Annotated in this window: 48 protein-coding genes (2 of these 48 cut by a window edge); 17 read left to right on the top strand and 31 right to left on the bottom strand. The window is 72.2% G+C overall.

Annotated elements, in window-relative coordinates; all coding sequences use genetic code 11:
* On the bottom strand, positions 1–517 hold the 5' portion of the coding sequence (gene sigE, locus ABZ172_RS09020; RefSeq protein WP_356881738.1) for an RNA polymerase sigma factor SigE. The gene continues 245 nt to the left of window position 1, outside the view; the window shows 517 of its 762 coding nt (coding positions 1–517); its start codon is at positions 515–517; its stop codon lies off the left edge, out of view.
* 177 nt (positions 518–694) lie between these two features.
* Here sigE and ABZ172_RS09015 point away from each other — a divergent pair, with 177 nt between their 5' ends.
* A complete protein-coding gene (locus tag ABZ172_RS09015; protein WP_356881736.1) occupies positions 695–1,360 on the top strand; it encodes an O-methyltransferase in 666 nt (221 codons plus the stop codon).
* Between the two features lie 136 nt (positions 1,361–1,496).
* Here the strand turns inward: ABZ172_RS09015 and ABZ172_RS09010 are convergent, their stop codons facing one another.
* Positions 1,497–1,664 (bottom strand): DUF3117 domain-containing protein, encoded by a 168-nt coding sequence (locus tag ABZ172_RS09010; RefSeq protein ID WP_003966491.1) that lies wholly within the window; start codon positions 1,662–1,664, stop codon positions 1,497–1,499.
* Positions 1,665–1,988: 324 nt separating this feature from the next.
* On the opposite strand from ABZ172_RS09010, the gene ABZ172_RS09005 reads away from it, so the two are divergent.
* Positions 1,989–2,801: an enoyl-CoA hydratase-related protein gene (locus tag ABZ172_RS09005; protein WP_356881849.1), complete on the top strand. Its 813-nt coding sequence runs from the start codon at positions 1,989–1,991 to the stop codon at positions 2,799–2,801.
* A gap of 2 nt (positions 2,802–2,803) precedes the next feature.
* Here the strand turns inward: ABZ172_RS09005 and ABZ172_RS09000 are convergent, their stop codons facing one another.
* Entirely contained in the window at positions 2,804–3,388 is a 585-nt protein-coding gene (locus tag ABZ172_RS09000; protein WP_356881734.1) for a DNA-3-methyladenine glycosylase I, read from the bottom strand.
* The gene (locus ABZ172_RS08995; protein ID WP_356881732.1) at positions 3,385–3,777 is read right to left on the bottom strand and encodes a DivIVA domain-containing protein; all 393 of its coding nucleotides are present in this window, start codon (positions 3,775–3,777) and stop codon (positions 3,385–3,387) included. The genes ABZ172_RS09000 and ABZ172_RS08995 overlap by 4 nt, the downstream gene beginning before the upstream one ends.
* A gap of 90 nt (positions 3,778–3,867) precedes the next feature.
* Between ABZ172_RS08995 and folP the strand changes: the two genes are divergently transcribed.
* Complete coding sequence (gene folP / locus ABZ172_RS08990) at positions 3,868–4,740, top strand: dihydropteroate synthase (protein ID WP_356881730.1); 873 nt, start codon at positions 3,868–3,870, stop codon at positions 4,738–4,740.
* A gap of 223 nt (positions 4,741–4,963) precedes the next feature.
* Here the strand turns inward: folP and ABZ172_RS08985 are convergent, their stop codons facing one another.
* Both ABZ172_RS08985 and dapE read right to left on the bottom strand, forming a co-directional pair.
* Positions 4,964–5,767 (bottom strand): TIGR00730 family Rossman fold protein, encoded by an 804-nt coding sequence (locus tag ABZ172_RS08985; protein ID WP_356881728.1) that lies wholly within the window; start codon positions 5,765–5,767, stop codon positions 4,964–4,966.
* Between the two features lie 85 nt (positions 5,768–5,852).
* The gene (gene dapE / locus ABZ172_RS08980; RefSeq protein ID WP_356881726.1) at positions 5,853–6,932 is read right to left on the bottom strand and encodes a succinyl-diaminopimelate desuccinylase; all 1,080 of its coding nucleotides are present in this window, start codon (positions 6,930–6,932) and stop codon (positions 5,853–5,855) included.
* A gap of 62 nt (positions 6,933–6,994) precedes the next feature.
* Between dapE and ABZ172_RS08975 the strand changes: the two genes are divergently transcribed.
* Entirely contained in the window at positions 6,995–7,900 is a 906-nt protein-coding gene (locus ABZ172_RS08975; protein WP_356881724.1) for a hypothetical protein, read from the top strand.
* 307 nt (positions 7,901–8,207) lie between these two features.
* On the top strand, positions 8,208–8,573 hold the full coding sequence (locus ABZ172_RS08970) for an ATP-binding protein (RefSeq protein ID WP_356881722.1): 366 nt from the start codon (positions 8,208–8,210) through the stop codon (positions 8,571–8,573).
* Between the two features lie 83 nt (positions 8,574–8,656).
* Here the strand turns inward: ABZ172_RS08970 and dapC are convergent, their stop codons facing one another.
* Together dapC and fdxA are read right to left on the bottom strand one after the other, a co-directional pair.
* Positions 8,657–9,760, bottom strand: coding sequence for a succinyldiaminopimelate transaminase (gene dapC / locus ABZ172_RS08965; RefSeq protein WP_356881720.1), 1,104 nt, complete (start codon positions 9,758–9,760; stop codon positions 8,657–8,659).
* Between the two features lie 98 nt (positions 9,761–9,858).
* Positions 9,859–10,179 carry a ferredoxin gene (gene fdxA, locus ABZ172_RS08960; protein WP_014154250.1) on the bottom strand — a complete coding sequence of 107 codons (321 nt, stop codon included), beginning with the start codon at positions 10,177–10,179 and terminating at the stop codon, positions 9,859–9,861.
* Between the two features lie 117 nt (positions 10,180–10,296).
* Between fdxA and ABZ172_RS08955 the strand changes: the two genes are divergently transcribed.
* The 3 genes from ABZ172_RS08955 to ABZ172_RS08945 all read left to right on the top strand — a co-directional run bounded on the left by ABZ172_RS08955 (position 10,297) and on the right by ABZ172_RS08945 (position 14,277).
* Positions 10,297–11,298: a GNAT family N-acetyltransferase gene (locus ABZ172_RS08955; RefSeq protein ID WP_356881718.1), complete on the top strand. Its 1,002-nt coding sequence runs from the start codon at positions 10,297–10,299 to the stop codon at positions 11,296–11,298.
* 30 nt (positions 11,299–11,328) lie between these two features.
* Positions 11,329–12,180 carry a transglutaminase-like domain-containing protein gene (locus ABZ172_RS08950; protein WP_356881716.1) on the top strand — a complete coding sequence of 284 codons (852 nt, stop codon included), beginning with the start codon at positions 11,329–11,331 and terminating at the stop codon, positions 12,178–12,180.
* A gap of 309 nt (positions 12,181–12,489) precedes the next feature.
* Positions 12,490–14,277 carry a coagulation factor 5/8 type domain-containing protein gene (locus ABZ172_RS08945; RefSeq protein WP_356881714.1) on the top strand — a complete coding sequence of 596 codons (1,788 nt, stop codon included), beginning with the start codon at positions 12,490–12,492 and terminating at the stop codon, positions 14,275–14,277.
* 72 nt (positions 14,278–14,349) lie between these two features.
* Here ABZ172_RS08945 and ABZ172_RS08940 read toward each other — a convergent pair whose 3' ends face one another.
* The 4 genes from ABZ172_RS08940 to ABZ172_RS08925 form a co-directional block, all read right to left on the bottom strand.
* Entirely contained in the window at positions 14,350–16,347 is a 1,998-nt protein-coding gene (locus tag ABZ172_RS08940; RefSeq protein WP_356881712.1) for a hypothetical protein, read from the bottom strand.
* A 175-nt stretch (positions 16,348–16,522) separates the two neighbouring features.
* Entirely contained in the window at positions 16,523–16,984 is a 462-nt protein-coding gene (locus ABZ172_RS08935) for a DUF6113 family protein (protein WP_356881710.1), read from the bottom strand.
* Entirely contained in the window at positions 16,981–17,898 is a 918-nt protein-coding gene (gene mshB, locus ABZ172_RS08930) for an N-acetyl-1-D-myo-inositol-2-amino-2-deoxy-alpha-D-glucopyranoside deacetylase (RefSeq protein ID WP_356881708.1), read from the bottom strand. The genes ABZ172_RS08935 and mshB overlap by 4 nt, the downstream gene beginning before the upstream one ends.
* Positions 17,899–17,969: 71 nt before the next feature.
* On the bottom strand, positions 17,970–18,164 hold the full coding sequence (locus tag ABZ172_RS08925; RefSeq protein ID WP_014154257.1) for a hypothetical protein: 195 nt from the start codon (positions 18,162–18,164) through the stop codon (positions 17,970–17,972).
* Between the two features lie 166 nt (positions 18,165–18,330).
* On the opposite strand from ABZ172_RS08925, the gene ABZ172_RS08920 reads away from it, so the two are divergent.
* Positions 18,331–20,457 (top strand): alpha/beta fold hydrolase, encoded by a 2,127-nt coding sequence (locus ABZ172_RS08920; RefSeq protein ID WP_356881706.1) that lies wholly within the window; start codon positions 18,331–18,333, stop codon positions 20,455–20,457.
* A 1,329-nt stretch (positions 20,458–21,786) separates the two neighbouring features.
* Here ABZ172_RS08920 and ABZ172_RS08915 read toward each other — a convergent pair.
* The 15 genes from ABZ172_RS08915 to ABZ172_RS08845 form a co-directional block, all read right to left on the bottom strand.
* Positions 21,787–22,971 carry a dipeptide ABC transporter ATP-binding protein gene (locus ABZ172_RS08915; RefSeq protein WP_356881704.1) on the bottom strand — a complete coding sequence of 395 codons (1,185 nt, stop codon included), beginning with the start codon at positions 22,969–22,971 and terminating at the stop codon, positions 21,787–21,789.
* The gene (locus ABZ172_RS08910; RefSeq protein ID WP_356881702.1) at positions 22,961–23,938 is read right to left on the bottom strand and encodes an ABC transporter ATP-binding protein; all 978 of its coding nucleotides are present in this window, start codon (positions 23,936–23,938) and stop codon (positions 22,961–22,963) included. The genes ABZ172_RS08915 and ABZ172_RS08910 overlap by 11 nt, the downstream gene beginning before the upstream one ends.
* Positions 23,939–23,951: 13 nt before the next feature.
* The gene (locus tag ABZ172_RS08905; protein WP_356881700.1) at positions 23,952–24,944 is read right to left on the bottom strand and encodes an ABC transporter permease; all 993 of its coding nucleotides are present in this window, start codon (positions 24,942–24,944) and stop codon (positions 23,952–23,954) included.
* Positions 24,937–25,860, bottom strand: a complete 924-nt coding sequence (locus ABZ172_RS08900; RefSeq protein WP_356881698.1) for an ABC transporter permease — start codon at positions 25,858–25,860, stop codon at positions 24,937–24,939. Before ABZ172_RS08900 ends, ABZ172_RS08905 begins: the two co-directional genes overlap by 8 nt.
* Before the next feature lie 242 nt (positions 25,861–26,102).
* Positions 26,103–27,731 (bottom strand): ABC transporter substrate-binding protein, encoded by a 1,629-nt coding sequence (locus tag ABZ172_RS08895; protein WP_356881696.1) that lies wholly within the window; start codon positions 27,729–27,731, stop codon positions 26,103–26,105.
* A gap of 161 nt (positions 27,732–27,892) precedes the next feature.
* The gene (locus tag ABZ172_RS08890; RefSeq protein ID WP_356881694.1) at positions 27,893–29,035 is read right to left on the bottom strand and encodes a dipeptide ABC transporter ATP-binding protein; all 1,143 of its coding nucleotides are present in this window, start codon (positions 29,033–29,035) and stop codon (positions 27,893–27,895) included.
* Positions 29,028–30,086, bottom strand: a complete 1,059-nt coding sequence (locus ABZ172_RS08885) for an ABC transporter ATP-binding protein (protein ID WP_356881692.1) — start codon at positions 30,084–30,086, stop codon at positions 29,028–29,030. The genes ABZ172_RS08890 and ABZ172_RS08885 overlap by 8 nt, the downstream gene beginning before the upstream one ends.
* A gap of 11 nt (positions 30,087–30,097) precedes the next feature.
* The gene (locus ABZ172_RS08880; protein ID WP_356881689.1) at positions 30,098–31,039 is read right to left on the bottom strand and encodes an ABC transporter permease; all 942 of its coding nucleotides are present in this window, start codon (positions 31,037–31,039) and stop codon (positions 30,098–30,100) included.
* Positions 31,032–31,961 (bottom strand): ABC transporter permease, encoded by a 930-nt coding sequence (locus tag ABZ172_RS08875; RefSeq protein WP_356881687.1) that lies wholly within the window; start codon positions 31,959–31,961, stop codon positions 31,032–31,034. The genes ABZ172_RS08880 and ABZ172_RS08875 overlap by 8 nt, the downstream gene beginning before the upstream one ends.
* Before the next feature lie 122 nt (positions 31,962–32,083).
* A complete protein-coding gene (locus ABZ172_RS08870; RefSeq protein ID WP_356881685.1) occupies positions 32,084–33,712 on the bottom strand; it encodes an ABC transporter substrate-binding protein in 1,629 nt (542 codons plus the stop codon).
* Positions 33,713–34,154: 442 nt separating this feature from the next.
* Entirely contained in the window at positions 34,155–36,029 is a 1,875-nt protein-coding gene (typA, locus tag ABZ172_RS08865; protein ID WP_356881683.1) for a translational GTPase TypA, read from the bottom strand.
* A 333-nt stretch (positions 36,030–36,362) separates the two neighbouring features.
* Positions 36,363–38,633, bottom strand: coding sequence for an ABC transporter family substrate-binding protein (locus ABZ172_RS08860; RefSeq protein WP_356881681.1), 2,271 nt, complete (start codon positions 38,631–38,633; stop codon positions 36,363–36,365).
* Positions 38,634–38,822: 189 nt separating this feature from the next.
* Complete coding sequence (locus tag ABZ172_RS08855; RefSeq protein ID WP_356881679.1) at positions 38,823–39,374, bottom strand: isochorismatase family protein; 552 nt, start codon at positions 39,372–39,374, stop codon at positions 38,823–38,825.
* A gap of 88 nt (positions 39,375–39,462) precedes the next feature.
* A complete protein-coding gene (locus tag ABZ172_RS08850) occupies positions 39,463–40,779 on the bottom strand; it encodes an MFS transporter (protein WP_356881847.1) in 1,317 nt (438 codons plus the stop codon).
* Between the two features lie 101 nt (positions 40,780–40,880).
* Complete coding sequence (locus ABZ172_RS08845) at positions 40,881–41,357, bottom strand: MarR family transcriptional regulator (protein WP_356881677.1); 477 nt, start codon at positions 41,355–41,357, stop codon at positions 40,881–40,883.
* 224 nt (positions 41,358–41,581) lie between these two features.
* Here ABZ172_RS08845 and ABZ172_RS08840 point away from each other — a divergent pair, with 224 nt between their 5' ends.
* Positions 41,582–42,637 (top strand): LacI family DNA-binding transcriptional regulator, encoded by a 1,056-nt coding sequence (locus ABZ172_RS08840; RefSeq protein ID WP_356881675.1) that lies wholly within the window; start codon positions 41,582–41,584, stop codon positions 42,635–42,637.
* A gap of 292 nt (positions 42,638–42,929) precedes the next feature.
* On the opposite strand, the gene ABZ172_RS08835 is transcribed toward ABZ172_RS08840, so the two are convergent.
* Positions 42,930–43,904, bottom strand: a complete 975-nt coding sequence (locus tag ABZ172_RS08835) for an acetylxylan esterase (RefSeq protein ID WP_356881673.1) — start codon at positions 43,902–43,904, stop codon at positions 42,930–42,932.
* A 265-nt stretch (positions 43,905–44,169) separates the two neighbouring features.
* On the opposite strand from ABZ172_RS08835, the gene ABZ172_RS08830 reads away from it, so the two are divergent.
* The 7 genes from ABZ172_RS08830 (at position 44,170) to ABZ172_RS08800 (ending at position 53,202) form a co-directional block, all read left to right on the top strand.
* On the top strand, positions 44,170–45,420 hold the full coding sequence (locus ABZ172_RS08830) for a sugar ABC transporter substrate-binding protein (protein WP_356881671.1): 1,251 nt from the start codon (positions 44,170–44,172) through the stop codon (positions 45,418–45,420).
* A gap of 2 nt (positions 45,421–45,422) precedes the next feature.
* The gene (locus ABZ172_RS08825) at positions 45,423–46,400 is read left to right on the top strand and encodes a sugar ABC transporter permease (RefSeq protein WP_356881669.1); all 978 of its coding nucleotides are present in this window, start codon (positions 45,423–45,425) and stop codon (positions 46,398–46,400) included.
* Complete coding sequence (locus ABZ172_RS08820; RefSeq protein WP_356881667.1) at positions 46,397–47,272, top strand: carbohydrate ABC transporter permease; 876 nt, start codon at positions 46,397–46,399, stop codon at positions 47,270–47,272. Before ABZ172_RS08825 ends, ABZ172_RS08820 begins: the two co-directional genes overlap by 4 nt.
* A 76-nt stretch (positions 47,273–47,348) precedes the next feature.
* Positions 47,349–48,551 (top strand): family 1 glycosylhydrolase, encoded by a 1,203-nt coding sequence (locus tag ABZ172_RS08815; protein WP_356881665.1) that lies wholly within the window; start codon positions 47,349–47,351, stop codon positions 48,549–48,551.
* A 158-nt stretch (positions 48,552–48,709) separates the two neighbouring features.
* Entirely contained in the window at positions 48,710–50,182 is a 1,473-nt protein-coding gene (locus ABZ172_RS08810) for a glucoamylase family protein (protein ID WP_356881663.1), read from the top strand.
* Between the two features lie 159 nt (positions 50,183–50,341).
* Positions 50,342–52,417 carry a TPM domain-containing protein gene (locus ABZ172_RS08805; protein WP_356881661.1) on the top strand — a complete coding sequence of 692 codons (2,076 nt, stop codon included), beginning with the start codon at positions 50,342–50,344 and terminating at the stop codon, positions 52,415–52,417.
* Between the two features lie 71 nt (positions 52,418–52,488).
* Positions 52,489–53,202, top strand: a complete 714-nt coding sequence (locus ABZ172_RS08800; RefSeq protein ID WP_356881659.1) for a PspA/IM30 family protein — start codon at positions 52,489–52,491, stop codon at positions 53,200–53,202.
* 63 nt (positions 53,203–53,265) lie between these two features.
* Here the strand turns inward: ABZ172_RS08800 and ABZ172_RS08795 are convergent, their stop codons facing one another.
* The 3 genes from ABZ172_RS08795 to ABZ172_RS08785 all read right to left on the bottom strand — a co-directional run.
* The gene (locus ABZ172_RS08795; protein ID WP_356881845.1) at positions 53,266–55,848 is read right to left on the bottom strand and encodes a SpoIIE family protein phosphatase; all 2,583 of its coding nucleotides are present in this window, start codon (positions 55,846–55,848) and stop codon (positions 53,266–53,268) included.
* Between the two features lie 192 nt (positions 55,849–56,040).
* Positions 56,041–56,478, bottom strand: a complete 438-nt coding sequence (locus ABZ172_RS08790; protein WP_356881657.1) for an ATP-binding protein — start codon at positions 56,476–56,478, stop codon at positions 56,041–56,043.
* A 236-nt stretch (positions 56,479–56,714) separates the two neighbouring features.
* On the bottom strand, positions 56,715–57,044 hold the 3' portion of the coding sequence (locus tag ABZ172_RS08785) for a (deoxy)nucleoside triphosphate pyrophosphohydrolase (protein ID WP_356881655.1). 75 nt of this gene lie beyond the right edge of the window; the window shows 330 of its 405 coding nt (coding positions 76–405); the start codon falls outside the window, past its right edge; it ends in the stop codon at positions 56,715–56,717.

Raw genomic sequence — 57,044 nt, 5'->3', positions numbered from 1 at the left:
CGTCCGCGTCGAAGTGCGTGTCGTTGAAGACCTGCTGCGGGGAGGGCTCACGGCTCGGCAGCCGCTCGGCCGCGTCGTCGCCGAGGGAGTCGAAACGGATCCGCTGCTTGCGGCGGACCATGTCCAGGAAGAGATTCGTCGTGATCCTGTGCAGCCAGCCCTCGAAGGTGCCGGGTGTGTAGGTCGACAGCGATCGGAACACGCGGACGAAGACCTCCTGGGTGAGGTCCTCGGCGTCGTGCTGGTTGCCCGTCAGCCGGTAGGCGAGGCGGTACACGCGGGCGCTGTGCGTGCTGACGATCTCTTCCCATGAGGGCGGGGTCCACGCCTGGGATTCCGCGTCTGAGGCGAAGGTCGCGGTCGGTGCGGAATCGTCGGAAGAACGGTCAGCGGTGTCGGTCACGGATCTCGGCTCGCCGGCCGACCCGAGAAGGCGCCGCAGCGGCCCTCTCCGATCCACAGGCGCAGCCGCACCTCCCCTATCGGCTCTGGTGGTGTCCAGCGGAGCCCCTACCATAGCCACCTCGCCCGTTAGCTCCGGATAAGCCTTTTTACCTGACGGTGCCCCGGTGTCTCCGGGAGCAAGGGGACATTCCGGTCCGGGCCGCGGGGGCCGGTCCTCGTGTTCCCCTCCACCCCTTCACAACGGTCGGTCCCATCTGCGGGTTCCCGGGCGCAGCGGATACAGTCACCGTTGCGCCAACTACGGGGACAGGAGAGGGTCATTACCGCCAACCGGCAGACGAGCTGGGCGTTCGCCGACGCCTTTGTCGCCGAGGAGGAAGCGCTGCTCTGGGCCCGGGACCGGGCCCACGAGACGGGGCTCCGCCCGGTGTCGTCCGGCACCGGCGCGGCTCTGCGCCTGCTCGCTGCCACCGCGGACGCCAAGGCCGTGGCCGAGATCGGCACCGGGACCGGTGTGTCCGGCATCTACCTGCTGCTGGGGATGCGCCCGGACGGCGTGCTGACCACCGTCGACCCGGAACCCGAGCGCCAGCAGTTCGCCCGTCAGGCCTTCCGCGCGGCCGGCTTCGCCACCAACCGGGCCCGCTTCATCCCGGGACGCGCCCTCGACGTCCTGCCGCGCCTCGCGGACGGCGGGTACGACCTGGTCTTCTGCGACGGCGACCGGCTGGAGAGCCTGGACTATCTCGCCGAATCGTTGCGGCTGCTGCGGCCCGGCGGCCTCGTCTGCTTCGAGGGCGTCTTCGCCGACGGCCGCACGATCGACTCGGCCGCCCAGCCGGCCGAGGTGCTGCGGCTGCGCGAGCTGCTGCGGGCCGTGCGGGAGAGCGAGGAGCTCCTGGCGACCCTGCTGCCGGTGGGCGACGGCCTGCTGTGCGCGGTGCGGCGCGGCTGACCCTCCGGGCCCGGCCGGCTCCGCGGCGCCGGGCGGCCGTACGCCTCGACCCTCGCCCCGGCCCTCACCCCGGACGCACCGCTGCCCCGGCGCGGGATGCGGGCCGGGGCAGCGGTGACGTGTGGGCGCCGCTGCCTCAGCCGACGACCTTCTTCAGCGCGTCACCGAGTGCGTCTGCCTCGTCCGGAGTCAGCTCGACGACAAGCCGACCGCCGCCTTCGAGCGGAACGCGCATGACGATGCCCCGCCCCTCCTTTGTCACCTCGAGCGGGCCGTCGCCCGTCCGCGGCTTCATGGCCGCCATGCTCGTTCCCCTTCCTGAAACCAGCTCATCGCAGCCGGCGGCTCCATGACAGGCGCTGCCTCACCGGCGTCGAACACAATGCTTCCTCCGCATTATCCCGCATGGGAGACCCCGATGACCAACATCGGCCGGCATCGCTTGCGCAACGCACTTTCCCAAAACCACCTAATTCGGCGATCCGGCTGCGATACTGCGCCGCCTTCACCCCTCAGCCGAGGTCCAATCGTTAGACGCAGGTCACATGTCCGGCCCACCGGAAGTCCGCCATGCTGGCCCGGACAGGCAACGCCGCCGGCGCCGTAAGGAGACCCCGCAATGGCCGACCTGGCCGACACCACGACCGACCCGGTGCTCATGGACGTGAGCGACGGACTCGCGACGATCACGCTCAACCGCCCCGACGCGATGAACGCCATGAACACCGCGGCGAAGGTCGCGCTGCGCGACGCGCTCCGGGCCGTCGCGGACGACCCCGCCGTACGGGCCGTCCTGCTCACGGCCACCGGGCGCGCCTTCTGCGTCGGCCAGGACCTCAAGGAGCACGTCGCCAAGCTCGCCGAGGCCCGCGAGCCGGACGGCGGCAACGCGCTGAGCACGGTGCGGGAGCACTACAACCCGATCGTCCGCGCTCTCACCGGGATGGCGAAGCCCGTCGTCGCCGGGGTGAACGGGGTCGCCGCGGGGGCGGGCTTCGGCTTCGCGCTGGCCGCCGACTACCGCGTGGTCGCCGACTCCGCCGCCTTCAACACGTCCTTCGCGGGCGTCGCGCTGACCGCCGACTCGGGCGTCTCCTGGACCCTGCCGCGGCTGATCGGGGCGAGCCGCGCGGCCGACCTGCTGTTCTTCCCGCGCTCGATCACCGCCCAGGAGGCGTTCGAGCTGGGCATCGCGAACAAGGTGGTGCCCGCGGCCGATCTGGCGGAGGAGGCGCGGACGCTGGCCCGGGCCCTGGCGCAGGGGCCGACGGTGGCGTACGCGGCCCTGAAGGCGTCCATGGCGTACGGCGCCGGCCACACGCTGGACGAGACGCTGGAGAAGGAGGACGCACTCCAGACGGCGGCGGGCGCGTCGCGGGACCACACGATCGCGGTCGAGGCGTTCCTGGCCAAGCGGCCGCCGGTGTACCTGGGCGAGTAGGGCTACCGGCCGCCGCCCCGGGCCACGCAGCCGGCCAGGTGGTCGTCGACCAGACCGCAGGCCTGCATCAGGGCGTAGGCGGTGGTGGGACCGACGAAGCGGAGGGACCGCTTCTTCAGGTCCTTGGCCAGCGCCGTGGACTCCGGGGTGTGCGCCGGGACGTCACCGAGGGTGCGCGGGACCGGCCGGCCGGCCGGGTCCGGGGCGTGGGACCAGATCAGCGCGTCCAGTTCGCCCTCGCCCCAGCCGGCCAGCACCCGGGCGTTGGCGAGCGTGGCGTCGATCTTGGCGCGGTTGCGGATGATCCCGGCGTCGGCGAGGAGCCGCTCCTTGTCGGCGTCGGTGAACTCCGCCACGGCCGCGATGCGGAAACCGGCGAACGCCGTGCGGAAGCCCTCGCGGCGACGCAGGATCGTCAGCCAGGACAGGCCCGACTGGAACGCCTCCAGGCAGAGCCGTTCGAAGAGCGCGTCGTCGCCGTGGACCGGGCGTCCCCACTCGGTGTCGTGATAGGCGAGGTAGTCCTCCGTGGACAGGCCCCACGGGCAGCGCGGGCGCCCGTCGGCGGCCGGTTCGGCCCCGCTCACCGCTCGCCCTCCGCGTCCGGTCCGCCGTCCTCACCGGAACCGCCGTCGGGACGCTTGTACAGGTCGGGACCGCCGTTCACCGCGGTGGCCTGGGCCCCGGCGAGGGCCGACTCCAGCTCGGCGATGTGGGCGTCCCGCTCGGCGAGCTCGGCACCGAGCCGGCCGAGGGCCTCGTCCACGTCCGTCATCCGGTAGCCGCGCACCGCCATGGGCAGCCGCAGGGCCTCGACGTCGGCCCGGCCGACGGGGCGGTTCGCGGGCAGCGGGTCGGTGAGCCGCTCCGGCTCGACGTCCTGCAGCACCGGGCTTCCGCCGCCGCCGACCACCGCCAGGGTGACCGCGGCCACGACCACGGCCATCGTGATCAGCAAGAACCAGAACACGTGCATCTCCCCGGAAGCGGAATACCTGTCCAGGTCAGATCGTGCCATGCGGGACCGGCGGTTAGGGTCGCAGGCGGGCTACAGGGAGGAAGCAGGATGCGAAGCGGGGCGCTGAGGCTGGGGCGGCGGGAGTTCGGGCCGCACGAGCCGGTGGTCATGGCGATCGTCAACCGGACGCCCGACTCCTTCTACGACCAGGGGGCGACGTTCCGTGACGAACCCGCGCTCGCCCGGGTCGAGCAGGCCGTGGCGGAGGGCGCCGCGATCATCGACATCGGCGGGGTGAAGGCAGGTCCCGGCGAGGAGGTGACGGCGCAGGAGGAGGCGCGCCGCACGGTGGGCTTCGTCGCCGAGGTGCGCCGCCGTCACCCGGACGTGGTGATCAGTGTGGACACCTGGCGGCACGACGTCGGCGAGGCCGTCTGCGAGGCCGGCGCCGACCTGCTGAACGACGCGTGGGGAGGGGTCGACCCGAAGCTGGCGGAGGTGGCCGCGCGGTACGGGGCGGGGCTCGTCTGCACCCACGCGGGCGGCGCGGAACCCCGCACCAGGCCGCACCGGATCGCCTACGACGACGTCGTGTCGGACATCCTGCGGGTGACCCTGGGCCTCGCGGAACGGGCCGTCGGGCTCGGGGTGAGGCCGGACGGGATCATGATCGACCCGGGGCACGACTTCGGCAAGAACACCCGTCACTCGCTGGAGGCCACGCGCCGGCTGGACGAGATGACGGCCACCGGCTGGCCGGTGCTGGTCTCCCTCTCCAACAAGGACTTCGTGGGGGAGACGCTGGACCGGCCGGTCAAGGAGCGCGTGATCGGCACGCTGGCGACGACGGCCGTGTCGGCGTGGCTCGGGGCGCGGGTGTACCGCGTGCACGAGGTGGCCGAGACCCGCCAGGTCCTGGACATGGTGGCGTCCGTCGCGGGCCACCGGCCGCCGGCTGTCGCACGGCGGGGCCTGGCCTAGGCCAAGGTCTCCGGGCCGAGCCGGGAGCACCGCCCCGCGGGCCCGTCCACCGGCCGACCGGGGCCGGCCTCCGCCCGGCGGGGCGGTGGCCCGTGCGTCGTCGGGGGTGCGGGGCCCCGCCGCCGGTTCCTGCCGTGCCGGGCCGGCGCGTCCCGGCACGGCGTCGGCGGCCCGCCGCCGGACGGACGGTCCGGCGCCGGGGCGGGTCAGCGGCCGGGGCGGGTCAGCGGCCGACCTCCTTGGTGACCAGGCGGACCGCCTCGTCCACGTCGTCCGTGACGTGGAACAGCATCAGGTCGTGCGCGGACGCCTTGCCGCCCGCCACCACCGTGTCCCGCAGCCAGTCGACCAGTCCGCCCCAGTACGCGGTGCCGAAGAGGACGATCGGGAAGCGGGTCACCTTGCCGGTCTGGACCAGGGTCAGCGCCTCGAAGAGCTCGTCGAGCGTGCCCAGGCCGCCGGGCAGCACGACGAACCCCTGGGCGTACTTGACGAACATCGTCTTGCGGACGAAGAAGTAGCGGAAGTTGACGCCGATGTCGACATGGGGATTCAGCCCGGACTCGAAGGGCAGCTCGATGCCGAGCCCCACGGAGACGCCCTTGGCGTCCCGCGCCCCCTTGTTCGCGGCCTCCATCGCCCCGGGGCCACCGCCCGTGATCACGGCGAACCCGGCCTCGACCAGCGCCTTGCCGATCCGGACGCCCGCTTCGTAGTCCGCTCCGCCCTCGGGGGTGCGGGCCGACCCGAAGACGCTGATGGCGCTCGGCAGTTCGGCCAGTGCGCCGAAGCCCTCCACGAACTCCGACTGGATCCGCATGACCCGCCAGGGGTCGGTGTGGACCCATTCCGAGTCGCCCTCGGAGTCCAGCAGCCGCTGGTCGGTGGTGCCCGGCTGGACCTGCTCCCTGCGCCGCAGCACCGGGCCCAGCCGCTGCTCCTCGGGCCTGACCGCACCCCCGGGCCCGACCGCGTCCTCGGGGATCCGCGCGCCGTCCGGGATCCGTGCGTCCTCCGGGTTGCCCATGTCCTGCTCCCTCCGCCGACCTGCGATGTGCGTGTGTCGCTTCAGCGTAGATCGGTGGAGGTTACGCGCAGGGGAATGCCGTGCGTCAGCTGGTGAGCCAGGAGCGCAGCCGCTCCTCGCAGTGGGTGATGCGGTCGACCACCACGTGCTCGTCCCGCTTGTGCGCGAAGAGCGCGTCCCCGGGGCCGTAGTTCACCGCGGGGACGCCGAGCGCGCCGAACCGGGAGACGTCGGTCCAGCCGAACTTGGGCTGGGCGGTGCCGCCGACGGCCTCCATGAACGCCTTGGCCGCGGGGTGGGAGAGTCCGGGCATCGCGGCTCCGGAGTGGTCGTCGACGGTGAAGCCGGCGACCCCGCAGTCCGCGAAGACCTCCCGGACGTGCGCCTCGGCCTCCTCGGGCGCCAGGTCGGGGGCGTACCGGTAGTTGACGACCACGGTGCAGGAGTCCGGGATGACGTTGGTGGCGACGCCGCCCTCGATGCCGACGGCGTTGAGCCCCTCGCGGTACTCCAGACCGTCGATCACCGGGCGGCGCGGCTCGTACGCGGCCAGCCTGGCCAGCACCGGGGTGGCGGCGTGGATCGCGTTGGAGCCCATCCAGCTGCGTGCGGAGTGGGCCCGCTCCCCCTCCAGCCGCAGGTGCACCCGGAGGGTGCCCTGGCAGCCGCCCTCGACCTGGGCGTCGGAGGGCTCCAGGAGCACGGCGAAGTCCGCTTCGAGCCAGTCGGGGTGCGCCTCGGCGACGTGCCCGAGGCCGTTGTGCTGGGCGGCGACCTCCTCGTTGTCGTAGAAGACGAAGGTCAGGTCGCGGTTGGGCTCCGGCACGGTCGCCGCGATCCGGAGCTGGACGGCCACACCCGACTTCATGTCGGTGGTCCCGCACCCCCAGAGCACGCCGTCGGCGTCGAGCCGGGACGGCACGTTGTCCGCGATCGGGACCGTGTCGATGTGGCCGGCCAGGACGACACGTTCGGCCCGGCCCAGCCGCGTCCGCGCCACCACGTTGTTGCCGTGGCGGTCGACGGTCAGGTGCGGCAGCGGGCGCAGGGCCGCCTCGATGGCGTCGGCGAGCTCCTTCTCCTGCCCGCTGACCGACGGGAAGTCGACGAGCCGGGCGGTGAGCTCCGGGCCGTCCAGGGCGAGGTCGATCGTGTGTCCATCCATGGCCACGACCCTAAGGGACTTCGGGCGCGGGGCCGCTCGTACCCTCCAGTACGGTTGGCCCCGTGCCCAGGACGAGTTCCTCCCCCCGCCGCAGCCGCCTCTTCCGTACCGCGGCCGCCTTCGCCGTGCTCGTGGCGCTGGCCGGCTATCTGGCCCTGCAGTACCTCTCCGGACACAAGGGCGCGCCCCGGTGCACCGTGGGACCGGCCGGCGGGGGCGAGGGGCGGACGTACGAGCTGAGCCCCGAGCAGGCCGCCAACGCCGCCACGATCTCGGCCGTGGGCACCACCCGCGGGCTGCCGGAGCGCGCGGTGACCATCGCGCTGGCGACCGCCCTGCAGGAGTCCGCGCTGCGCAACATCGACCACGGTGACCGGGACTCGCTCGGGCTCTTCCAGCAGCGTCCCTCGCAGGGCTGGGGCACGCCCGCCGAGATCATGGACCCGGTCTACTCGGCGGGGAAGTTCTACGAGCACCTGGCCGAGGTCCCCGGCTACTCGCGCCTGCCGCTGACCGTCGCGGCCCAGAAGGTGCAGAAGAGCGGGTTCCCGCAGGCGTACGCCAAGCACGAGCCGGACTCCGCGCTGCTGGCCGCCGCGCTGACCGGGCGCTCCCCCGCCTCGCTGACCTGCTCCCCGGCGCCGACGACCGCCGAGGGCCCCGGGGACGCGGCCGAGGTGCGGAGCGATCTGGTGCACGCCTTCGGCAAGGACCTCCTGCCGTCCACCGGCTCGGCGGGCGCCTCCGCGGCCGGCGCGGTGTCGGTGCCGGTGCCCGCGGAGGCGGACGACGCGGCCGGCCGGGGCTGGGAACTCGCCCACTGGGCGGTCGCGCGCTCCGGGACCCTGCGGATCGACGAGGTCTCCTACGGGGGCCGGGTGTGGACCGCGGACACCGGCTGGCGGACGGCACGCGAGGGGGACGGGCGCGCGGACACCACGAGCGTCCGGATGAGGCTCGCTCAGTAGTACGGACCGTCCTCCGTCCGGGCCGTGCGGCACCCACCGGAATCCCGCCGCCGCGACCCCGTGCACCCGCCCGCCCTGTGCGCGTATTCCCTTGCGCGACAAGGGAAGTGACGGTTCGTCAGTTGTGTACGCGCGACCCCGGGAGCCCGGGGCGCGACCGCGCGGATTATCGGACGCATTACCCAGTCTTTGCCCGGGTGCCCCGCAACCTTCCCCGCCCCCGGACCGGTTGTTCAGTGCGTCCGATCACCGGACAGGCGGATTCCACATCCGCCGAGACCGTTGACGTCCCCGCCGAAGGAGCATCATGTCCCTCCCCCTGACCCGTCGGATCGCCCGTGCCGCGCTGCTGATCGCCGCAGGTGCGGCCCCCGTGGTCGGCGCGGCCGGTACGGCGGGCGCCGCGGGACTCCCGCAGACCCCCGCCCTCGGCGGCCTGACCTCGCTCGACGGCGCGGGCCTGAGCAGCACGCTGGACTCCGGTGCCAAGCAGGGCTCGCAGGTGGCGAACGAGACCGGCGGCAAGGTGGTCGGCACGACCCTCCCCGCCGCCGGCAAGACCCTGCAGACCGCCGGTGACGCGGCCGCGGACGGCGAGCTGACGGACGACGCCCTGCCGACCAAGAACCTGCCGACCGAGGGGCTGCCCACGCAGGGCCTGCCGATCGGCTGATCCGCCGGACCGCGCGCGGCACGCACGCGCGAAGGCGCCCCGGGAGTACGCACTCCCGGGGCGCCTCGGCATGTCCGCGCCCGTCAGGACAGCCGGGCGACCGCCGCGTCCACCCGCTCGTCCGAGGCCGTCAGCGCGACCCGTACGAAGCGGTCTCCGGCCGGTCCGTAGAAGTCGCCCGGCGCCACCAGGACGCCCAGCCCGGCGAGGTGCTCCACGGTCTCCCAGCACGGTTCGTCGCGGGTGGCCCAGAGGTAGAGGCTCGCCTCGCTGTGCTCGATCCGGAAGCCGTGGGCCTCCAGCGCCGCCCGCAGGACGGTGCGCCGCCGCGCGTACCGCGCCCGCTGCCGGGCCACGTGCGCGTCGTCGCCCAGCGCCGCGACCGTGGCCGCCTGGACCGGGGCCGGCGTCATCATGCCGCCGTGCTTGCGGATCTGCAGCAGTTCGCCGAGGACGGCCGCGTCACCCGCGACGAAGGCCGCGCGGTAACCGGCGAGGTTGGAGCGCTTGGAGAGCGAGTGGACGGCGACGACGCCCTCGTACGTCCCGCCGCAGACGTCCGCGTGGAGCACGGACACCGGCTCGGCCTCCCAGCCGAGCTCCAGGTAGCACTCGTCGCTGACGACCAGCACCCCGTGCTCGCGCGCCCAGGCCACGATCCGGGTCAGCTCGTCCTTCGGCAGGACGCGGCCCGTCGGGTTGGACGGCGAGTTGAGCCAGAGCAGCTTCAGGCCCTCGGGGTCCAGCTCCGTCGGGTCGTCGTAGACGACGGACTCGGCGCCGCAGAGCCGCGCGCCGACCTCGTAGGTCGGGTAGGCGAGCCGGGGGTGGGCCACCCGGTCGCCCGCGCCGAGACCGAGCTGGGTCGGCAGCCAGGCGACGAACTCCTTGGAGCCGACGACGGGCAGCACGTTCGCGTGGGTCACGTCCACCGCGCCGAGCCTGCGCTCCACCCAGCCGGTCAGGGCGTCCCGCAGCGCCCCGGTCCCCCACACCGTCGGATACCCGGGGCTGTCCGCCGCCGCGATCAGCGCCTGCTGGATCAGCTCGGGCACCGGGTCGACGGGGGTGCCGACCGACAGGTCCACGATGCCGTCCGGATGGGCCGCGGCCGTCGCCTTGAAGGGCGCGAGCCTGTCCCAGGGGAAGACCGGGAGACGGGAGGAGACGGGAACTGCTTCGGACACGGAACTCTGCTTTCTCGTACGGGTGCGGGGCGGCCGGAAACACCTCGGTCCCGCACGGTGACAAGCCGTACGGGACCGGGCGGCGCTGGTGGTGCCGCCTACTGGTTCTGCGGCGGCAGCGCGGCGATGAACGCGTGGTCGCGCTCGATCAGGCCCAGCTTGGAGGCGCCGCCCGGTGAGCCGAGGTCGTCGAAGAACTCGACGTTCGCCTTGTAGTAGTCCTTCCACTCCTCCGGGGTGTCGTCCTCGTAGAAGATCGCCTCGACCGGGCAGACCGGCTCGCAGGCTCCGCAGTCGACGCACTCGTCCGGATGGATGTACAAGGACCGTGAGCCCTCGTAGATGCAGTCGACGGGGCACTCTTCGATGCAGGCCTTGTCCTTCACGTCGACACAAGGCTGCGCGATGACGTAGGTCACGCTGTCGTTCCTCCTCGGTAGGGCGTTGGCTCTCGCGCGGGAGCGCGGCGTCGTCGATGCCCGCCCCTAGTATCTCCGTTCCGGGGCACGATCCGAACAGGAGGGGCAGAGAGAGCTGTGGAATTCACCATGGGCGGACGGCTCGAAGTTCGCATAACGCCCGCTGACGTGGGAAAACGGGTGTCCGTGCGACGCGCCGTCGACACCCCGGGCGAGAACGCGAAGTTCACCGACACGATCGGGGTTCTCACATCGTGGGACGAGGGTGTGCTCTCGGTCACCACGAGGAGCGGCGAGAGCGTCCGGATCGCGGAGTCCTCGCTGGTGGCGGGCAAGGTGGTGCCCCCGGCGCCGGCGCGCCGCCGCGGCCCCGCGGCCTCCTTCGGCGAGCTCGCCCCGGTCACCGCGCGCGCCTGGCAGCCCGTGGAGAGCGAACTCCTGGGCGGCTGGCGGCTGCGCGCGGCCGGCGGTTTCACCCGCCGCGCCAACTCCGTGCTGCCGCTCGGCGATCCGGGCCTCCCGCTCGGTGAGGCGCTCGGGCGTGTCCGGCACTGGTACGCGGAACGCGGCCTGCCCGCCCGCGTCCAGGCCGCGACGGGCGCCGAGGGCACCCAGGAGCGGCTCTGCGCGGACCTGGAGGCCCACGGATGGCGGCGCGAGGTGACGGCCGAGGTGCGCGTCGCCCCGCTGGCCCCGGTCGGCGACCTGGCCGCGGACGTCTCCGCGGTGCGGACGGCCCGGCGGCCGGACGCGGCGTGGCTCGCCCGGTACCAGCGCGCCGGGACGCCGGGACCGCACGTCCTGGAGGTCCTGGGCAGCGGCCCCTCGGTATGGTTCGCCTCCGTACCGGGCGACGGTCCGTCAGGGGCTCCGGCCGCGATCGGACGGTGCGTGGTGGACGGCCGCTGGGCGGGGTTCATGGCGGTCGAGGTGGCACCGGAGCACCGGCGCCGCGGCCTGGCCACCGCCGTCATGGCGGCGCTGGCCCGCACGGCGCTGGAGGAGGGCGCATCGGCCGCCTGGCTCCAGGTGGAGTCCGACAACGACGGTGCCCGTGCGCTGTACGACCGCATGGGCTTCGCCCCCCACCACCGCTACCACCACTTCCGGTCCGCGTAGCGCAGACAGCAGCAGGGACACGTGGCACACATGAGCGCCGAGGACCCGGGAACGGCAGAACGACGGCGGCGGTTCGCCGAGGAGGCGCGCGCCGAACGGCCTGACCTCGCCCTGCTCTGCCTGCTGCTGGGCGCAGAGGCCTCCCCGCCGTCGCCCGGCACCGCCGATCCGTACGGCGTCGACGCGGCGCAGATCGAGCTGGACCGGCTGGCGGGGCTCCTCCCCCACGGCATCCGCGACGCCCGCGCCTGGGCGTCCGCGCTGGCCGAACTCCTGGGCGGACGGAACGGTTTCGCGGGGTCGCCGCAGGACTACCAGCGGCTGGACTCGTCGGTCCTCCAGCAGGTCCTGCGGCGGCGCGGAGGACTGCCCATCCTGCTGTCCGTGGTCTGGATCGAGGTGGCGCGGAGGGCCGGGGCGCCCGTCTACGGGGTGGCCCTGCCGGGCCACTTCGTGGTCGGCTTCGGCGATCCGGCCGAGCGGGTGCTGGCGGATCCGTTCGCCGGTGGCGCCCCGATGAGCGGTGAGGACGCGAAGCTGATGGTGGCGGGGGCGACCGGCGTCCCGCTGGAGGCGTCGATGCTGGTGCCCGCCCGGCCGCTGGAGACGGTGCTGCGGATCCTCAACAACGTCCGGGCCTGGGCGGCGGCACGCCCGGAGCGCACGGACGTGGCCCTGTGGGCGCTCGAACTCTCCCTGCTGCTGCCCTCGCACCCGGCGGCGCTCCGCTACGAGCGGGCCCAGCTCCTGGTGCAGCGCGGGGAGTTCCTGCGGGGCGCGGCGGAGATGGAGACGTACGCGGAGATCGTCGACGGTATCGAGCCGGCGGCGGCCGAGGAGATCCGCCGCCGCGCCCGGGCGGCCAGGGCCCTGCTGAACTGACCGGGTCCGGCGGGCACGGCGGGCACCGCCCCGGCGGACACGCGGGTGCGGGGCCGGTCACGGCGGTCACGGCGGACGGGCCGATCCGCCACCCTGTGAACGCACGGGACGGGTGATCCGGAACAGATCGGGCCAATCGGCGCGCGTACGGCGTCAGAGGTTGCCCGTATCGCGGTCTCCGGAGCCTCCTGGCGCACACCTATTGACGTGTCCAGGCTGAGAGCGGTTACATCGGCGAGACGAGAGAGCGCTCTCTCACTCTTTCGAGGTTCCGTCGTGCCCCACACCACGACCCAGGAGACGTCATCCATGCAAGTTCCCCCCACGAATCCCGCGGCCCCCACCGCACCCCGCCGCCGTCGCTCCCGGACGCTCGGGGTCGCCGCTCTCGCCGTTTCGCTGCTCATGGCCTTCCCGACCGCCCAGTCGGCGTTCGGCGACGAGGCCCAGGAGGTGCCCGGCGGGGGTGACCTCGGCCCCAACGTGCTGGTCTTCGACCCGTCGACGCCGGACATCCAGGGCAAGGTCGACGAGATCTTCGAGAAGCAGGAGTCCGCGCAGTTCGGCAGCGACCGCTACGCGCTGATGTTCAAGCCGGGCACCTACGACAACATCAACGCCCAGATCGGCTTCTACACCTCCATCGCGGGCCTCGGACTCAAGCCCGACGACACGACGTTCAACGGGGACGTCACCGTCGACGCGGGCTGGTTCGACGGCAACGCCACCCAGAACTTCTGGCGTTCGGCCGAGAACCTCGCCCTCAACCCCGTCAACGGCACCAACCGCTGGGCCGTCTCCCAGGCCGCCCCGTTCCGCCGCATGCACGTCAAGGGCGGGCTCAACCTGGCACCCGACGGCTACGGATGGGCGAGCGGCGGCTACATCGCCGACAGCAAGATCGACGGCCAGGTCAGCCCCTACTCGCAGCAGCAGTGGTACACCCGCGACAGCTCCATCGGCGGCTGGGGCAACGGCGTCTGGAACATGACCTTCTCCGGTGTGGAGGGCGCCCCCGCCCAGAGCTTCCCCGAGCCGCCCTACACCACCCTGGACACCACCCCGGTCTCCCGCGAGAAGCCCTTCCTCTACCTCGACGGCGACGCCTACAAGGTCTTCGTCCCCGCCAAGCGCACCGACGCGCGCGGTGTCTCCTGGAACGGCACCCCGCAGGGCGAGTCCCTCCCCCTGGACCAGTTCTACGTCGTGAAGCCCGGGGCGACCGCCCAGACCATCAACGCGGCTGTGGAGCAGGGCCTGCACCTGCTGTTCACCCCGGGCGTCTACCACGTCGACGAGCCCATCCGGATCGACCGGGCGAACACCGTCGCGCTCGGCCTCGGCCTCGCCACGATCATCCCGGACAACGGGGTGACCGCGATCAAGGTCGGTGACGTGGACGGCGTCAAGCTCGCCGGACTCCTCGTCGACGCCGGTCCGGTCAACTCCGAGACGCTCGTCGAGGTCGGCCCCGACGGCGCGTCGGGCGACCACGCGGCCAACCCGACCAGCCTCCAGGACGTGTTCGTCCGCATCGGCGGAGCCGGCCCCGGCAAGGCGACCACCAGCATCGTCGTCAACAGCGACGACACGATCATCGACCACACCTGGGTCTGGCGCGCCGACCACGGGGACGGGGTCGGCTGGGAGACCAACCGGGCCGACTACGGCGTCCACGTCAAGGGCGACGACGTGCTGGCCACCGGGCTGTTCGTCGAGCACTTCAACAAGTACGACGTCCAGTGGTCCGGCGAGAACGGCAGGACGATCTTCTTCCAGAACGAGAAGGCGTACGACGCCCCCGACCAGGCCGCCATCCAGAACGGCGACATCAAGGGCTACGCCGGCTACAAGGTCGACGACTCCGTGACCACCCACGAGGGCTGGGGCATGGGCAGTTACTGCTTCTTCAACGTCGATCCGACCATCCGTCAGCAGCACGGCTTCCAGGCCCCGGTGAAACCCGGGGTGAAGTTCCACGACCTGATCGTCGTGTCCCTGGGCGGCCAGGGACAGTACGACCACGTCATCAACGACACCGGGTCACCCACGTCGGGCACCTCCACCGTGCCCTCCCAGGTGGTCTCCTTCCCGTAGGGACGGGAGAAGGCGCCACCCCCGTCCGGAGGTCCGGACGGGGGTGGCGCCTTTCACGGGTCCGCGGGCCGGTCAGCCCTCGCCGCTCAGGTCGATCGCCACGGTGCGCTCGGCGGGTGTCCTGCCGAGCAGGGCGCCCTGCATGGCCTGGGCCACGTCGGTCGAGCTGACCTGGTGCTTCGTCCCGTCGCCCTTGGTGATCATGATTCCGTCGAAGACACCGTCGAGCAGGGTGTCGATCGCCTTCCGGTCGTAGACCGGGATCAGCTTCCCGTCGACCGGCTTCATGGACAGGATCTGCGGCAGGGACCGGGCGGGGCCGAAGTCGATCGACTTGGGCCCGGCCTTGATGGTGATCAGCCCGGACATCGCGGGCTCGGCGAACTCCTTCATCGCCCGGTCCAGTTCGGCCTGGGTGATGGTGGGCTCGGAGGCCGCGACGGGCAGTTCGACGACGGCCGGCCGGCCGGTCTGGACCTGCGCGCGATAGGCGTCGCGCACGGAGATCATCGAACGGTTGACGTCCAGCGCGTCGCCCGACCTGCCCGGGACGGGCACGGCCTTGTTCGGCTCGAACCTGATCGTGCCGTCGTTGGAGGCGCCCGCGGTCCCCGCCAGGTCCGTCAGCGCGACGCCGAGCTTCTCCTCGTCGACCGGGATCACCGGGTCGGCGGGGCGCGCCCCGCCGAACAGGGAACCGATCACCGACACCGGGTTGTAGTCGCTGCCCGCGGCGCCGCGGACCGTCTCCTGGCTGTCCAGGGTGAGGCCGGCCTTGTCCGGGGAGAGCTCCTGCTCCTTGCCGTCCACGGACAGCCGCAGCGGGGCCTGGGCCCGCTCGCCGAGGGCGGCGTCGAGCTTGCTGACGGCCTGCTCCTTCGTGCCGCCGCCGATGTCGACGCCGAGCACGGTGGTGCCCTTGGGGACCTCGGAGTGGTTCATCAGCAGACCGGCGCCGTAGGCCACACCGCACAGCACGACGACTCCCGCGCCCAGCAGGACCGTCTTGGACCGGCCCTTCCTGGCGGGGGGCGCCGGCTTCGGCGCGGGCCTGGGGGCGGCCGCCTGGGCACCCGTGCCCCCCGGCCGTCCGCCCTCGGGCGGCCGGATCGCTCCGGGGCCGCCGGGGAACGCCGAGCGGGGCTCCCCCGGGACGACGGGGATGCCGCTGGTCAGCGTGTCACCGGAGACGTTCCCGCCCGGCCCGGGGGCCGGTGCGGGCGCCTGCGGCGTCAGGATCGCGGTGTCGTCGGACATCCGCGGAGGGGTGCCGCCGGGACCGGACGGCCCTCCGGCGGGCGTCCGGCCGGCCAGCCGGTCCAGGTCCGGTGTCAGGGACGAAGTCCCGGTGACCGGACCGGTGGTGGGGCCGGAAGGATCCTGCGGCCGCGGACCGGGCGCGGGGCGCGGACCGCCGTCGAGGTCGTCCAGCGCGCTGCGCCCCGGACGGGGGGCGCCGCCCCGGTCGCCGGGCTGCTGCGGACCGTCCGAGAAGTACGGCGCGTCCGCACGGGGCGCCGCCGGGCGGCCCGCGCCGGGAGGACCGCCGGCGGAGGGCCCGCCGGGGCCGGGCGCTCCCGGGCCCGGAGCCGCACCGGGCGCCGGGGCCGGCGCCTTGCGCGGGGCGAACCAGTCGCTGCCGCTCTTCTCCTTGGCGGGCCTCTCGGCCGGGGGCTCCGCCGCGGGTCCGCCGTCCCGTGCGGCCGGGCCGGGCCCGGCGGCCCCGCCCGGGGCCGGCCCGGACGCGCCGGGGCGCGGCGTGCCGCCGGTCCGCTCGGAGGCGGGGCGCCCGCCGGACGGGTCCGTCTCGCTCATCGGCGTACGCATGACCACGGGCGGGATCGGACGCGAGCCCGGGATGTTGATCCGGATCCGCGTCGTCAGCGTCGTCTCGGTTCTGGGCTCCTCGGGCCGAGGCGGATCCACAGGCTCCGGAGTCTCCTCCGGCCCGTCCTGGGACGGGTGCAGCGACGGGTACTGGCGTGATCCGTACGGCGGCGTACCCGACGGGTACGCGGCTCCTCCGCGCCCCTGGGGCCCGGACGACGAACTGTCAGTTTCACGACTCAAAGCAGGTTCTCCCGATTGGCTCCGCCGCCCGTACTTCCCCCGTGCCGCAGGCCAGGGGACGGCTCGGCGCGCGCACCACCATACTGGCCGCCACCGTAAGACTTTCCGCGTCCGGGGGGAACAAGGATGCACCCGTCACGGCGCGGAGAGGCAATCCGGAGGCGGATATACCACATCACCCGCCGGGTCGGCCGGTGTCGTCGGCCGGACGGGGCAGCCGCGACATCGTGGCACAGATCACAGCCACGACCATCCCTCCGAGCATGAAGAGCGCCAGGCCGAGCGCCTGTCCGAAAACGTAGTCGCCCTCGGGCCGCCCGCCGAGCAGGGCCATCACGGCGAGGAACCAGCCCACCGCCGGTACCAGCGCGCCGAGCTGGGTCCGGGTCAGCACCCGGCCGCCGTAGAACAGCCCCGCCGACGCGGCGAGCGCGAGGAGCAACCCGCCCGGGAACAGGGCCGCCTGGACGAGGGCGCCCGCGAGCCCGACGGCCGCGCCCAGGACCGCGAGACCGGCGTACAGCGGGATCCGCCGGGGGTCGGGCCGCGCCGCCGGACCGTACGCCTCGGGGATCCTGGGCGGGGCGTTGGTGCGCGGCGACTGCGACGAGGCGCGCGGCCTCTGCCTGCCGCTCATGACCGTGCTCCCGGTGCGGTGCCGGTGTCCGGCACGCCCGCGAAGAGGTCGTGCTCCCGGGCGGCGTCCCGCCCGCCCGGGGCGCCGCGCACCAACTCGTAGTACTCGGTGGTGAACACGGGCTGGCCCAGGTCGTTCGAAAGAGCGAAGAACGGTCCGTCGACGGCGATCTGGGTGGCGTGCGCGCGCATGGCGGCGGTCTTCGCCGCGGCGTGGGCCGCGCCGTCGATCTCCGTGGTGATCACGGAGTCGTCCACGACTCCGGGGACGTCGTCGACCGCGGCGATCCCGGGGAAGGCGTCGGGCGCGGTGTCCCGCAGCAGGGCGAAGGCCTCCTCGGCCACCGTGCGGGGCACCCGGTTCCAGTAGATCTTGGCGACGGTGTGCGGGGCTCCCGCGCCGGCGTCGTGGGCGGGGTCGGCGGCCAGGTCCGCCGCGCGCATCGCGACGCGGTGCGCCTGGATGTGGTCGGGGTGGCCGTAGCCGCCGTCGGGGTCGTACGTGACGAGGACCTGGGGGCGCAGGGAGCGGATCACCCCGACGAGGTGGCCGGCCGCCTCGTCGAGGTCGGCGGCCCAGAAGGCGCCGGGCCGGTGGTTCTGCTCGGTGCCGGTCATCCCGGAGTCGCGGTAGCGGCCGGGGCCGCCCAGGAACCGGTGGTCGGTGACCCCGAGCTCCCGCATCGCGGCGGCGAGTTCGCCGACGCGGTGGTCGCCCAGGCCGCCGTCCCGGTCCGCCGCGAGGTGGGCGAGGCCCGGCGGGATGACCTCGCCCTCCTCGCCGAGGGTGCACGTCACCAGGGCGACGTGGGCGCCCTCGGCGACGTACCTGGCCATGGTGGCGCCGTTGTTGATCGACTCGTCGTCGGGGTGCGCGTGCACCAGGAGCAGACGGCGGGCGGGAAGGTCCTTCATGGGACCACCCTACGAGCCGGCCGCTCCCGGCGCCGCGCGCCCCACGCTGTCGCGGGCGCCCGCCGGGCCCGTCAGAACTTGATCCCCCCGATCATGCCTGCCACGTTCGACGTCACCTCCGAGATGGTCGGGGCGATCGACGAGCTCGCGAGGTAGAACCCGAGCAGCATGCAGACCACCGCGTGTCCGCCCTTGAGTCCGGATTTCCGGATCAGCAGGAAGACGACGATCGCCAGCAGCACCACCGCCGAAATCGAGAGTGCCACGGCGGTTCACCTCCATCAGTACGGTCGGGACGGGCAGCACACATGGAGCCAGCAGGTTCTTACCCACCGAGCGCTACGGATCATAACTATCCGTGCCATCGCATTGATCGGGGCACAGCAGCACGAGGGGCGCACGGACCGGCGGGGGCGGGCTAGGTTCGGAGCCATGACCTCGCAGAAGCTGTCTTTTCCTCGCCAGCACGCCCGCACCCAGAGGTTCACTCTCGGCGCACCCCGGGCCTTCACCGTCTCACCGGATGGGACGCGGGTGGTGTTCCTCAGGTCGGCTTCCGGGGACGACCGGACGACCCGCCTCCTGGTGCTGGACACCGGGACCGGTGCGGAGCGCGTCGCCGCCGATCCGGACGCCCTGCTGGGCGGTTCGGCGGAGAGGCTGTCGGCGCAGGAGAGGGCGCGGCGGGAGCGGGTCAGGGACGGGTCCGCGGGCATCGTGGGCTACGCGGTGGACGACGCCGTGGAGTTGGCGGCCTTCGCGCTCTCCGGCACCGCGTACGTCGCCGAGCTGCGGGCGGGCACCGCGCGCGCCCTGCCGGTGGCGGGCCCGGTGATCGACCCGCGCCCCTCCCCCGACGGCCGGCACGTCGCCTACGTCTCGCGCGGGGCGCTGCGGGTCGTGGGGGCGGAGGGTGACGGCGACCGGCCGCTCGCGGAGCCGGAGGGGCCCCATGTCTCGTACGGTGTGGCGGAGTTCGTCGCGGCCGAGGAGATGAGCCGCTACCGCGGTTTCTGGTGGTCGCCGGACTCGGACCGCCTGCTGGTCGCCCGGGTCGACGACAGCGCCGTACAGCGGTGGTGGATCGCCGATCCGGCGCACCCCGGGACCCGGCCGGCGGAGGTGGGCTACCCGGCGGCGGGGACCGCCGACGCCGAGGTGCGGCTCTTCCTGACGGATCTGGAGGGGGCCCGCACCGAGGTGGTCTGGGACCGCTCCCGCTTCCCCTACCTGGCCCGGGCGCACTGGTCGGCGCACGGCGCGCCGCTGCTCCTGGTGCAGGCCCGCGACCAGCGCAGTCAGCGGTACCTGGCCGTCGACACGGAGAGCGGGGCGACCCGCACGGTGCACGTCGACGAGGACGAGGTCTGGCTCGACCTCTTCTCCGGGGTGCCCGCCTGGGCGCCCGACGGGCAGCTGGTGCGCATCGCCGACGAGGGGGGCGCGCGGGTGCTCTCGGTCGGCGGGCGGCCGCTGACCGGCGGCCGGCTGCACGTGCAGGCGGTGCTGGACATCGGGGAGTCGGACATCCTGGTGCGGGCGACCGCGGGCGAGGACGCGCCGGACCCCGAGACGGGGCAGAGCCATGTGTACCGGGTCAACGAGCTGGGCGTGGAGCGGGTCAGCGAGGGCGCCGGGGTGCACTCCGCGGTGCGGGCGGGGGGTGTCACGGTCCTCGTGTCGGCCTCCCTGGACCAGCCGGGGACCACCGTCCAGGTGCTGCGGGACGGTGCGCGGATCGCATCCGTGGCCGATCTCGCCCAGGAGCCGGTCCTGACCGCGAAGGTCCGCCTGACCGAGGGGGGCGCACGGCGGATCCCGTGCGCCGTGCTGCTTCCGACCGGATACCGGGAGTCGGACGGTCCGCTTCCGGTCCTGATGGACCCCTACGGCGGTCCGCACGGCCGCCGGGTGGTCGCCGTCCAGCGTGCGCACCTCACGTCCCAGTGGTTCGCGGACCAGGGTTTCGCCGTGGTGGTCGCCGACGGCCGGGGCGCGCCGGGCCGTTCGCCCGGCTGGGAGAAGGCGGTGCGGGACGACTTCACGCTCGCGCTGGACGACCAGGTCGAGGCGCTGCACGCGCTGGCGGGGCGGTTCCCGCTGGACCTGTCGAAGGTGGCGATCCGCGGCTGGTCCTTCGGCGGTTATCTGTCGGCGCTCGCGGTGCTGCGCCGTCCGGACGTCTTCCACGCGGCCGTCGTGGGCGCCCCGGTGGCGGACTGGCGGCTGTACGACACCCACTACACCGAGCGCTGCCTCGGCGATCCGGCCGAGCAGCCCGAGGTGTACGCCCGCAACTCCCTGGTGACCGACGCGGGTCTGTCCGAACCGGCCGACGTGGTGCGGCCGATGATGATCGTCCACGGTCTGGCCGACGACAACGTGGTGGTCGCCCACGCCCTGCGGCTCTCCTCGGCCCTGCTGTCCGCCGGGCGTCCGCACGAGGTGCTGCCGCTGAGCGGGGTGACGCACATGACCCCGCAGGAGCAGGTGGCCGAGAACCTGCTGCTGTTCCAGGTGGACTTCCTGCGGCGGTCCCTGGGCCTGCCCCGGCCGTAGGCGCTCCCGCCCGGGCGGGAGCGCGGTGTCACCAGCCGGGCGGCGGGGACGAGGGCGGCGGTGGGGAAGGGTACCCGCCGCCGGTCTGCGGGTAGCCGTAGCCGGGGCCGCCGGTCTGCGGGTAGCCGTACCCGGGCGCGCCGCCCTGCGGGTAGCCGTAGCCGGACGCGCCGCCCTGCGGGGCGCCGTGGCCGCCGTACCCCCGGTCCCGCTCGTCGGTGGTCTCGAAGCCCCGGCGGGCCAGCACCGCCAGCGCCGTCGCCCCCGCGAGGGCGAACAGGAAGGAGGTGAAGCATGACGAGCCGCTGCTCGGTCTCCGCCTCCCCGAAGTGCCGCAGCCAGTCGTTGTGGACGGCCCGGGCGATCCCGCAGCCGCCGGAGACCAGCAGGAGTCCGGCGGCGGTCATCCCCAGCGGCCGGGAGTGGACGGCACGGAAGAGCGCGGTCCAGGCCACCACCAGGCAGATCACCCCGAGCGCCGCACCGCTCCAGCCCGGCGGGGCGGCGGTCAGCCCGAGCGTGAGGACCTCACCCCCGACGTACCAGGCGGGGTACACCTCGTCGGGCAGCGTGAACAGCTGCCGGACCTCCCAGGCGATCAGTACGGCTCCCGAGGCCCCGAGCACCAGGAACGCCGTGACGCCCGCGCCCCGGCCGGGCCGGGTGGGCAGCCGCTCGTACAGGTCCTCGGACCGTCTGCGGCCGGCGGTCCCGGTGACGACGAGCGCGAGGCAGGCGGCGAGGGTGACGAAGGTGCCGATCAGGGCGCGGGTGCGGAGCTCGTCGCCGAAGCGTTCGCCTGTCCAGGACGAGCCGATGGTCCAGACGCCCGGAAGCCGCAGGACGAACGTGACCAGTCCGGTGACGACCAGGGTGGACGCCGCCACCGAGGAGCGCAGCGCGGCGGCCAGGGCGAGGAGGTGGACGACGAGCAGGACCGGATCGGCCTGCAGGGTGGCGGGCAGCTCCTCCGGCCGGCCGTCGGTGTAGCCCGCCCAGTGGCGCAGCAGGGCGGACGGGTCTCCGACGGCGCGGAGGTCCCGCACGATCCAGGCGGCGACAAGGGCCGCGAGCACGGCGCACAGCACCGCTCCGGTGATTCTGGCTCCCCGTGTGAGTATCACCTCAGCGATACTCCACCGCGGTCCGCCGATGGACAAGGGGACCTCCGGTGAGGGAGGGGAACGGGTAACCGGCCGGGGCGACGTGTGGTCGCCCCGGCCGGTTCACGGCACCCGCACGGCCGTACGTTCTCCAGAGTGGGGTGTCCGTATATCGGTACGACGACGGACGAGTTGCCTGTGTGTTAACGAACCCCGGGCCTGTTCCTCACTCCCCGTCACCCGGCGGCTGGGGACCGGAGTCCGGGGTGTCCTCGGGCGTCCCGCCCGGTCCCTCCGGCGGCACCACGCGCTTCTCCTCGGCGAAGTGGCACGCCGAGTCGTGCCGGGCCGGGGTCTGCGTGTCCCGGAAGACCGCGGGCACCGCCAGCAGCGGCACCTCCATAGCGCACCGTTCCTGGGCCTTCCAGCAGCGGGTGCGGAAGCGGCATCCCGACGGGATGTTCGCCGGGGAGGGCACGTCGCCGTGCAGGATGATCCGTTCGCGCTGCCTGCGGGCGGTGGGGTCGGGCACCGGGACCGCCGACAGCAGGGCCTGGGTGTAGGGGTGCGTCGGGTGGTCGTAGATCTCCTGGTCCGTGCCGATCTCGACGATCCGGCCGAGGTACATGACGCCGACCCGGTCCGAGATGTGCCGGACGATCGACAGGTCGTGCGCGATGAACACGAAGCTCAGGCTGAACTCGGCCTGCAGACGGTCCAGCAGGTTGACGACCTGGGCCTGCACCGACACGTCGAGCGCGGAGACCGGCTCGTCGGCGACGATGATCTCCGGGTTGAGCGCGAGGCCGCGGGCGATCCCGATGCGCTGGCGCTGGCCGCCGGAGAACTGGTGCGGATAGCGGTTGATGTACTCCGGGTTGAGACCGACGACGTCCAGCAGGTCCTGGACCTTCTGCCGGCGGCTCCCCTTGGGCGCCACCTCGGGGTGGATCTCGTACGGCTCCCCGATGATGTCGCCGACCGTCATGCGCGGGTTCAGCGAGGTGTACGGGTCCTGGAACACCATCTGGATGTTGCGGCGCACGGCCTTCAGCGCCCGCCCGGACAGCCGGGTGACGTCCTCCCCCTTGTACCGGATCACTCCCCCGGTCGGAGGCTCCAGATTCACCAGCATCTTCGCCACGGTCGACTTGCCGCAGCCGGACTCCCCCACGATGCCGAGCGTCTCGCCCGCCGCCAGGTCGAAGTCCACCCCGTCGACCGCTTTGACCGCGCCGACCTGCTTCTTGAAGAGGATGCCCCGGGTCAGCGGGTAGTGCTTGACCAGTCCGCGCACCTCCAGGATCGGGTCGCCCTCGGCGTACGGCCGGGTGCGGTCCGCCTCCCGCGCCTCGGAGAGCAGGGTGGAGCCCCCCGCGGCGCCGCCGCGCCCCGCGTCGTCAGCGTGCATCGAGCGTCTCCTTCCAGAAGTGGCAGGCGCTCCGGCGGTTCTCGTCCACGGTGTAGAGCGGCGGCACGTCGGTCCGGCACACGGCCTGGGCCATCGGGCAGCGCGGGTGGAAGGCGCAGCCGGGCGGGATGTGGAGCAGGTTGGGCGGCAGGCCCTTGATCGCGTAGAGCTCCTGGCCCTTCTGGTCCAGGCGCGGGATCGACCGGAGCAGGCCCTTGGTGTACGGGTGGGCGGGGGCCGCGTAGATCTCGTGGACGGGCGAGGTCTCGACGATCCGGCCGGCGTACATGACCGCGATCTTGTCGGCGACGTCGGCGACCACGCCGAGGTCGTGGGTGATCAGGATCAGGCCCATGTTGAGCTCCCGCTGGAGCTCCGCCAGGAGGTCCATCACCTGGGCCTGCACGGTCACGTCCAGGGCGGTGGTGGGTTCGTCGGCGATGATCAGCGAGGGTTCGAGCGCCATGGCCATCGCGATCATGATGCGCTGGCGCATACCGCCGGAGAACTGGTGGGGGAAGTCGCCGACGCGTTCCCGGGCCGCCGGGATGCGCACCCGGTCCATGAGCTCGATGGCCTTGTTCCTGGCGTCGCCCCGGGACATCCCGCGGTGCACGACGAACATCTCGCCGAGCTGCTGCCCGACGCTGAGCACCGGGTTCAGCGAGGACAGCGCGTCCTGGAAGATCATGGCCATCTCCTGGCCGCGGATCCGGCGGCGCTCGTCGGCCTTGAGCGTGAGGAGGTCGCGGTCCTTGAACAGGATCTCGCCGCCGCTGATCTTCCCGGGCGGTGTGTCGAGGATGCCCATGACCGCCTGGGCGGTGACCGACTTGCCCGAGCCGGACTCCCCCAGGACGGCGAGGGTCTCGCCCTCGGCCACCGAGTAGTTGACCCCGTTGACGGCCTTGGCGACCCCGTCCCGGGTGTGGAACTCCACGTGCAGATCGCGCACTTCGAGCAACATGGCAGCGGACTCCTCAGCGCAGCTTGGGATCGAGGGCGTCGCGCACCGCGTCGCCGAGCATGATGAAGGCGAGCACGGTGACGGCCAGCGCACCGGCGGGCCAGAGCAGCATGTGCGGCGCGTTGCGGACGTACGCGGAAGCGGCCGAGATGTCGATGCCCCAGGAGACGGCCGGCGGTTTCAGACCGACCCCGAGGTACGAGAGGGTCGCCTCCAGCGAGATGTACGTGCCCAGGGCGATGGTCGCGACGACGATGACCGGCGCGACGGCGTTGGGCAGGATGTGCCGCAGCATCATCCGCGGGTTGGAGGCCCCCAGCGCCCTGGCCGCCTGGACGTAGTCGTTCTGTTTGGCGGTGATGACCGAGCCGCGTGCGATGCGCGCGATCTGGGGCCAGCCCAGCAGCACGATGAAGCCGATCACCGGCCAGACGGTGGAGCTGGTGACGACGGACAGGAAGACCAGGCCGCCGAGGACCACGGGGATGCCGAAGAAGACGTCCGTGATGCGGGAGAGCACGGCGTCCCATCCCTTGCCGAAGAATCCGGCGAGGCCGCCCAGCACCCCGCCGAGCAGTGAGACCCCGAGAGTGGAGAGGACGCCGACGGCCACCGAGGTCCGGGCGCCGTAGACGGTGCGGGTGTAGACGTCGCAGCCCTGGCCGTCGAAGCCGAAGGGGTGGCCCGGCTGGGAGCCCTCCTGGGCCTTCGCCAGGTCGCAGTCGAGCGGGTCCTGGTCGGCGATCAGCGACGGCCAGATCGAGATGACCACCAGGAACAGGATGACCAGTGCGGAGACGATGAAGACCGGGTTGCGGCGCAGGTCGCGCCAGGCGTCGGACCAGAGGCTGCGCGGCTTGCCCGCCGGCCCGGTGCCCTCGGGGCCGCCGGGCGTCCGCTCCAGGGTGGTGCCCTCCTCCACCGCGAGGTCCATGGCCCCGCCCGCGCCCGCCCCGGAGATCGCTCCGCTGCCCGTCGTCTCGTCCCACGGCTGCTGCTCAGGCATAGCGGATCCTCGGGTCGAGTACGGCGTACAGGAGGTCGACGATCAGGTTCGCGGCCAGGAAGACCAGGACCAGGACGGTGACGAACCCGACGACGGTCTGGGAGTTCTGGCGGAGGATGCCCTGGTAGAGCTGGTAGCCGACTCCGTGGATGTTGAAGATGCGCTCGGTGACGATCGCTCCGCCCATCAGGGCTCCCACGTCCGTGCCGATGAAGGTGACGACGGGGATGAGGGAGTTGCGCAGCAGGTGCCGCACGACCACCCGGCGCCGGGGCAGGCCCTTGGCCACGGCGGTGCGGACGTAGTCGGCGCGGGCGTTCTCGGCGATCGAGGTCCGGGTGAGCCGGGTGACGTAGGCCAGGGACACCGAGGCCAGCACGAGGCCGGGGACGATGAGCTCGTCGACCGGTGCCTCCGGCGAGACGGACGGCTTGATGATGCCCCACTCCACGCCCAGCAGGAGCTGGAGCAGGAGGCCGGTGACAAAGGTGGGCACGGCGATGACGACCAGGGTCAGGACGAGCACCGAGGTGTCGACGGGCCGGCCGCGGCGCAGCCCGGTCACCACGCCGAGGCTGATGCCGATGACGATCTCGAACACGATCGCGACGACGGTGAGCCGGATGGTGATGGGGAAGGCCGTGGCCATCAGCTCCGTGACCTTCTGCCCGTTGAACGCGGTGCCGAAGTCGCCGGTGAAGATGTTGCCCATGTAGGTCAGGTACTGCTGCCAGACGGGCTGGTCGAGGCCGAATTCGGTGCGCAGCCGGGCGGCGGTCGCGGGGTCGCACTGGCGGTCGCCGCAGAGGCCCGCGATGGGGTCGCCCATCACGTTCACCATGAGGAAGATCAGCAGCGTGGTGCCGAAGAACACGGGGATCATCTGCAGCAGCCGCCGGATCACATAACGTCCCATGTGGGGCTCCGGAGGTCGGGGGTGTCTGGTCGGTCGGGCCGGATCGGGGCGCGGGGTCCGGTGCCGTGCGGCGCGGGGCGGAGGGGGCGGCGCGGGGCGTCGTCGGCCGCCGGCCGTGCCACGCGGTGCGGTGCCGGGGCACGCTCCCCGGCCCGGCCGGCAGGACAGCTCCCGGGCGGGCGGGCGGGGACCGGAAGGCCGGGGCGGGTGCGGTGTGCCGCACCGGCCCCGGCCTCAGCGGGTCACTTGACCTTGATCTGGTCGTACACCGGGACGCTGAAGGGGTTCAGCGAGACGTTCTCGACCCGGTCCGAGTAGCCGGCGCTGCCGTTCTGGTACCAGAGCGGGATGACGGGCATCTGCTCGACGAGGACCTTCTCGGCGTCCTGGAAGGTGCTGACGGCCGTGGCCTTGTCGCTCTCGGCGTTGGCCTTGTCGATCAGGCCGTCGAACTTCTTGTCGCTCCACTTCCCGTCGTTGGACGGGGCGTTGGTGTAGTAGAGCGGCTGGAGGAAGTTCTGGATCAGCGGGTAGTCCATCTGCCAGCCCGCGCGCCAGGCGCCGGTGAGCTTCTGGGTGGACACCTGGCTGCGGAAGTCGGCGAAGGTGCCGACGGGAGCGCCGACGCACGCCTTGTTGTTGCCCATGACGTTGTTGATGCTGTTGCAGACCGCGTCGACCCACTCCTTGTGGGAGCCGGTGTCGGCGTTGTACGAGATCTTGAGCTGGCCGCCGGGGATGCCGCCGCCCTCCTCGATCAGCTTCTTGGCCTGCGCCTTGTCGTAGTCGCACGCCGAGCCGCACAGGCCCTTCTTGAAGCCGCCGTCGGCGCCGAGGACCGGTGAGGTCCAGTCGGAGGCCGGGGTGCGGGTCTTCTGGAAGATCTGGCTGGTGATCTGGTCGCGGTTGATCGCCATCGACAGGCCCTGGCGGACCTTGATCGCGCCGGGTGTGCTCCAGGCCTTCTCGTAGAACGGGAAGGCGAGCGTCTGGATGATGCCGGCGGGGGTGTTGATGTACCGGTTCCCCAGGTCCGCCTTGACGTTCTTGAGCTGCGAGGCCGGCACGTCGTCGACCAGGTCGAGGTTGCCCGCGGTCAGGTCGGTGTAGGCGGTGTTGTTGTCCGTGTAGACCTTGAGGTCGATGCCGCCGTTCTGCGCCTTGTCCGCGCCCGGGTAGCCGTCCCAGCGGCGCAGGTTCATCGACGAGCCCTTGGCGTACTGGTCGATGGTGTACGGGCCGTTGCCGACCGGCTTGGACAGCCAGGCCTGGTGGTCGGTGTAGAAGGTCTTGGGCAGCGGCACGAAGGCGGCGTAGCCGAGGGTGTCGGGCCAGAGCGAGAACTTCTGCGACAGCTTGACCGTGAACGTCGTGCCGTTGACCACCTTGAGGCCGGAGAGGGTGTCGGCGGTGGCGGAGCCCGACTCGGGGTGGACCTTGTCGTAGCCGTCGATGTACTGGAAGAAGTAGGCGTTCTTCTGGTTGTTCCTGAGGGCGGCGCCGTAGTTCCAGGCGTCCACGAAGGACTTCGCGGTGACCTTCTCGCCGTTGCTGAAGGTCCAGTTGTCCTTGATCGTGACCGTGAAGTTCTGCGAGTCCGTCGAGTCGATCTTCTGGGCGATCTCGTTCTTCGCCTCCCCCGTCTTGGGGTCGTAGCGCACGAGTCCCCGGAAGACCATGTCCAGGACCTTGCCGCCCTGGACCTCGTTGGTGTTCGCCGGCTCCAGCGGGTTCTGCGGGTCCCCCCAGGAGGAGCTCACGATCCCGTCCGCGCCGCCGCCACCACTGCCGCCCCCGCCGCCGCAGGCCGTGGCCGTCAGGGCGACGACGACGGCACAAGCGGCCCACCTGGCCTGTGTGGCTCCGCGCATGGAGTGCCTCCTAGGGTTCCTTGAGTGCTCAATGCCTCATATCACCCCATATGACACGTCGTCGCATGTCGGCCTACGCCGTACGCCGTACGGGGCCGCCGGGACGCGAGGACGCCCGGCCCCCGAGGGGGGCCGGGCGTCCTCGTCGGTCGGATCAGGAGCTACGCCGCGTGCACGACGTCCTTCTCCTCGGCGAAGTGGCATGCCGACTCGTGCGCGGCGGGCGTCGGCGAGGCCTTGAAGCGCTCGGGGATCGCCAGCAGCGGCACATCGGTGGCGCACTTGTCCTCGGCCTTCCAGCACCGGGTGCGGAAGCGGCAGCCCGACGGCGGGTTCGCCGGCGAGGGGACGTCACCGGAGAGGATGATCCGCTCGCGGCCCTCACGGGCGTCCGGGTCCGGGACCGGGACCGCCGACAGCAGCGCCTGGGTGTAGGGGTGCGTCGGGTGGTCGTAGATCTGCGTGTCCGTACCGATCTCGGCCATCTTGCCGAGGTACATGACGCCGACCCGGTCCGAGATGTGCCGGACGATCGACAGGTCGTGCGCGATGAAGAGGTAGGAGAGGTTGAACTCGTCCTGGAGCTTCTCCATCAGGTTGATGACCTGGGCCTGCACCGACACGTCGAGCGCGGAGACCGGCTCGTCGCAGATGATGATCTCCGGGTTGAGCGCGAGGCCGCGGGCGATGCCGATGCGCTGGCGCTGACCGCCGGAGAACTGGTGCGGGTACCGGTTGATGTACTCCGGGTTCAGACCGACGACGTCCAGCAGGTCCTGCACCTTGCGGCGCCGCTCGCCCTTCGGGGCCACCTCGGGGTGGATCTCGAAGGTCTCCCCGATGATGTCGCCGACCGTCATGCGCGGGTTCAGCGAGGTGTACGGGTCCTGGAACACCATCTGGATGTTGCGGCGCACGGCCTTCAGCGCGCGGCCGGACAGCTTGGTGATGTCCTGGCCCTTGTAGAAGACCTCGCCCGCGGTGGCCCGCTCCAGCGTCATGAGGAGCTTGGCGACGGTGGACTTGCCGCAGCCGGACTCGCCCACGATGCCGAGCGTCTCGCCCTGGTAGAGGTCGAACGAGATGCCGTCCACGGCCTTGACCGCGCCGACCTGCTTCTTGAACAGGATGCCCTGGGTCAGCGGGAAGTGCTTGACCAGGTTGCGCACCTGGAGGATCGGCTCGCCCTGCGACACCGGGGCGTCGAGGGCGGCCACGGCCTCCGTCCCGGTGACCGCGTTGACCGCCGCCACTTCGGTGACGTTCGGGGTGGCGTCCACGGACTCCTTGCCGAGCTCAGCCATGGATCGTCTCCTTCCAGAAGTGGCAGGCGCTGCCGCGGCCGACCAGCTCGGTGCCGTCCTGCTCGGTCACCGGGCGCAGCGCCGGGATGTCCGTACGGCAGATGTCCTGCGCCATCGTGCAGCGCGGGTTGAAGGCGCAGCCGGACGGCACGTGCAGCAGGTTGGGCGGCAGGCCCTTGATCGCGTAGAGCTCCTGGCCCTTCTGGTCCAGGCGCGGGATCGACTCCAGCAGACCCTTGGTGTACGGGTGCGCCGGGCGCTTGTAGATCTCGTGGACCGGTGCGGTCTCGACGATCCGGCCCGCGTACATCACGGCGATCTTGTCCGCGACGTCGGCGACCACGCCGAGGTCGTGGGTGATCAGGATCAGACCCATGTTGAAGTCGCGCTGGAGCTCCGCGAGCAGGTCCATGACCTGGGCCTGGACGGTCACGTCGAGCGCCGTGGTGGGCTCGTCCGCGATGATCAGGTCGGGCTCCAGGGCGAGCGCCATGGCGATCATGATGCGCTGGCGCATACCGCCGGAGAACTGGTGCGGGTAGTCGTTGACCCGCTCCTTGGCCGCCGGGATGCGCACCCGGTCCATCAGCGCGATGGCCTTGGCCTTGGCCTCCTTCTTGGAGAGGCCCTGGTGCACGCGGAACATCTCGCCGAGCTGGTAGCCCACGGAGAGCACCGGGTTCAGCGAGGAGAGCGCGTCCTGGAAGATCATCGCGATCTTCCGGCCGCGGATCTTCCGTCGCTCCTCGTTGGACATGGTGAGCATGTCCTGGCCGCGGAAGAGGATCTCCCCCTTCGGGATGCGACCGGGGGGCATGTCCAGGATGCCCATGATCGCCTGGGCGGTCACGGACTTGCCGGAGCCAGACTCGCCGAGCACGGCGAGGGTCTCGCCCGCGCGGACGCTGTAGTTCACGCCGTTCACGGCCTTGGCCACGCCGTCGCGGGTGTGGAACTCCACGTGCAGGTCGCGGACTTCGAGCAGCGGACCGCTCTCGTCGGCGGAACCGCGCGGAGCGGGGGCATCCGCCGTCTTGTCGATGATGGTCATGTACGCCTCCCTCAGCGCAGCTTGGGGTCGAGGGCGTTGCGCACCGCATCGCCGAGCATGATGAACGCCAGGACGGTGATCGACACCATGACCGACGGGATGATCAGGACGAACGCGGCGTTGCGCAGCTGCTCCTGGCCGGAGGAGATGTCGACACCCCACGACACGGTCGGCTCGGCGAGGCCGATGCCCAGGAAGGACAGCGTGGCCTCGGCCGAGATGTAGCCGCCGAGCGCGATGGTCGCGACCACGATCACCGGTGCGATCGCGTTGGGCAGGATGTGACGGAGCAGGATGCGGGTGGTCGAGGCGCCGAGGGCCTTGGCCGCCATCACGTAGTCGGCCTGCTTGATCGTCAGGACGGAACCGCGCGCGACACGGGCGATCTGGGTCCAGCCGAGGAAGGCCAGGGCCAGGATGACGACCCAGATCTTGCGCTCCTCGAACGAGGTCAGGACGACCATCGCGCCGAGGATGAACGGGACACCGAAGAAGATGTCGGTAACCCGGGAGAGCAAGGTGTCGATCCAGCCGCCGAAGTATCCGGCGAGCATGCCGACCACGGTGCCCAGGATCGTGACGAGGGCGGTGACGACCAGCGCAACGGTGATCGAGGCACGGGCGCCGTACACGACACGCGCGTAGATCGAACGCCCCTGGACGTCGTACCCGAACCAGTCCTCCTCGAAGAAGTTCCCCCACTTGGGCTTCTGGAGGTAGTGGTGGGCGAGGTCCGCATACCGCGGGTCGGCGCTGGTGAACAGACCGGGGAAGATCGACATCACGAGCAGGAAAGCGATCAGGATCGCCGAGACGACGAACAGCGGACTGCGCCGCAGATCGTGCCAGGCGTCCGACCACAGGCTGCGGGGCTTGCCCACCTGTGCGGCGGGAGCTGGGTCACCGGTCTCGACCAGCTCATATGCGGTGGCTTCCTTGAGCGCCTCAGGCATAACGGATCCTCGGGTCCAGGACCGCGTAGAGCAGGTCGACGAGCAGACTGGTGACGAGATACACGATGACAATCAGGGTCACGATGCCGACGACCGTGGCGCCTTCACGGTGCTGCAGAGCTCCGAAAACGGCCCGGCCGACACCCTGGACGTTGAAGATGCCCTCGGTGACCACCGCCCCTCCGAGCAGCGCGCCGAGGTCGGTACCGAGGAAGGTGACGACAGGGATCATGGAGTTGCGCATCAGGTGGACACCGACGACGCGTCGACGCGGCAGGCCCTTGGCCACCGCGGTGCGTATGTAGTCGGAGCGCAGGTTTTCCGCGACCGAGGTGCGGGTCAACCGCGCGACGTAGGCGAGTGAGAGCGATCCGAGGACGACGGCGGGAAGAAACAGTTCGCTCCAGTTGCCCTCTGGACTCACGTTGGGGCTGATCCAGCCGAGCTTATGGGCGAACAGGTGCTGGGCGAGGAAGCCCAGAACGAAAGAGGGAACCGAGATGAGCAGGAGAGTGATGAACAACAGACCCCGGTCCCGCAGAGCATCTGCTTTCAGGCCGGCGAACACGCCCATGGATATGCCGACGACCACGGTGAAGACGAAGGCAAACAGAGCCAGTCGAATGGTCACCGGGAGCGCATCCGAAATGGTGTCGGCCACCGGACGGCCACTGGCGATCTCTGTGCCGAAGTCACCCTGGAACAGGTTCACGAGGTAGTTCCAGTACTGGTGCCAGAGCGGCAGGTCGAGACCGAGCTCCTTCTTCATTTCCGCGATCTGCGTCGGGTCGACGGTCTGTTCGCCGGCGAGCGCGCGCACGGGGTCTCCGGGCAGCGCGTACATCATGGCGAAGACCAGGGCGGTCGAACCGAGGAAGACCGGGATCATCTGGAGCAGTCGCCGCGCGACGTAACGCCCCATGTTTGCCTCCGATTAGGGATAAAGCAGCCCAGGGGCCGCCCTCCGGATACGGAGAGCGGCCCCCCGGGACCTACTGCCTGGTGTGGGCGGCTGATGGCCGAGTGGGGGCCCTCAGGCGTGTGTTACTTGGCGACCGTGACGTCGGTGATGTTGTAGTCACCGTGGAAGTCGACGGTCACGTTGTCGACGGCCTTGGAGTACCCACCGTTGGTCTTGTACTCCCAGAGCGGGATCGCCGGCATCTTCTCGAGGACCAGCTTCTCGGCGTCCTGGTAGGCCTTGATCGACTCCTCGAGGGACGCCGCGTTGTCGCCCTTCTTGAAGGCCGCGTCGACCCCCTTGTCGGAGAACCGGCCGTTGTTGGCCTCGGCGGTGGTGCCGTACAGCTCCCGCATGAAGTTGACGTTCAGCGGGTAGTCGGCGACCCAGCCACCGCGGTACATCGCCTTGACCTGGTCGTTGTCACGCGCCTCCAGGTCGGTCTGGAAGTCCGGCTTGGCGTCCGGCACGCAGTCGACCCCGGTGGAGTTGCGGATGGACTCGCAGACCGCGGTCACCCACTCCTTGTGGCCGCCGTCGGCGTTGTACTGGATCCAGATCTTGTTCTCCGGGACGCCGCCGCCCTCGGTCACGAGCTTCTTGGCCTTCGCCGGGTCGAACTTGAACACGTCGGTGCCCAGGTCCTGGTTTCCGGCGACGCCCGGGGGCGTGAAGCTGGTGGCGGGCTTGCGGGTGCCGTTGAGCACGGTCTTGGTGATCGTGTCGCGGTCGATCGCCATCGACAGACCCTGGAGGACCTTCGGGTCGATGTCCTTGAAGGTCTTCGAGTAGAAGGTCGGGACGAGCGACTGGATGGCCGCGTACGGCTGGTCGATCGCGCGGTCACCGAGGTCGGACTTGTACTTCGGCAGGTCGCGGGGGCCGACCTGGCGGATCATGTCCAGGTTGCCGGAGAGGAGGTCCTGGTACGCGGCCTCGACGGTGGCGTAGTTCTTGAAGAGGACACCCTTGTTCTTGGCCTTGTTCGGACCCTGGTAGTCAGGGTTGGCCTTGACCCGGATGAGCTTCTTGTGGTCCCACTTCTCGAAGACGTAGGGACCGTTGCCGACCGGGGCCTGACCGAACGCCTTGGTGTCCTTGTAGAACACCTCCGGCAGCGGCGCGAAGGTCGCGTAGCCGAGCTTGTACTCGTAGTACGGCACCGGGTTGTTGAGCTCGATGGTGAAGGTGGTGTCGTCGACCGCCTTCAGACCGGACATCTCGGTGGCCTTCGGGTCGCCCTTCTCGGGGTGGACGTCCGCGTAGCCCTTGATGTCCTCGAACCAGAACGCGTTCTGCTGGGCGTTCTTGACGTTCGCGTACCAGTTCCACGCCTTGATGTACGACTCGGACGTGACCGGGGTGCCGTCGTGGAACTTCCAGCCGGGCTTCAGCTTGACGGTCCACGTCTTGTTGTCGTCCGACTTCACGGACTCGGCGTTCGTGTAGACGATCTTGCCGTCCGCATCGAAGTCGAGCAGCTGGGTGAAGAGCGACTGGATGACGTAGCTGCCGAGCGATTCGTTCGTGTCCGCCGGGATCAGCGGCTTCTGCGGCTCGCCGACGTCGATGGAGACGTAGCCCGCCGGCTTGCCCTTCTCCTTGGAAGCGGAGTTGCCGCTGTCGTCACTGTCGCCCCCGCCACAGGCGGTCGCGGCCAGGGCGATGATTGCCGCTCCCGCGACCCACTTGGCGCTCTTGGCACCGCGCATGGGTTTCCTCCTCATGAGTCCACTTTTGACTGCGAGAGGGGCACTGGAGAGATCCACCGACACCCCTGACGGCGATCGTTTTCAGTGCCCCGAGTGTGCTCGTGAGTCCGCACTCCCCACAGTGCGCCGACCCATTGACCCGAGCTCAATGGAGCCAACTATTAAGGAACGACGGGCTGTAAACCACACTTAAAGGGTCTCGGTTTGACAACATCAGGAAGCCTCGGCTGCCCGAAATCCGGACAAACTGATCCCAGACAGACACCCCCGAAACGGACCGTTAACACATGTTCCGGAGAGCGGAGCACGATATGCGGACACGTCGGTCAGGAAAACCGGTTGACGAAAGGTCCGGGCCCCCACAGTGTCTGCGGGGGCCCGGACCTCGTGATCATGGCTCGTACCTGCCGTTCACCGCCCGGAGCGGACGGTCCGGATCAGGTCAGCCGTTCTTCGCGCGCGAGGCCGTGCGGCCGCGCTGCTTCTGGTCCAGGACGACCTTGCGGATGCGCACGGTCTCCGGGGTCACCTCGATGCACTCGTCCTCGCGGCAGAACTCCAGGGACTGCTCCAGCGACAGCTTGCGGGCCGGGACCACGTTCTCCGTGGTGTCCGCGGACGCCGCACGCATGTTGGTGAGCTTCTTCTCCTTGGTGATGTTCACGTCCATGTCGTCGGCGCGGGAGTTCTCGCCGATGATCATGCCTTCGTAGACCTCGGTGCCGGCCTCCGTGAAGATGACGCCGCGCTCCTGGAGGTTGACCATGGCGAACGGCGTGACCGTGCCCGAGCGGTCGGCGACCAGCGAGCCGTTGTGCCGGGTGCGCAGGTCACCGAACCAGGGCTCGTGGCCCTCGAAGATGGAGTGCGCGATGCCCGTGCCGCGGGTCTGGGTCAGGAATTCGGTACGGAAGCCGATGAGGCCGCGGGAGGGCACGATCCACTCCATGCGGACCCAGCCCGAGCCGTGGTTCGTCATCGTCTCCATGCGGCCCTTGCGGGTCGCCATCAGCTGCGTGATGGCGCCGAGGTGCTCCTCGGGGGAGTCGATGGTCATGCGCTCGATCGGCTCGTGCGTCTTGCCGTCGATCTGCTTGGTGACGACCTCGGGCTTGCCGACGGTCAGCTCGAAGCCCTCACGGCGCATCTGCTCGACCAGGATGGCCAGCGCGAGCTCACCGCGGCCCTGGACCTCCCAGGCGTCCGGGCGCTCGGTGTCCAGGACGCGGAGCGAGACGTTGCCGATGAGCTCGCGGTCCAGACGGTCCTTCACCTGGCGGGCGGTGACCTTGTGGCCCTTGCCGCCCTTGCCGACGAGCGGCGAGGTGTTGGTGCCGATGGTCATCGAGATGGCGGGCTCGTCGACCGTGATCAGCGGCAGCGCGATCGGGTTCTCCGGGTCGGCCAGCGTCTCGCCGATCATGATGTCCGGGAAACCGGCGACGGCGCAGATGTCGCCGGGGCCGGCCACCTCGGCGGGCTTGCGGGTGAGCGCCTCGGTCATCAGGAGCTCGGTGACGCGCACGTTGGACATGGTGCCGTCGCGCTTGATCCACGTGACGGTCTGGCCCTTGCGCAGCTCGCCCTGCTCGACGCGGCAGAGCGCGATGCGGCCGAGGAAGTTGTCGGCGTCCAGGTTGGTGACGTGGGCCTGGAGCGGCGCCTCGGCGTCGTACTCGGGGGCCGGGACCGTGGACAGGATGGTGGAGAAGAACGGCTCCAGGCTGTCGCTGTCGGCCGGGACGGTGCCGTCCTCGGGCTTGGTCAGCGACGCGACGCCGTCACGGGCGCAGGCGTAGACGATCGGGAACTCGATCTGGTTCTCGTCCGCGTCCAGGTCCAGGAACAGGTCGTACGTCTCGTCGATGACCTCGGCGATGCGCGAGTCCGGACGGTCCGTCTTGTTGATGCAGAGGATGACCGGCAGCTTGGCCGTCAGCGCCTTGCGCAGGACGAAGCGGGTCTGGGGCAGCGGGCCCTCGGAGGCGTCGACGAGCAGGACGACCGCGTCCACCATCGACAGACCGCGCTCGACCTCGCCGCCGAAGTCGGCGTGGCCGGGGGTGTCGATGATGTTGATCGTGATCGGGTCCCCGCCGTCCTTGGGGTGGTACTTCACCGCCGTGTTCTTGGCGAGGATCGTGATGCCCTTCTCACGCTCCAGGTCGTTCGAGTCCATCATGCGTTCGTCGAGGTTCTCGGCGGCGTGCGCGGCGAAGGCGCCCGCCTGCTTGAGCATGGCGTCGACCAGCGTGGTCTTGCCGTGGTCGACGTGGGCGACGATGGCTACGTTACGGATGTCGTGGCGCGTGGGCATGGGTGACTTGCGCTTCTCTCGGATCGTGGGATCAGGCGTCTCAGTCGGTCTCGAGTCCTCGTACGCCCGCCGGGCGGCACGCCACGGCTCGTCCCATGGTACGGGCCCGACGGGTCCGGGGCTTCCCGGCCCGGTTCCCGGGGCGGGACCACAGCCAGGATTCAGCCGATATTCAGCGGGATACCAGCCATCGTACGGGCGGCGTTCGGCCCGGCGGCCGGCGGGCACGGGCGGCGGGATCACGGGCCGGGGCCGACACGACCGTGCCCGCCGGGGACGCCGGCGGGCACGGGAGTCACGCTGCTTCTGTGCGGCGGATACCGCTTCGACCTGCTACTTCTTCCGGTCCGCCGGGGCGCCGGCCGCTGAGCGGCCGGTGAAGCCGATGTCCTCGTAGCGGGGTGCGGCGAAGCCGAAGGCACCGATGTTCGCCAGCTTCTTGTCGACGGCGACCAGCTGGGGCCGCTGATACAGCGGAATCGATCCTGCGGCGGCCCAGATCCGTGCGTCCGCCTGCTTCAGCAGGTCCCTCGACGCGTCGGTGTCGAGTTCGGCGACCGCCCGGTCGAAGAGCTGGTCGATGTGGTCCGAGCCGACCCGGGTGTAGTTCTGCGCGACGAGCAGCGAGCCGTCGGTGGCGGGCTCCGGCTTGGCGAAGATCGGCCGCCCGTCGGTCGCCGGGTAGGCGGTGGCGGGCCAGGAGTACAGCGCCAGGTCGTAGTCGCCGGAGGCGACGTGGTCCTTGAAGTAGCTGTCGTCGGCGACCTTGGTGACCTGGGTGCTGATGCCGATCGAGTCCAGCATCGTGACGATCTTCTCCCCGACGGCGCGCAGGGACTGCGATCCGGGGCCCGAGGGGAGGACGAAGCGGAGGCTCAGCGGCTTCCCGCCCTTGCCGAGGCGGTCCGTGACGGAGGCCGCGGCCGGGGCCGGGGTCCCGGCGGGGGCGTAGGCGCCGGCCGGGCCGCCGGGCTGCCGCTCCTGGGCGGTGACCTCGGAGCCGTCGGAGGAACGGCTGCCCGGCTTGTCGTCGCCGACGACGTACGTCCCCTCCTCGCGCGAGGCCGTGCTGTCGTCGTCCTCCGCGTCCCCGGCCTTCCCGCCGGCCTTGTCCCCCTCACCGCCGGACTTCTCGCCGGCGTCCTCCGCGCCCTTCTTCCCGTCCTTCTCGGCCTTCTCGGCCTTCCCGTCCTTCTCGGCCTCGCTGCCCGCCTTGGTGTCCTCGGTGCCGCGGACGGCCCCGCCCGGGGTCCATCCCGCGTCGGCCAGCAGGGCCCGCGCCTCCTTGGTGTCCTGCTCGCCGAGCGCGCCGCTGCCGTCCTTGTACCCGGGCTGCCCGGCCAGGGCCAGGTGGCTGCCGGGGGGCTTCGCGGGCAGGCCGAGCGGCTTCAGGACCGCGTCGGCCAGCTCCTGCCGGTTCAGTGTCCGGGCGATGGCGCGGCGCACCCGGTCGTCGGAGAGCGGTCCGGACTCGCCGTTCAGCGCGAGCTGCGTGTAGGAGGGTTCGAGCGACTTGCGCACGGCGAAGCCGCGCAGCGACTTCTGTGCGGCGGCGTACACCGCAACGGCCTTCCGGGTCTCCTCCCGGGCGGCCTGCGCCGTCTCGGCGGCCTCCTCGTCCGAACCGTGGGCCAGCGCCCAGGAGCGCAGGGCGGCGGCCGGGGTGATGTCGGCCCCCGGGCCGTGCGCGGGCGGCCCGCCGTTCCCGGCGCCGTAGCGGCCCGCCCGCGCGATGCCGTTCGCCGTCGCCGGGTCGATGTCGGCGACGTCCACCGTGCCCTTCTCCAGGGCGTCGGTGCGCTTCGCGGGCTCGACGGCGCGGAAGACCAGGGACTCGAGCTTGGCCTCGTTGCCCCACCAGCGCGGGTTCCGGTCGAGCACGACCGTCCCCTTCGGCTTGTTCACACTGCGCAGGCGGAACGGTCCCGCGGTGTTCTTGAGGGTGGCGCGGGCGCCGTCGTTGAAGGTGCCGGGGGAACCCGTCACCTCCTTCGGGTACAGCGGGGAGAACAGCGAGCGCCAGTCGGCGTACGGCTTGGAGAAGGTGACCCGGACCTGGAGGTCGTCCTTGCCGCGCTCGATCTTCTCGATCCGCTCGTAGCCGGCGTTGCGGGCCGTCCAGAAGGCGGAGTCCTTGCCGCTCAGTGCCCGCCACTGGGCGACGAAGTCGGGGGCGCCGATCTCCCGGCCGTCGCTCCACACCGCCTGCTGGTTGAGCTTGTAGAGGACGACCTGCTTGGGCTCCTGCTCGATGACCTTCGCCGACTCCAGGTAGTCGGGGTTGAGCCGGGGCTCCCCCTTGGCGTCCATGGGGAAGAGCGTGGGCAGCAGGGCGCCGGTGACGCGCGTGGTCGCGGTGTCCGCGTCGGCCTGGAAGGCGTTGAGAGTGGTGGGGACCGCGTCGACCGCCCAGGTGAGGGTGGCGCCGTCGGTCACCTGTTCCCGCGCGGCGGGGGCGATGTCCTGCGGGACGGCCGGCGAGGAGGTGTCCTCGCCGCCCGAGGAGCAGCCCGCCAGCACCGGGATCGTGAGCACGCCTGTGGCCAGGAGCGCGACGGAGCGGCGCTTTCGGGCCGTCCCGCGTGGGATGCCGACGTGGGACATGGCTGATACCTCCGGGGCCGGCCCGGCCCACCCCGTACCGGAAGGGACCGGATGATGCGTACTGGTGGCATTTGCAGTTGATCAGACTGATTCGCTGATCCACTGAACGCACGTGTACGCGCGGGACGAGGCAGGCGCGGCCGCCGGGGCCGCGGATGTCACCCGTGCGGCCCCGTACCGGCCCGGGCCTCAGCCGAGGAGTGCGGCGATCGCGGCGGTGGTGTCGGTCTCGGCGAGCCTCGGGAAGATCTTCTCCAGGCTGTTGCGGTGGGCGCCGGCGTCCATGTCGGTGACCGCGTCGGTGGCGACGGTGACGTGGTAGCCGTGCTCGTGGGCGGCCCGGGCGGTGGACTCGACGCCGATGCTCGTGGCGATGCCGGTGAGCACGACCTGGGTGATGCCGCGGCGGCGCAGTTCGAGGTCGAGGGCGGTGCCGTGGAAGGCGCCCCACTGCTGCTTGGTCACGACGATGTCGCCGTCGCGCGGGCCGAGCTCGGGCACGAGGTCGGCCCAGTCGGCGGCGGGCTCGCCGGACCGCGCGGCGCCCTCGGTGCGGCCGGGGGCCCCGCCCGTCACGCGGACCAGGACGACCGGGAGGCCCTTGGCGCGGAAGGCGTCGGCCAGGACCGCCGCGTTGGCGACGACGCCCTCGGCCGGGTGGGCCGTCGGGAGGCCGACGATGCCCTTCTGCAGGTCGACGACGACGAGGGCGGTGCGGGGGTCCAGAACGGTGGCGGTCATGTGCGTACTCCTTGAGCGGATCGGGGTGCGGGCGCCGCGGGGCGCACGCCGGTGGGGGTCTGGTGGGGGGTCTGGTGTGCGGGTCTGGTCAGGGGCGGGCGCGCAGCGCCCGGTCGGTGAGGGTCAGTGTGGTCAGCAGGACGGCCAGGACCACGGAGACCGCCGCCATCAGGTGCAGCCCCGCGTCGCTCGTCGCGTCGGCGTAGGCGAGGGCGATCAGGCTGGACGCGGTGATGGCCCCGATGTACTGGGCGGTGCGCTGGAGCCCCGCGGCGGCCCCGATGCTCTCGGGCGGCGCGTGGGCCTGGACGGCTGCCTGGTTGCTGGTGCCGATGAGTCCCTGCGGGGCGCCGAAGCACGCTCCGGCGAGGAGCAGCACGGCGAGCGGAGTGTCGCCGGTGAGGAACAGCAGGATCCCCGCACCGGCGGTGAGCAGCACGGCGGCCAGGGCGAGCGGGCCGCGCAGGCCCTTCGTACGCGCCCCGAGCAGCGAGCAGACGAGCGCGGTGACGGACATCGGCAGCATGAGCAGCCCGGTGTGCCCCGGGGAGAAGCCGCGGGCCTCCTCCAGCCACTGCGTGAAGCCGTACATGACGCAGTAGATGAGCAGGTAGCCGAGCCCGTGGCGGGCGTACGTCCGCAGCAGGGGGCCGTTGCCGGCGAGCATCCGGATGTCGATGAACGGCTGCGGGGTGCGCAGCTGCCACCGGACCAGGGCCGCGGTCAGGACGGCGAACGGCGCGAGCAGCCACCACCGCGGGTCGGCGAGGTCGAGCAGGAAGAAGACCAGCACCGTCAGGGCGCCGGCGAACAGGGCGATGCCCAGCGGGTCGAGGGAGAGCTTCGGCGTGCTCCCGCCGGCCGCCGCGCCGCGCGGCGGGTCGGCCGGGACCCAGAGCAGCGCGGCACCGAGGGCGAGCAGGGCGATCGGCACGTTGACGGCGAAGATGCCGCGCCAGCCGACGGCCGACACGAGCAGCCCGCCGAGCGCGGGGCCCACCGCGGCGCTGCCCAGCGCGGCGAAGCTGAGCCGGGCCAGCACGGGGCGCGGGGTGGGCCGGCCGAGCCGGTGCGACTCGTCGCGCAGCACGGCCATGGCGGCCGGGTAGGCGGCCGAGGTGCCGATGCCGAGCAGCAGCCGGGAGACGACGAGCGTGCCGAAGCCGGGGGCGAGGGCGCCGACCAGTCCGGACGCGATGACGACGAGGAGGCCGGCCAGGAAGACGCGGCGCGGGCCGAGGGTGTCGGCGAGCTTGCCGAGGACCGGCTGGGCGACGGCGCTGGCGAGGTAGAGGACCGAGATCAGCCAGGCGGTGTCGGCGGCCCCGATGCCGAAGGAGTGCCCGATGGCCACCAGGGCGGTGGAGATCATCGTGGTGTTGAGCGGGTTGAGCAGGGACCCCATCAGGAGCGGTGCGGTGAGCCGCGCGCCGAACCCGGCGTCCGGGGCCTCCTTCGCGGGCCGCGCCGGTGCGTGGCCGGAGGCCGTCTCCGCCGCGGGCCGGGTCACGTGTCGACCAGACGGCCGATGAGCCCGACGGCCTCGGCAAGCGTGCGGCGTTCGGCGCCGTCCAGCTCGGCGGTGATCGCGTCGGCCAGCCAGTCCCGCTTCGCGGCCCGCACACCGGCGAGGACGGTGCTCCCCTCCTCGGTGACGGACACGACCGACTTGCGGCCGTCCGCCGGGTCGGGGGCGCGGCTCACCAGCCCCCGGTCCTCCAGGGCGCCGAGCGTCAGCCGCATCGACTGGGGCCGGACGAGCTCGGCCCGGGCCAGCGCCGCGGTGGTGGCCGGCCCGCCGTCCTGGAGCCGGGCGAGGACGGAGCGCTGCGAGGGGGTCAGCAGGGTGTCCGCGGACGAGCTCCGCAGCCGCCTGAGCAGCCGGCCGACCTCGGCGGCGAGGTCGGCCGCCACCTGCTCGGCGGTCGGGTCGGCCGGGGCGCGCGGCGGGGTGTTCCCGGGGGTCGCTGCGGTGTCGGACATGTGTTCCACGGTAAAGATGGACAGGGCATCTTGCAAGGCAGCCTGTTTATCTCTACGCAAAGGCCGGTGCGACTCTTCGGCGGAGGGCGGCGCGGCCGACGCGCGGACCGGGGCGTTGTTGCCCGCCGCCGGGCACGCGATCTAGGGTGAATGCGCTTTCAGCAGAGGGCCGCCACCCGCAGCAGCGGGTGCCGGGGACGAGGAAGAAGCGGACGGTCGGTCGAGTGAGCGCCCCCACGGTGTACGACGTCGCCGAGCGGTCGGGCGTCTCGATCGCCACGGTCTCCCGGGTCTACCGCACCCCGGACTCGGTGCGCGCCCGGACCCGTGAGCGGGTGCTGGAGGCGGCCCGCGAGCTGGGCTACGTGCCGAGCGGGAACGCCCGGGGGCTGGCCAGCCGCACCACCGGGGTGCTGGGTCTCTGCTTCCCCGACTACGCCGACCCGGAGGCCGAGGCCGACGCGGAGGGCGACGGCGGCACCGACGACGCCGCGATGCTGTACTCCGACCAGATCATCCGCGGCATGGAGCGGGCGGCCCGCCGGCACGGGTACGCCCTGCTGATCGCCGCGTCGCTCCAGGGCGGACCGGAGAGCCTGGTGGCGAAGGTCGCGGGGCGGGTGGACGGCTTCGCCGTGCTGGCGCAGACCGTGCCGACCGAGGACCTGGAGGTCATATCGCGCCGGCTGCCGGTGGTGATGCTCGCCGGGCCGCGCGAGATCGACCACCTCGACCACCTCGTCGTCGCGAACACCGCGGGGCAGCACGAGCTGACCCGGCATCTGATCGAGGACCACGGTCTGCGCCGGCTCGCCTTCGTCGGGGGCGACCCGGACTCCCCCGACGCCGAGGCGCGGTTCCGCGGCTTCCGGGACGCCTGCCGCGACGCCGGGCTGCCGGCCGGGGACGCGCCGGACCTGCGGACCGGGATGATGACGCGGGCCGAGGGCGCACGGGCCGCCGAGACCCTGCTCGACCGGGGTGCGGAGCGCCCGGACGCGATGGTCTTCGCCAACGACCAGATGGCGGTGGGAGCGCTGCGCGCACTGGAGCGGCGGGGCGTGCGGGTGCCGGAGGACATCGCGGTGACCGGCTTCGACGGGATCCCGCTGAGCCGGATCGTGCGCCCGCCGCTGACCACCGTGCGGCAGCCGATCAGGCAACTGGGCGAACAGGCCGTGGAGTTGCTGGTGCAACGCCTGGCCGAGCCGGGCCGCGAGCCGGTGTCGCGGGAGCTGCCGGTCTCCCTGGCCCGCCGGGCGAGCTGCGGCTGCGGCTGACCCGGGGGGCTCCGGGACCCGGACGGTCCCGGACCCCACCGCAAGGCCCCGGGACCCGTGGGCCCCCAGGGGCCCGGGCCGCTCCGGATCAGGCTCAGGCCGGACGGCCCCTGACCACGCAGGACGGCCCCGGACCGGCTCTGCAAGACCCCGCACCCGCTGCCCCCTACGGACCCGGCGCGTCCCGCAAGCCTCCGCACAGCCCCGGACCGGCCCCCGGACCGCTTCGCACAGCCCCGGACCACCCGGCACCGCTAGGCCCCCGGACCGCCCCGGCACCCCGGCCCGCGCCTCAGAGCCATCTCCGGAAGAAGCGGGTCCGCCGCCGGGCGAGTGCGGCGGTCTCCCGCGCCAGCCCCTCGTGCCCGAAATGGCCGGCGCTCAGCACCTCCAGCTCGCGTGGGCCGGGCAGTGCGTTGTGCACGGCGAACTGGCCCGGGGGCGGCACCGCGGGGTCGAACAGGGCCGCGGCGACGAGGGTGGGCAGCTCCAGCCGCGCGGCAGCCGTCGCCGCGTCGAAGTACCGCAGGACCTCCGTCACCTCGGGGTGCTCGCGGTGGTGGGCGCGCACGGACTCCCCGCTGCCGACGCAGGGCAGGGTCAGCCGCAGCGGGTGGTTGCCGAAGGTGGGGACGGTGAGCTGCGCGGCCGCGAACCGGTCGTCCCAGGGCAGCGCGAGGGCGCCGAGCCCGCCGGCGAAGCTCTCCCCGAGGTAGCCCAGCCGCCCGGGTCCGGCGAGCCCCGGCAGCAGTTCCTGGAGCGCCGACGCGGCGCACCACAGGTCGGCCGCGCAGGCGCCGATGACGTAGGTGTCGCGTGATCCGATGCCGTGCAGCACGTGCCCCGCGGCGTCGTCCGGGACGCCGGGCAGGAGGCTGCGGGAGCCCGTACCGCGCACACAGGGCAGGATCGCGGCCGACGCGGGCAGCGGCAGCGGTACGTCGGGGCCGGCCTCCCCGCGGCCGCCGTAGCCGTGGCCGACGACGAAGCCGTGCGCGGCCGGGCCGTCGACGGGCAGCGCCAGCCAGCCGCCGAGGCGCACGCCGCCGACGGAGGTGAAGGTGACCCCGTGCAGCCGGACCCCGTCGCGCTCCTCCTCGGCCGGGCCGACTTGGGGGGCGGTGGCGACCGCCCGCGCCTCGGCGTGGCGCTCCCGCCAGAACGCCGCGAAGTCCCCGGGGGCGTCCGGCGCCGGCACCCGCAGCAGGTCCGCGAGGGCCAGGCCGTGGGCGGGGTCGAAGGGGAATTCGTGCGCGAACGGGGCCATGGGCAGGACCGTAGGCCCACCGTCCCGCCCGGTTCACGCCGGGTCCGCCGCCGCCCCGACCGCGCGGAACGAAGCGGAATCGGTCACATCCACTTCAAATACGCAAACGACGTGCATACGGTGCCACCGTCGGGCCTCCAGGTGTCGGGCACGTTGCACGAGTGTGACCCGGCACCCTCTTGCGGATTCCGGAACGACTGCCGCAGAGTGATGTATGCGCTTACAGGCAGCGCATACATTCGGATTGCTCAAGGAGGAGCCCTCCATGTCCCGCACCGCCAGAACCGTCTCCGCCGCCCTCACCGTGGCTCTCGCCCTCGGCGTCTCCGCCTGCGGAGGGCCGGGCGGTGACGACGTCGCCGCGGACGCGAAGCAGACGCTGACCGTCTGGGCCATGGGCGCCGAGGGCGAGAAGCTCGCGGAGGTGGCCGGGGTCTACGAGAAGGCCAACCCCAACGTCACCGTCAAGGTCACCCCGGTCGGCTGGGACGTCGCCCACCAGAAGCTCGTCTCCGCCGCCGCGGCCGGCACCCTGCCCGACGTGGCCCAGATGGGCGGCAGTTACCTGGGCGAGTTCGCCGAGCTCGGCGTCCTGGAGCCGGTCGACACGAAGGAGTTCGACAAGAACGACTTCTTCCCCGCCGGCTGGAACCAGGGCGAGGCCGACGGCACGGCGTACGGCGTGCCGTGGTACGTCGACACCCGGGTCCTCTACTACCGCACCGACCTCGCGAAGAAGGCGGGCGTCACCGGGGCCCCCGCCGACTGGCGGGAGATGCGGGCCCTGGCCGCCGCGTACCAGGAGAAGGCCGGCACCGAGTGGGGCCTGTCCATCCAGCCCAGCGGCCTGGACACGGTGCAGAACTTCTACCCCTTCCTCTACTCCGCCGGCGGCGCGCTCCTCGACGACGCGGGCGAGCCGGTCGTCGACAGCCCCGAGGCCGTCAGCGCGCTGAAGGAGTACGGCTCGTACTTCGAGAAGGGGCTCTCGAACAAGTCGGTGCAGCCGGGCTACGACGTCGTGAAGGACTTCGGCAACGGCCGGGTCCCCATGTTCTTCGGCGGTCCGTGGCACGTGACCCTGCTGAACGAGGGCCAGCCGCAGATCAAGGGCAAGTGGGCGGTGGCCCCGGTCCCGGCCGGCCCGTCCTCCTCCGTGTCCATGGCGGGCGGCTCCTCCCTGGTGGTCTCCAAGGACAGTGAGCACAAGGCGGCGGCCACGGCGTTCATCGAGTACCTCACGAACGCCGAGGGCCAGGCGGACTGGTACGAGCGCACCAAGGACCTCCCCGCGAACACCGCGGCCTGGGACTCCGGACAGCTCGCCGACGACGCGAACCTCCAGGTCTTCAGGAAGCAGATGGACACCGCGAAGGCCTCGCCGTCCACCGCGCGCCTCACGGAGATCACCGACAAGGTCGACCAGGCGATCGCCCGGGTGACGCAGGGCAAGGCCTCCGCCGAGGACGCGCTGAAGACCGCGCAGTCCGAGATCGAAGCCGTCGTGAAGCAGTAGCCATGGGCACCCTGACCTCACGTGCCGCGCGGCCGGCCGCGGTGGAGAAGGGCCCCGCGGCCCTCCCGCCGCGGGCCGGGCGCCCGCGCGGGAAGCGCTCGATGGGCGTGCAGAACGCGGCGGGCTGGCTGTTCTCCACCCCCTTCCTCGTCCTGTTCACCGTCTTCATGGCGTTCCCGGTCCTCGCCACGCTGCTGATGAGCTTCACCGACTTCGGGCTGCGCAACGTCACACGCCCCTGGGAAGCGGAGTTCATCGGCTTCGAGAACTACACCGCGCTGCTCGGCGACCAGAAGTTCCTCACCTCGCTCTTCAACACGGCGTACTTCGTCGTGGTGGGCGTCCCGCTCACGATCGCCCTCGGGCTGGTCGTCGCCGTCCTGCTGAACAACGGCATCGACCGGGCGCGGACCTTCTTCCGGGTCGGCTTCTACGCGCCGGTGGTCACCACGATCGTCGCGGTCGCCGTGGTGTGGCGGTTCGTCCTGGACCCCAGCGACGGGCTCGTGGCGGGCCTCTTCTCCGAAGTGGGCCTGACCGCACCGGACTTCCTGGGCTCCGAGGCCCTGGCCATGCCGTCGTTGATCGCGATGGCGGTCTGGCGCAACGTGGGGACGGTCATGGTGCTCTTCATCGCGGGTCTGCAGGCCGTCCCGGCCGAGGTCCGGGAGGCCGCGCGGCTCGACGGCGCGGGCGCCTGGCAGGAGTTCCGCCGGATCACGGTGCCGCTGCTGCGGCCCACGCTGCTCTACGCCACGGTGATCACGACCATCGGCTACCTCAACGTCTTCGAGGAACCGTTCGTGATGACGCAGGGCGGACCCTCCGACTCCACGCTCACCGTGTCGCTGCACATGTACCGCGAGGGCTTCAACTTCTTCCACATGGGCTACGCGAGCGCCATGGCGTACGTCCTCCTCGTGGTGATCATGGGCATCACGGTGCTGCAGCTCCGACTGCTGAAGGACAACACGAGATGACCGCCGCGCACGCACCCGCCGCCGCGCGGAGGACGCCCGGGGCCGGACGCCGGAGCGCGAAGCGCACCCTGGTGTACGTCCTGCTCGCACTGGGCCTGCTGATCATGTCGGCGCCCTTCCTCTGGATGGCCCTCTCGTCGTTCAAGACGGCGGGCGAGCTCTCGGCCAGCCCCCCGGTGTGGATCCCGACCGAGTGGACCCTGGAGAACTTCCGGGACCTGCTCGGGAAGCTGGACCTGCCGCTGTACTTCATGAACTCCGTGATCGTGGCGGTGCTGGTCACCGTCTCGAACCTGGTGTTCTGCTCGATGCTCGGCTACGCCCTGGCCAAGCTGAGGTTCGCGGGCCGCGACAAGATCTTCGGTCTGGTCCTCGGTGCCCTGATGGTGCCCGGGAACCTGATGCTGCTGCCGCTGTTCGTGCTGATGAGCAAGCTGCGGCTGATCGACTCGTACGCCGGCCTGGTGCTGCCCTTCGCGGCCGGCGCCTTCGGCGTCTTCCTGATGCGGCAGTTCATGCAGTCGATCCCGGACGAGCTGCTGGAGGCGGCCCGGATGGACGGCGCCGGCGAGTGGTACATCTTCTGGCGGATCGTCATGCCGCTGGTGAAGCCCGCGCTGGCGACGCTCTCGATCTTCACGTTCCTCGGCTCCTGGAACAACTTCGTCTGGCCGCTGATCGCGACCAACGATCCGGACAGGTACACGCTGCCGGTCGCCCTGGCCACCTTCGCCACCGACCCCAACAAGGCGGGCGGCTCCAACGGCATGCTGATGGCCGGGGCCTTCCTCGTCGTGCTGCCGGTGCTGGTGCTCTTCGTCGCCCTGCAGCGGCACTTCACCCAGGGCATCGCCACGGCGGGCATGAAATAGCCCGCACCCCGTACGCATCCGAGGCCGCACCCCACGTCGCGGCCGCACCCCTTCACGCACAGAAAGACACTCCGCGATGACGCACGCGCCCGTCCCGTTCCCCGAAGGCTTCCTGTGGGGGGCCTCCACGGCCGCCCACCAGATCGAGGGCAACAACACCAGCAGCGACTGGTGGGTCAAGGAGCACTCCACCGGCACCCACATCCAGGAGCCCAGCCTGGACGCCTGCGACAGCTACCACCGGTGGCCCGAGGACATGGACCTGCTGGCGTCCCTCGGATTCACCGACTACCGCTTCTCCGTCGAGTGGGCCCGGATCGAGCCGGTCGAGGGGCACTTCTCCCGTGCGGAGATCGCCCACTACCGGCGGATGGTCGAGGGCGCGACCGCCCGCGGACTGCGCCCGATGGTGACGCTCCACCACTTCACCGTGCCGCAGTGGTTCGAGGCCCGCGGCGGCTGGACCGCCGACGGCGCCGTCGAGCTGTTCGCCCGGTACGTCGCCGCCTGCGCACCGGTGATCTCCGAGGGTGTCAGCCACGTCTGCACCATCAACGAGCCGAACATGATCGCCGTGATGGCCGGCCAGGCGAAGCGCGGCGACATCGGCTTCCCGCCCGCCGGGCTGCCCACCCCGGACGACGAGACGACCGAGGCCGTCATCGCCGCGCACCACGCGGCCGTGAAGGAGGTCCGGGCGCTCGACGCGGGCATCCAGGTCGGCTGGACCGTCGCCAACCAGGTCTACCAGGCCCGTCCGGGCGCCGAGGACGTCACCGCCGCCTACCGCCACCCGCGCGAGGACGTCTTCATCGAGGCCGCCCGCGGCGACGACTGGATCGGCGTCCAGTCCTACACCCGGACGGAGATCGGCCCGGACGGACCGGTCCCCGCGGCCGACGGCGTCGAGCGCACCCTGACGCAGTGGGAGTACTACCCGGCCGCGGTCGGGCACGCCCTGCGCCACACCGCCGAGGTCGTCGGCTCCGGCGTGCCGCTGATCGTCACGGAGAACGGCATCGCCACCTCCGACGACACCCGCCGCGTCGCCTACTACGCGGGCGCGCTCGACGAGGTGGCCTCCGCGATCGAGGACGGCCTGGACGTCCGCGGCTACCTGGCGTGGAGCGCCCTCGACAACTACGAGTGGGGTTCGTTCACCCCGACCTTCGGTCTGATCGGCGTGGACCGGGAGACGTTCGAGCGGACCGCGCGCCCCTCGGCCGAGTGGCTGGGCTCCCTCGGCCGCTCCCGCGCACTGCCCCGCACCGCCGGCTGAGACCGGCCCCCGGACGGGGACCCACCTGACGGGTCCCTCCGGTGCGGGAACCGCCGCCACCTGACGGGCGACGGCTCCCGCACCCCCTGTTCACGCCCGGACGCCTCCGGGCCCCCGCACGCCATGGCAGTCGATGACTCCTCACCGAGAGGTATCCGATGGACCGTCGTACGTTTCTCACCGCTGCCGGGACCGGGGCGGCCGCCCTGTCCCTGGGAGCGCTCAGCGCCCCGCAGGCCGCCGCGGCACCCGCGGGCCGCTCCGGCTCCGACTCCGCACAGCTGCTCTCCTGGTTCCGTGACACGTACCGCTCGATCGAGGCGATGACGACCGGCTTCGGTCTCACCGCCGACAAGATCGACGTCAGCGGCCCCGCCCCCGTCGTCTCCCGCCAGACCTCGCCGACCAACATCGGCTGCGGCCTCTGGTCCGCGGTGGCCGCCGCGGGGCTCGGGGTGATCAGCGGGGCCGCGCTGCTGCGCACGCTGGAGCGGACCGTCTCCGCCGTGGAGAAGCTGGAGCGCCACCACGGGTTCTGGCTCAACTGGTACGACGCGCACGACGGTTCCGTGCTGACCGAGTGGCCCGGCACCGGGGACCCGGTCCGCCCGTTCCTCTCCTCGGTGGACAACGCCTGGCTGGTCACCGGGCTGCGGATCGCGGCCGACGCGGCCCCGTCGCTGCGTCCCCGCATCGCGCGGATCCTCTCCACCGCCGACTGGTCGTACTACTACACGCCGTACGACGCGTCCGACCCCGTCGCCGGTCCCGGACAGCTGCGCGGCGGCTTCTGGACCGACACCGGGGAGCCCACCGCCCATCACTACGGCGCACTCAACACCGAGCCGCGCATGGCCAGTTACCTGGGCATCGCGGACGGCTCCCTGCCTCCGGCGCACTACTGGCACATGCTGCGCACGATGCTCCCCGAGCACGAGCAGGAGCAGCACCCGCAGGGCGCGTACACCGTGATGCAGGGCGTGCGGGTATGGCAGGGGCACTACACCCACGGCGGACGGAAGTTCGTCCCCACCTGGGGCGGCTCGATGTTCGAGGCGCTGATGGTCCCGCTGTTCGTCCCCGAGCCGGAGTGGTCACCGGGCTCCTGGGGCCTCACGCACAGCCGGTACGTCCGCAGCCAGATCGAGCACGGGCTGCGGGAGGCGGAGTACGGGTACTGGGGCTTCTCCCCCGCGAACGTCCCGGACGGCGGCTACCAGGAGTACGGCGTCGACGCCCTCGGCATGCAGGTCGACGGCTACGCCTCCAACACCGACCGCACGTACACCACGGACGGCGCCCCGCTGCCGGACCCGTCGGCGTTCACCCACGGCGTGGTCACCCCGCACGCCTCGTTCCTCGCGCTGCCGTACGCCCACGGGGAGGCGCTGGACAACCTCAGGGCCCTGGACCGGGACTTCGGGGCGTACCACGAGGGCTACGGCTTCCGGGACTCGGTGGACGTCGGCACCGGGCGGGTCAGCGACTTCATGCTGGCCCTCGACCAGGGCATGATCGCCGCGGCGCTGGCGCAGGCCCTGCGGCCCGGTCTGCTCCAGCGGCCGTTCCGGACCGGCGGTTTCCGCTCGCGGGTGCGTCCGCTGCTCGCCGCGGAGCGCTTCGGCATCTGAGCCGCCCGGTGCGGGAGCCCCGGTCCCGGGGCCGGGCCACCCCCGCCCGCGCCGCCGGGGCTCGTGCCCCGGCGGCGCGCGTCGGGTCCCGTTCCGCGGTCCGGCGGGGCGGGACCCGCCGGGTCGCGGGGCACCGAAAGCGGACATAACCTCCACCGTGTGACGCCGCTCGCGCCCCGCCCCCGGCTTTCGATACCCGGCAGGATCCTCGTCGCCGCCCTGACGGCGGTGCTCTGGACGGTCCTGACGGGCGTCCCGGACGCCCGTGCCGCGGACCCCGTCCCCCTCGCCCGCGAGGGGCAGATCACCGACCGGGTGGGGGCGCTCGGCGACCGTGCGCCGCAGGTGCGGACCGCGCTCGACCGCCTGTTCGACGAGCAGCGGGTGAAGCTGTTCGTGGCGTACGTCCGTGACTTCTCCGGCCGGGACGCCCGGACCTGGGCCGACGAGACCGCGGCCCGCAACGGCCTGGGCCAGGACGACGTGCTGCTGGCCGTGGCCACGCACGACCGGACGTACGCGTACTCCGTCGACCAGGGGTCGCGCCTCACGGACGCCGGGCTCCGGGACGTGGCGAACACGGCGGTCGAGCCGGCCCTCCGGCGGAACCACTGGGCGGGGGCCGCGATCGGCGCCGCCGACGGGTTCACCGCGGTGCTCTCCGGTGACCCCGTCCCGGCCCCCGACCTCACTCCGGGCGCCGCCGATCCCGGGGGCGGCCCCCGGAGCACCGGCGCCTCGGCGGACCTGCTCGTGCCCCTGGCGGTGCTCGTCGTGGTGGTGGCGGTCGCCCTGTACGCCTTCGCCCGCCGCAGACGGCGTGCGGGGACCCGGACGACGCCCGCGGCGGGCGGCTGGGGCGGCGGGACCGGAGCGGGGGGCGCGCCGCAGGTCCCGCTGCCGGAACTCGACGCACGGGCCAAGGGGGACCTGGTCGACACCGATGACGCCGTGCGCACCAGCGACGACGAACTCGGCTTCGCCACGGCGCAGTTCGGCGAGGAGGCCGCGGCCCCCTTCGCCGAGGCCGTCCGGTACGCCAGGACCGAGCTCACGGCGGCCTTCCGGCTGCGGCAGCGGCTCGACGACGCCGTCCCCGAGGACGACGCGACGCGGCGCCTCGTGCTCGACGAGATCATCAGCCGCTGCGCGGACGCCAACGGCCGTCTGGACGCCGTGTCCGGGGACTTCGACCGGCTGCGCGCCCTCGAACAGAACGCCCCGCGGGCGGTGGCGGACGCCGAGGTCGCGTCCCGGGACCTGGCCGCACGCGTCTCCGCCGCGGAGCGGACCGTCGGCACCCTGCGCGAGCGGTACGCCGTCTCGGCGTCGGCCTCCGCGGCGGAGGACGTCGAGCAGGCGAAGGACCGGCTGGCCTTCGCCGTCGTCTCCCTCGACGAGGCACGGCAGGCCGTGGACGGCACCGACCACGCCAGGGCCGCGGTGTACGTCCGTGCCGCCGAGGGCGCCGTCGGGCAGGTGGTCACCCTGGTGGACGGGGTCGACCGGCTCGCCGGGGAGCTGGCCGAGGCCGCGGAGCGGCTGCCGGGTGCGCTGACCGAGACCGAGACGGACCTGGCCGACGCCGGCGGGCTGCTCGGTGCCACCGGGGAGGGGGCGCCGACCGCGGACCTGCGGGGCCGGGTCGCCCGCGCCGAGGCGGTGGTCCGCGAGGTGCGGGGCGCGCTCGGCTCCGGCCCGTACGACCCCGTCGACGCGCTGCGGCGGGTGGAGGAGGCGGACGCGGCGCTGGACGAGGCGCTGGCCGGAGCCCGCGAGCGGGAGCGGGGCGGCCTGCGGGCGCGCTCGCTGCTGGACCGGGCGATGCTGACCGCCCGGTCGGCGATCGGCGCCGCGGCCGACTACATCACCACCCACCGGGGTGCGGTCGGCAGCCAGGCGCGGACCCGTCTGGCGGAGGCTCAGCGCCGGTGGGAGCGGGCCGGGGAGCTGTCGGCTGCGGACGATCCCGAGGGCGCCCTCGCCGAGGCGCGGGAGGCCGACGCGCTGGCCGCGCAGGCGCGGGGCCTGGCGGAGCAGGACGTGCGCGGCTACCGCGACCGGCACGACGCCGGCGGTCCGCGCGGCGGGGGCGGCGCGGGCGGGGCCGTGCTGGGCGGGATCATCCTCGGCGGACTGCTCGGCGGCGGCCGGGGCGGCGGGCTCGGCGGCGGCCCGGGCAGCTTCGGCGGCGGCGGTACCCGCGGCCGGCGGGGCGGCGGAGGGCGCTTCTGACAGCGCGGCCCGGGCAGGCCGGTCCCGATCCCGGCACGCGTACGACGAGATCTCGCACAAGGAGAGGTGCCATGACCAAGCAGACCGTTCTCGGCCGGGTCGCACAGCTGGCGCGGGCCAACATCAACGCCCTGCTCGACCAGGCGGAGGATCCGCAGAAGATGCTGGACCAGCTGATCCGCGACTACACCGCCAACATCGCGGAGGCCGAGCAGGCGGTGGCGGCCACCATCGGCAATCTCCGGCTGCTGGAGGAGGACCACCGGGAGGACGTCGACGCGGCAGGCGAGTGGGGCCGGAAGGCGCTCGCCGCCAGCCGGAAGGCCGACGAGCTGCGGGCCGGGGGGTCGGGTGCGGAGGCGGACACCTTCGACAACCTGGCCAAGGTGGCGCTGGAGCGGCAGCTCCGGTCGGAGCGGGAGGCGAGGACGGCCGAGCCGACGATCGCCTCGCAGACGGTGGTGGTGGAGCAGCTGAAGTCGGGGCTGGACCGGATGGGGACCAAGCTGACGCAGCTGCGGTCCAAGCGGGACGAGCTGGTGGCGCGCGCCGCGTCCGCCCAGGCGCAGAACCGGATGATGGACGCGGTCGAGAGCATCGACGTGATGGACCCGACGAGCGAACTCGGGCGCTTCGAGGACAAGGTGCGGCGCGAGGAGGCGAAGGCGGTGGGCAAGCAGGAACTCGCCGCGTCGTCCCTGGACGCGCAGTTCGAGCAGCTGGACAGCCTCGGGGACAGCGCGGAGATCGAGACCCGGCTCGCCGCCCTGAAGTCCGCCTCCTGACCCGCGGGTTCCGGGGGGGGCCGCGTCCCGCCGGGCCCGGTGGCGGCACCACCGGGCGACCCGTCAGTACATGCTCAGCAGCTGCTCGACGGTGAGCTCGGGGGCGGGCTCCCCGTCGGGGAGGGCCAGTTCGAACCAGACGGTCTTGCCGCGCGGGGTGCGCCGGGACCCCCAGGCCGCGCTGAGCAGCCCGACGAGCTGCAGCCCGCGCCCGCCCTCGTCGGTGTCGCGTGCGCGCCTGCGCCGCGGCTGCACGAGGCCGGCGTCCCACACCTCGCAGACGAGCGTGCGGTCGCGGAGCAGCCGGAGCCGGATCTCGCCCTCGCCGTAGCGCAGGGCGTTGGTGACGAGCTCGCTGACGAGCAGCTCGGTGGTGTCCACCAGCTCGTCCAGGCCCCAGGCGGTGAGCTGGACGCGGGCCAGCTCACGGGCCCGCCCCACGGAGCGGAGCTCACGCGGGAGCTGCCAGTCGCCCACCGTCTCCGGGGCGAGTCCCTGGATACGGGCCATCAGCAGGGCGATGTCGTCCTCGCCGTGCCGGGTGTCGAGGGTCGACAGCACGTGGTCGCAGACGTCCTCGAGCGGCTGCGACGGCTCGGCGAGCGCCTGCCGGAAGGAGTCGAGGCCCTCGTCGAGCGGATGGTCCCGGGACTCCACGAGCCCGTCGGTGTAGAGGGCGAGGAGGGAACCCTCCCTGAGCTCCACCTCGACCTCCTCGAAGGGCTCGCCGCCCACGCCGAGCGGCATGCCCGGCGGTACGTCGAGGAGCCGGGCGGGCTCGCCCGGCTCGGCCACCACCGGCGGCAGATGACCGGCGTTGGCGAAGGTGCACCGCCGGGTGACCGGGTCGTACACCGCGTACACGCAAGTGGCCAGGTAGACCTCGGAGAGGTCGGCCTCGCGCGACTTGTGGGCGGCCCGCGAGGGCCACTGGGCGCCACCGCCCGCGCCGAAGCCGTCGCTGCGCTCGCCGCCGCCCGGGGTGCCGAGGCCGCGGGCGACCTCGTCCAGGGCGGAGAGCACCTCGGCGGGTTCCAGGTCCAGCAGGGCCAGCGTCCGTACGGCGGTGCGGAGTTCGCCCATGGCGACGGCGGCCCGCAGTCCACGGCCCATCACGTCGCCGATGACCAGGGCCGTGCGGTGGCCGGGGAGTTCGATCACGTCGAACCAGTCGCCGCCGACCTCGGTGGCCGTGTTGCCCGGGAGGTAGCGGCAGGCGATGTCCAGGCCCGCCGCCTCGGGGTCGCCCGGCGGGAGCAGGCTGCGCTGGAGGATGAGCGCGCGCTCGTGCTCCCGGCGGTAGAGGCGGGCGTTGTCGATGCAGACGGCGGCGCGCGCCGCGAGCTCGGTCGCCAGGGCCCGGTCCCGCTCCCCGAACGGCTCGCTGCCCTTGGTACGGGAGAACTGGACGAGGCCGACGACGACGTCGTGCGCGACCATCGGCACGGCGAGGGTGGAGTGGACGAACCCGCGTCCGCCGCCGGGCACGTCCTGGACGCGGCCGGCGCGCAGGGCGACGGCGCAGGGCGAGTGGAACGGGTAGCGGTGGACCGAGCCGAGCGCGGGCGGTCCGGTGTCCCCGTCCGCCTCCCCGCCCAGGCCCGTCCGGGCGGCGGGGATGCCTCCGGGGAGCGCGTCGGACACCGCGCTGGCGTACGCCACCCGGCGCAGTTCCGCGGAGCCGGTGCCGGACTCCTGGTGCGGCCTGCCCCAGCTGCCGGGCGAGGCCTCCTCGCCGGAGAGCAGTCCCTGGAACAGGTCGACGGAGGCGAGGTCGCAGAAGCCGGGCACGGCCACGTCGAGCAGTTCCCGGGCGGTGGTCTCCAGGTCGAGGCTGTTGCCGATGCGCGCGCTGGCCTCGTTGAGCAGGGCGAGGTTGCGGCGGGCGCTGGCCGCCTCACGGGCGGCGATGTGCCGTTGGGTGACGTCGGTGGCGAGTCCGGCGATGCCGACGGGCCGCCCGGAACCGCTGTGCACCCGGTAGAGGTTCATGGACCAGTGACGCCTGCCCGCGGCCCCGGGCGGGGTGCCGACGAGCTGGAGGTCGGTGACCGCGTCGCCGGTCTCCAGGACGCGCCGGAGCGTGCCGGAGAGCCGCTCGGCCTCCGGGCGGGGCAGGTAGTCCTCCACCGTGCGGCCGCGGTGGTCGTCGGCCTCGCCCCCGAAGACGGTGGCGAACCGCTTGTTCGCGCGCACGACGGTGAAGTCGGTACCGAAGAGGACGAAGCCGAAGGGAGATTGACCGAAAATCGCCTGCGAGGCGGCGAGGTCCGTCTCGATGCGCCGCAGCGCCCGGACGTCGACGACGATGCAGACCGCCGCGCGCTCCCCGGTCTCCGTCTCGCTCGGCATGACGTAGACCTCGGCGAGGCCGCGCGCCGCGTTCTCACCGGGGATCCGGAAGGGGACGAGTCCCGTCCACTCCTTGCCGTCGAGGATCTCGCCGACGCGCCTGCGGGCGCCCCGGCGCAGTTCGGCGGGCATGAAGGCCTCGACCGGGTCCTTGCCCACCACCTCGTCGGAGGTCATGCCGAACAGACTCGCGGCCCTTCGGCTCCACTGCTCGACCAGGCCGTCGGGCCCGATCGAGAACGACGCGACCCTGATGTAGTCATAGATCGAGCCGGGCGGGCTGCTCTGCCACATGACGTCGCCCGCCGTCCCAGGTATCTCGCTCACGCGACCGTCCCCTCCAGCTCACACACCGGACCGGTCCTGCCCGCAGTATTCAGCACTACGGGCCTCACCGGCACGGCGTTCACGATCACAGCACGGTCTCAGTCCCTTTCAGCCAGGTTCTGCCCGACCTCCGGTGATCGCTGTGTGTCCCTTCCACTCCTAACCAGGCAGGGCGAGCTCGAACCACACGGTCTTGCCGCCGTTTCCGCGCCGGGTCCCCCAGTGGCGTGCGGAACAAGCCACGAGCTGCAGTCCACGACCGCCCTCGTCCTCGGGTCCGGCCGTGCGTTCGGTGGGCGGATCCGGAACCGGATCGGAGACTTCCACGAGCAGTCCGCGCCCGTTCGCGCCGCTGCGGGGCCCGGATCCGTCGGGGTGCGGCCGGACGAGCCGGACGCCGATGGGACCGGAGGCGTAGCGCAGGGAGTTGGTCACCAGCTCGCTGACGAGCAGGACGGCGACGTCCCCGACCGCCGCGTCGAACCCCCAGGAGTGCAATGCGTCACGTACCGCGTGCCGGGCGCCGCGCACGGAGCCCGGCACCGCCGGGAAGCTCCACTCGGCTCGATCGCCTTCGGTACCGGTCACGCCGATCACTTCCCGGGGCGGACAGCGGGGACGCACCCTGCACAGAGGGTCCAATCGGCACATTCCCGATATGGAGCGCAACCTACCTCACGCGGAGGTGTGCGGGGCGTACGGTCCGTACACGCACGGGCCGCACGGCGGCTCAGGGCGCCGCGCGGGGGCTCACCCCGGGCGTCGGGCCCGCCGCTCGCGCCGCGGCCCCGGGCCTCCGCCCGCGCACCCGGGCCCGTGATCCGTCCGCACGCTCAGGCCCGCGATCCGTCCCGCAGCCGGCGCACGGCCTCGGCCACGGCGGGGCGGTCCTGGTCCAGCCAGTCGACGGTGTCCGTCTCGCCGGGGGCGAGCCAGCGCAGGTCGTCGTGGTCCTCCAGCGGGCGGGGCACGCCGGACAGCAACCGGACCGTCCACACCCGCAGCACCAGGCCGGGCCTCAGCGGCCACTCGCCCGGGAGCCGTTCCAGGGGCTCCGCCTCGACGCCGAGCTCCTCCCGGAGCTCCCGCACGAGCGCCTGCTCGCCGGTCTCCCCGGGCTCCAGCTTGCCGCCGGGCAGCTCCCAGCGCCCGGCCAGCTCCGG

This window comes from Streptomyces sp. NPDC006296, from assembly GCF_040613235.1.
In the GTDB taxonomy this organism is placed as follows: domain Bacteria; phylum Actinomycetota; class Actinomycetes; order Streptomycetales; family Streptomycetaceae; genus Streptomyces.
The sequence above is the reverse complement of the archived record's forward strand: the minus strand, read 5'-3'. Positions and strand labels throughout refer to the sequence as shown.

Excerpts from the sequence above, each read along its gene's own strand:
- ABZ172_RS08830 (WP_356881671.1), top strand. The coding sequence starts at position 44,170 with ATGTCCCGCACCGCCAGAACCGTCTCCGCCGCCCTCACCGTGGCTCTC.
- ABZ172_RS08880 (WP_356881689.1), bottom strand. The coding sequence starts at position 31,039 with ATGCCTGAGGCGCTCAAGGAAGCCACCGCATATGAGCTGGTCGAGACC.
- ABZ172_RS08905 (WP_356881700.1), bottom strand. The coding sequence starts at position 24,944 with ATGCCTGAGCAGCAGCCGTGGGACGAGACGACGGGCAGCGGAGCGATC.
- ABZ172_RS08845 (WP_356881677.1), bottom strand. The coding sequence starts at position 41,357 with ATGTCCGACACCGCAGCGACCCCCGGGAACACCCCGCCGCGCGCCCCG.
- ABZ172_RS08920 (WP_356881706.1), top strand. The coding sequence starts at position 18,331 with ATGACCTCGCAGAAGCTGTCTTTTCCTCGCCAGCACGCCCGCACCCAG.
- ABZ172_RS08800 (WP_356881659.1), top strand. The coding sequence starts at position 52,489 with ATGACCAAGCAGACCGTTCTCGGCCGGGTCGCACAGCTGGCGCGGGCC.
- folP (WP_356881730.1), top strand. The coding sequence starts at position 3,868 with ATGCGAAGCGGGGCGCTGAGGCTGGGGCGGCGGGAGTTCGGGCCGCAC.
- ABZ172_RS08915 (WP_356881704.1), bottom strand. The coding sequence starts at position 22,971 with ATGCACGCTGACGACGCGGGGCGCGGCGGCGCCGCGGGGGGCTCCACC.
- ABZ172_RS08885 (WP_356881692.1), bottom strand. The coding sequence starts at position 30,086 with ATGACCATCATCGACAAGACGGCGGATGCCCCCGCTCCGCGCGGTTCC.
- ABZ172_RS09010 (WP_003966491.1), bottom strand. The coding sequence starts at position 1,664 with ATGGCGGCCATGAAGCCGCGGACGGGCGACGGCCCGCTCGAGGTGACA.
- ABZ172_RS08995 (WP_356881732.1), bottom strand. The coding sequence starts at position 3,777 with ATGCACGTGTTCTGGTTCTTGCTGATCACGATGGCCGTGGTCGTGGCC.
- ABZ172_RS08860 (WP_356881681.1), bottom strand. The coding sequence starts at position 38,633 with ATGTCCCACGTCGGCATCCCACGCGGGACGGCCCGAAAGCGCCGCTCC.
- typA (WP_356881683.1), bottom strand. The coding sequence starts at position 36,029 with ATGCCCACGCGCCACGACATCCGTAACGTAGCCATCGTCGCCCACGTC.
- ABZ172_RS08900 (WP_356881698.1), bottom strand. The coding sequence starts at position 25,860 with ATGGGACGTTATGTGATCCGGCGGCTGCTGCAGATGATCCCCGTGTTC.
- dapE (WP_356881726.1), bottom strand. The coding sequence starts at position 6,932 with ATGGATGGACACACGATCGACCTCGCCCTGGACGGCCCGGAGCTCACC.
- ABZ172_RS08935 (WP_356881710.1), bottom strand. The coding sequence starts at position 16,984 with ATGAGCGGCAGGCAGAGGCCGCGCGCCTCGTCGCAGTCGCCGCGCACC.
- ABZ172_RS08985 (WP_356881728.1), bottom strand. The coding sequence starts at position 5,767 with ATGGGCAACCCGGAGGACGCACGGATCCCGGACGGCGCGCGGATCCCC.
- ABZ172_RS08795 (WP_356881845.1), bottom strand. The coding sequence starts at position 55,848 with ATGTGGCAGAGCAGCCCGCCCGGCTCGATCTATGACTACATCAGGGTC.
- mshB (WP_356881708.1), bottom strand. The coding sequence starts at position 17,898 with ATGAAGGACCTTCCCGCCCGCCGTCTGCTCCTGGTGCACGCGCACCCC.
- ABZ172_RS08950 (WP_356881716.1), top strand. The coding sequence starts at position 11,329 with ATGAGCGCCGAGGACCCGGGAACGGCAGAACGACGGCGGCGGTTCGCC.
- ABZ172_RS08890 (WP_356881694.1), bottom strand. The coding sequence starts at position 29,035 with ATGGCTGAGCTCGGCAAGGAGTCCGTGGACGCCACCCCGAACGTCACC.
- ABZ172_RS08820 (WP_356881667.1), top strand. The coding sequence starts at position 46,397 with ATGACCGCCGCGCACGCACCCGCCGCCGCGCGGAGGACGCCCGGGGCC.
- ABZ172_RS08970 (WP_356881722.1), top strand. The coding sequence starts at position 8,208 with ATGTCCCTCCCCCTGACCCGTCGGATCGCCCGTGCCGCGCTGCTGATC.
- ABZ172_RS08835 (WP_356881673.1), bottom strand. The coding sequence starts at position 43,904 with ATGGCCCCGTTCGCGCACGAATTCCCCTTCGACCCCGCCCACGGCCTG.
- ABZ172_RS08910 (WP_356881702.1), bottom strand. The coding sequence starts at position 23,938 with ATGTTGCTCGAAGTGCGCGATCTGCACGTGGAGTTCCACACCCGGGAC.
- ABZ172_RS08825 (WP_356881669.1), top strand. The coding sequence starts at position 45,423 with ATGGGCACCCTGACCTCACGTGCCGCGCGGCCGGCCGCGGTGGAGAAG.
- ABZ172_RS08895 (WP_356881696.1), bottom strand. The coding sequence starts at position 27,731 with ATGCGCGGAGCCACACAGGCCAGGTGGGCCGCTTGTGCCGTCGTCGTC.
- ABZ172_RS08855 (WP_356881679.1), bottom strand. The coding sequence starts at position 39,374 with ATGACCGCCACCGTTCTGGACCCCCGCACCGCCCTCGTCGTCGTCGAC.
- ABZ172_RS08850 (WP_356881847.1), bottom strand. The coding sequence starts at position 40,779 with ATGGGGTCCCTGCTCAACCCGCTCAACACCACGATGATCTCCACCGCC.
- ABZ172_RS08945 (WP_356881714.1), top strand. The coding sequence starts at position 12,490 with ATGCAAGTTCCCCCCACGAATCCCGCGGCCCCCACCGCACCCCGCCGC.
- ABZ172_RS08875 (WP_356881687.1), bottom strand. The coding sequence starts at position 31,961 with ATGGGGCGTTACGTCGCGCGGCGACTGCTCCAGATGATCCCGGTCTTC.
- ABZ172_RS08810 (WP_356881663.1), top strand. The coding sequence starts at position 48,710 with ATGGACCGTCGTACGTTTCTCACCGCTGCCGGGACCGGGGCGGCCGCC.
- ABZ172_RS08815 (WP_356881665.1), top strand. The coding sequence starts at position 47,349 with ATGACGCACGCGCCCGTCCCGTTCCCCGAAGGCTTCCTGTGGGGGGCC.
- ABZ172_RS08870 (WP_356881685.1), bottom strand. The coding sequence starts at position 33,712 with ATGCGCGGTGCCAAGAGCGCCAAGTGGGTCGCGGGAGCGGCAATCATC.